This window comes from Burkholderia sp. LA-2-3-30-S1-D2 (assembly GCF_001523915.2).
Classification (GTDB): Bacteria; Pseudomonadota; Gammaproteobacteria; order Burkholderiales; family Burkholderiaceae; genus Burkholderia; species Burkholderia diffusa.
The window spans coordinates 1605794-1663464 of the sequence record NZ_CP013384.1 but is presented as its reverse complement, the minus strand read 5'-3'; the positions used below and the strand labels follow the sequence as shown (position 1 = coordinate 1663464).

The 57671-nt window shown below is 66.6% G+C and carries 51 protein-coding genes and 1 other RNA gene (2 of these 52 running past the window's edge); 12 read left to right on the top strand and 40 right to left on the bottom strand.

All coding sequences use genetic code 11. The features are described from left to right. The 4 genes from WS66_RS20495 to WS66_RS20480 all read right to left on the bottom strand — a co-directional run. Positions 1-353, bottom strand: partial view of an acetyl-CoA C-acetyltransferase gene (locus tag WS66_RS20495; protein WP_108064708.1) — the 5' end (the start) only. Its footprint begins 829 nt before the window's first position; only the first 353 of its 1182 coding nucleotides appear in the window; its start codon is at positions 351-353; its stop codon lies beyond the left edge, outside the window. A 98-nt stretch (positions 354-451) separates the two neighbouring features. Then, complete coding sequence (phaC, locus tag WS66_RS20490) at positions 452-2326, bottom strand: class I poly(R)-hydroxyalkanoic acid synthase (RefSeq protein WP_059604429.1); 1875 nt, start codon at positions 2324-2326, stop codon at positions 452-454. A 369-nt stretch (positions 2327-2695) separates the two neighbouring features. Then, positions 2696-3535: a peptidoglycan editing factor PgeF gene (gene pgeF, locus WS66_RS20485; protein WP_059604440.1), complete on the bottom strand. Its 840-nt coding sequence runs from the start codon at positions 3533-3535 to the stop codon at positions 2696-2698. 6 nt (positions 3536-3541) lie between these two features. Next, the gene (locus tag WS66_RS20480) at positions 3542-4750 is read right to left on the bottom strand and encodes an RluA family pseudouridine synthase (RefSeq protein ID WP_059604426.1); all 1209 of its coding nucleotides are present in this window, start codon (positions 4748-4750) and stop codon (positions 3542-3544) included. A gap of 41 nt (positions 4751-4791) precedes the next feature. Here WS66_RS20480 and WS66_RS20475 point away from each other — a divergent pair, with 41 nt between their 5' ends. Beyond that, positions 4792-5616 (top strand): outer membrane protein assembly factor BamD, encoded by an 825-nt coding sequence (locus tag WS66_RS20475; protein ID WP_059604424.1) that lies wholly within the window; start codon positions 4792-4794, stop codon positions 5614-5616. 81 nt (positions 5617-5697) lie between these two features. Here the strand turns inward: WS66_RS20475 and WS66_RS20470 are convergent, their stop codons facing one another. The 3 genes from WS66_RS20470 to WS66_RS20460 form a co-directional block, all read right to left on the bottom strand. Continuing rightward, the gene (locus WS66_RS20470) at positions 5698-7941 is read right to left on the bottom strand and encodes an ATP-dependent DNA helicase (protein WP_059604421.1); all 2244 of its coding nucleotides are present in this window, start codon (positions 7939-7941) and stop codon (positions 5698-5700) included. A 55-nt stretch (positions 7942-7996) separates the two neighbouring features. Continuing rightward, positions 7997-8212 (bottom strand): YdcH family protein, encoded by a 216-nt coding sequence (locus WS66_RS20465; RefSeq protein WP_006755091.1) that lies wholly within the window; start codon positions 8210-8212, stop codon positions 7997-7999. 77 nt (positions 8213-8289) lie between these two features. Then, positions 8290-9039 carry a hypothetical protein gene (locus WS66_RS20460; protein WP_059604417.1) on the bottom strand — a complete coding sequence of 250 codons (750 nt, stop codon included), beginning with the start codon at positions 9037-9039 and terminating at the stop codon, positions 8290-8292. A 160-nt stretch (positions 9040-9199) separates the two neighbouring features. Here WS66_RS20460 and WS66_RS20455 point away from each other — a divergent pair, with 160 nt between their 5' ends. After that, on the top strand, positions 9200-11524 hold the full coding sequence (locus WS66_RS20455) for a Tex family protein (protein WP_059604414.1): 2325 nt from the start codon (positions 9200-9202) through the stop codon (positions 11522-11524). A gap of 112 nt (positions 11525-11636) precedes the next feature. Here the strand turns inward: WS66_RS20455 and WS66_RS20450 are convergent, their stop codons facing one another. From WS66_RS20450 to ndk, 17 genes are all read right to left on the bottom strand, one after another. Beyond that, positions 11637-13550, bottom strand: a complete 1914-nt coding sequence (locus WS66_RS20450) for a potassium transporter Kup (RefSeq protein WP_059604409.1) — start codon at positions 13548-13550, stop codon at positions 11637-11639. A gap of 273 nt (positions 13551-13823) precedes the next feature. Then, positions 13824-14420 carry a phosphoribosyltransferase gene (locus WS66_RS20440; RefSeq protein WP_059604405.1) on the bottom strand — a complete coding sequence of 199 codons (597 nt, stop codon included), beginning with the start codon at positions 14418-14420 and terminating at the stop codon, positions 13824-13826. 8 nt (positions 14421-14428) lie between these two features. Continuing rightward, on the bottom strand, positions 14429-15775 hold the full coding sequence (locus WS66_RS20435; protein WP_059604402.1) for an adenylosuccinate synthase: 1347 nt from the start codon (positions 15773-15775) through the stop codon (positions 14429-14431). 113 nt (positions 15776-15888) lie between these two features. After that, a complete protein-coding gene (locus tag WS66_RS20430) occupies positions 15889-17037 on the bottom strand; it encodes an ATP phosphoribosyltransferase regulatory subunit (RefSeq protein WP_059604400.1) in 1149 nt (382 codons plus the stop codon). Positions 17038-17138: 101 nt separating this feature from the next. Beyond that, on the bottom strand, positions 17139-17330 hold the full coding sequence (locus WS66_RS20425; RefSeq protein ID WP_014896917.1) for a DUF2065 domain-containing protein: 192 nt from the start codon (positions 17328-17330) through the stop codon (positions 17139-17141). A 36-nt stretch (positions 17331-17366) separates the two neighbouring features. Further along, entirely contained in the window at positions 17367-18266 is a 900-nt protein-coding gene (hflC, locus tag WS66_RS20420) for a protease modulator HflC (protein ID WP_059604397.1), read from the bottom strand. Between the two features lie 15 nt (positions 18267-18281). Next, positions 18282-19649, bottom strand: coding sequence for an FtsH protease activity modulator HflK (hflK, locus tag WS66_RS20415; protein WP_059604393.1), 1368 nt, complete (start codon positions 19647-19649; stop codon positions 18282-18284). Between the two features lie 47 nt (positions 19650-19696). Continuing rightward, the gene (gene hflX, locus WS66_RS20410) at positions 19697-20872 is read right to left on the bottom strand and encodes a GTPase HflX (protein ID WP_179955275.1); all 1176 of its coding nucleotides are present in this window, start codon (positions 20870-20872) and stop codon (positions 19697-19699) included. A gap of 72 nt (positions 20873-20944) precedes the next feature. Continuing rightward, the gene (gene hfq, locus WS66_RS20405; protein WP_006399927.1) at positions 20945-21184 is read right to left on the bottom strand and encodes an RNA chaperone Hfq; all 240 of its coding nucleotides are present in this window, start codon (positions 21182-21184) and stop codon (positions 20945-20947) included. Positions 21185-21325: 141 nt separating this feature from the next. Beyond that, positions 21326-22663: a ribosome biogenesis GTPase Der gene (der, locus tag WS66_RS20400; protein WP_014896912.1), complete on the bottom strand. Its 1338-nt coding sequence runs from the start codon at positions 22661-22663 to the stop codon at positions 21326-21328. 246 nt (positions 22664-22909) lie between these two features. Continuing rightward, complete coding sequence (gene bamB / locus WS66_RS20390) at positions 22910-24055, bottom strand: outer membrane protein assembly factor BamB (RefSeq protein ID WP_059604387.1); 1146 nt, start codon at positions 24053-24055, stop codon at positions 22910-22912. Positions 24056-24095: 40 nt separating this feature from the next. Then, the gene (locus WS66_RS20385; protein ID WP_059604384.1) at positions 24096-24725 is read right to left on the bottom strand and encodes a tetratricopeptide repeat protein; all 630 of its coding nucleotides are present in this window, start codon (positions 24723-24725) and stop codon (positions 24096-24098) included. 55 nt (positions 24726-24780) lie between these two features. Next, positions 24781-26121 (bottom strand): histidine--tRNA ligase, encoded by a 1341-nt coding sequence (gene hisS, locus WS66_RS20380; RefSeq protein ID WP_044848982.1) that lies wholly within the window; start codon positions 26119-26121, stop codon positions 24781-24783. A gap of 21 nt (positions 26122-26142) precedes the next feature. Next, on the bottom strand, positions 26143-27447 hold the full coding sequence (gene ispG / locus WS66_RS20375; RefSeq protein WP_059604437.1) for a flavodoxin-dependent (E)-4-hydroxy-3-methylbut-2-enyl-diphosphate synthase: 1305 nt from the start codon (positions 27445-27447) through the stop codon (positions 26143-26145). A 106-nt stretch (positions 27448-27553) separates the two neighbouring features. Next, entirely contained in the window at positions 27554-28579 is a 1026-nt protein-coding gene (locus WS66_RS20370; RefSeq protein WP_059604382.1) for a helix-turn-helix domain-containing protein, read from the bottom strand. A 136-nt stretch (positions 28580-28715) separates the two neighbouring features. Beyond that, positions 28716-29855: a 23S rRNA (adenine(2503)-C(2))-methyltransferase RlmN gene (gene rlmN, locus WS66_RS20365; RefSeq protein ID WP_014896906.1), complete on the bottom strand. Its 1140-nt coding sequence runs from the start codon at positions 29853-29855 to the stop codon at positions 28716-28718. Positions 29856-29910: 55 nt separating this feature from the next. Beyond that, a complete protein-coding gene (ndk, locus tag WS66_RS20360) occupies positions 29911-30336 on the bottom strand; it encodes a nucleoside-diphosphate kinase (protein ID WP_006478674.1) in 426 nt (141 codons plus the stop codon). Between the two features lie 250 nt (positions 30337-30586). Between ndk and WS66_RS20355 the strand changes: the two genes are divergently transcribed. After that, positions 30587-31285 (top strand): Bax inhibitor-1/YccA family protein, encoded by a 699-nt coding sequence (locus tag WS66_RS20355; protein ID WP_059604379.1) that lies wholly within the window; start codon positions 30587-30589, stop codon positions 31283-31285. 65 nt (positions 31286-31350) lie between these two features. Here WS66_RS20355 and rlmD read toward each other — a convergent pair whose 3' ends face one another. Beyond that, positions 31351-32748: a 23S rRNA (uracil(1939)-C(5))-methyltransferase RlmD gene (rlmD, locus tag WS66_RS20350; protein ID WP_082728989.1), complete on the bottom strand. Its 1398-nt coding sequence runs from the start codon at positions 32746-32748 to the stop codon at positions 31351-31353. Between the two features lie 198 nt (positions 32749-32946). On the opposite strand from rlmD, the gene WS66_RS20345 reads away from it, so the two are divergent. Beyond that, the gene (locus tag WS66_RS20345) at positions 32947-33801 is read left to right on the top strand and encodes an endonuclease/exonuclease/phosphatase family protein (RefSeq protein WP_059604373.1); all 855 of its coding nucleotides are present in this window, start codon (positions 32947-32949) and stop codon (positions 33799-33801) included. A 27-nt stretch (positions 33802-33828) separates the two neighbouring features. On the opposite strand, the gene WS66_RS20340 is transcribed toward WS66_RS20345, so the two are convergent. From WS66_RS20340 to ffs, 10 genes are all read right to left on the bottom strand, one after another. After that, entirely contained in the window at positions 33829-34605 is a 777-nt protein-coding gene (locus WS66_RS20340; RefSeq protein WP_059604370.1) for a 3'-5' exonuclease, read from the bottom strand. Between the two features lie 3 nt (positions 34606-34608). Further along, positions 34609-35694: an RNA polymerase sigma factor RpoS gene (rpoS, locus tag WS66_RS20335; RefSeq protein ID WP_059604367.1), complete on the bottom strand. Its 1086-nt coding sequence runs from the start codon at positions 35692-35694 to the stop codon at positions 34609-34611. A gap of 11 nt (positions 35695-35705) precedes the next feature. Then, positions 35706-36587, bottom strand: a complete 882-nt coding sequence (locus WS66_RS20330) for a peptidoglycan DD-metalloendopeptidase family protein (protein WP_059604364.1) — start codon at positions 36585-36587, stop codon at positions 35706-35708. 5 nt (positions 36588-36592) lie between these two features. Further along, positions 36593-37507, bottom strand: coding sequence for a protein-L-isoaspartate(D-aspartate) O-methyltransferase (locus tag WS66_RS20325; protein WP_059604362.1), 915 nt, complete (start codon positions 37505-37507; stop codon positions 36593-36595). Then, positions 37504-38265, bottom strand: a complete 762-nt coding sequence (surE, locus tag WS66_RS20320; protein ID WP_059604358.1) for a 5'/3'-nucleotidase SurE — start codon at positions 38263-38265, stop codon at positions 37504-37506. Before surE ends, WS66_RS20325 begins: the two co-directional genes overlap by 4 nt. 226 nt (positions 38266-38491) lie before the next feature. After that, positions 38492-39697 carry a CaiB/BaiF CoA transferase family protein gene (locus tag WS66_RS20315; RefSeq protein WP_059604355.1) on the bottom strand — a complete coding sequence of 402 codons (1206 nt, stop codon included), beginning with the start codon at positions 39695-39697 and terminating at the stop codon, positions 38492-38494. Positions 39698-39745: 48 nt separating this feature from the next. After that, positions 39746-40342, bottom strand: coding sequence for a recombination mediator RecR (gene recR, locus WS66_RS20310; RefSeq protein ID WP_014896897.1), 597 nt, complete (start codon positions 40340-40342; stop codon positions 39746-39748). A 49-nt stretch (positions 40343-40391) separates the two neighbouring features. Next, positions 40392-40718 carry a YbaB/EbfC family nucleoid-associated protein gene (locus WS66_RS20305; RefSeq protein WP_006755698.1) on the bottom strand — a complete coding sequence of 109 codons (327 nt, stop codon included), beginning with the start codon at positions 40716-40718 and terminating at the stop codon, positions 40392-40394. Between the two features lie 94 nt (positions 40719-40812). Then, complete coding sequence (gene dnaX / locus WS66_RS20300) at positions 40813-43149, bottom strand: DNA polymerase III subunit gamma/tau (protein ID WP_059604353.1); 2337 nt, start codon at positions 43147-43149, stop codon at positions 40813-40815. A gap of 127 nt (positions 43150-43276) precedes the next feature. Continuing rightward, an RNA gene (ffs, locus tag WS66_RS20295) (signal recognition particle sRNA small type) lies at positions 43277-43375 on the bottom strand. Between the two features lie 413 nt (positions 43376-43788). Here ffs and trxA point away from each other — a divergent pair. From trxA to WS66_RS20250, 8 genes are all read left to right on the top strand, one after another. Continuing rightward, entirely contained in the window at positions 43789-44115 is a 327-nt protein-coding gene (gene trxA, locus WS66_RS20290; protein ID WP_006402348.1) for a thioredoxin TrxA, read from the top strand. Positions 44116-44309: 194 nt separating this feature from the next. Further along, complete coding sequence (gene rho / locus WS66_RS20285) at positions 44310-45572, top strand: transcription termination factor Rho (RefSeq protein WP_006478662.1); 1263 nt, start codon at positions 44310-44312, stop codon at positions 45570-45572. A 132-nt stretch (positions 45573-45704) separates the two neighbouring features. After that, complete coding sequence (locus WS66_RS20280) at positions 45705-46205, top strand: MerR family transcriptional regulator (protein ID WP_059604350.1); 501 nt, start codon at positions 45705-45707, stop codon at positions 46203-46205. After that, entirely contained in the window at positions 46202-47758 is a 1557-nt protein-coding gene (locus tag WS66_RS20275) for an MFS transporter (protein WP_059604348.1), read from the top strand. Before WS66_RS20280 ends, WS66_RS20275 begins: the two co-directional genes overlap by 4 nt. A gap of 38 nt (positions 47759-47796) precedes the next feature. Beyond that, positions 47797-48627, top strand: coding sequence for a zinc-dependent peptidase (locus WS66_RS20270; protein ID WP_059604345.1), 831 nt, complete (start codon positions 47797-47799; stop codon positions 48625-48627). Between the two features lie 160 nt (positions 48628-48787). Next, the gene (locus WS66_RS20265) at positions 48788-49051 is read left to right on the top strand and encodes a type B 50S ribosomal protein L31 (protein ID WP_059604341.1); all 264 of its coding nucleotides are present in this window, start codon (positions 48788-48790) and stop codon (positions 49049-49051) included. 226 nt (positions 49052-49277) lie between these two features. Continuing rightward, entirely contained in the window at positions 49278-51035 is a 1758-nt protein-coding gene (locus WS66_RS20255) for an ArnT family glycosyltransferase (protein WP_059604338.1), read from the top strand. 2 nt (positions 51036-51037) lie between these two features. Next, entirely contained in the window at positions 51038-52402 is a 1365-nt protein-coding gene (locus tag WS66_RS20250; RefSeq protein ID WP_059604335.1) for an MATE family efflux transporter, read from the top strand. A 15-nt stretch (positions 52403-52417) separates the two neighbouring features. On the opposite strand, the gene lipA is transcribed toward WS66_RS20250, so the two are convergent. The 5 genes from lipA to WS66_RS20225 form a co-directional block, all read right to left on the bottom strand. Beyond that, positions 52418-53383: a lipoyl synthase gene (gene lipA, locus WS66_RS20245; RefSeq protein ID WP_059604332.1), complete on the bottom strand. Its 966-nt coding sequence runs from the start codon at positions 53381-53383 to the stop codon at positions 52418-52420. A gap of 2 nt (positions 53384-53385) precedes the next feature. Beyond that, positions 53386-54501 (bottom strand): acetoin dehydrogenase dihydrolipoyllysine-residue acetyltransferase subunit, encoded by a 1116-nt coding sequence (locus tag WS66_RS20240; protein WP_059604329.1) that lies wholly within the window; start codon positions 54499-54501, stop codon positions 53386-53388. 4 nt (positions 54502-54505) lie between these two features. After that, complete coding sequence (locus tag WS66_RS20235) at positions 54506-55510, bottom strand: alpha-ketoacid dehydrogenase subunit beta (protein ID WP_059604326.1); 1005 nt, start codon at positions 55508-55510, stop codon at positions 54506-54508. A 68-nt stretch (positions 55511-55578) separates the two neighbouring features. Next, the gene (locus tag WS66_RS20230; RefSeq protein WP_059604323.1) at positions 55579-56562 is read right to left on the bottom strand and encodes a thiamine pyrophosphate-dependent dehydrogenase E1 component subunit alpha; all 984 of its coding nucleotides are present in this window, start codon (positions 56560-56562) and stop codon (positions 55579-55581) included. A 100-nt stretch (positions 56563-56662) separates the two neighbouring features. Beyond that, a protein-coding gene (locus WS66_RS20225; protein WP_059604320.1) for an ATP-NAD kinase family protein crosses the window boundary here: on the bottom strand, positions 56663-57671 show its 3' portion. The gene runs 50 nt beyond the window's last position; only the last 1009 of its 1059 coding nucleotides appear in the window; its start codon lies beyond the right edge, outside the window — the gene reads right to left on this strand; the stop codon is at positions 56663-56665.

The following is a 57671-nucleotide window of genomic DNA, read 5'->3' as shown; positions in this document are numbered from 1 at the left end:
ATGTTTTCCTGGCCGCCCGCGATCACGATGTCCGCGTCGCCCGCCACGATCGCGTTCGCCGCCAGCATCACGGCCTTCAGGCCCGAGCCGCACACCTTGTTGATCGTCATGCCCGGCACCGCGGTCGGCAGGCCGGCCTTGATCAGCGATTGGCGCGCCGGGTTCTGCCCCGAGCCCGCCGCCAGCACCTGCCCCATGATCACTTCGCTCACCTGCTCGGGCTTCACGCCCGAACGCTCCAGCACCGCGCGAATCACCGTCGCCCCCAGCTCCGGTGCCGCGATCTTCGCGAGCGAACCGCCGAATTTGCCGACCGCGGTCCGCGCGGCCGATACGATCACTACGTCCGTCATTTCCCTTTCCTCCAGGCCCGCACGACGCGGCGCATCGCTACCGGCCCTGTTAAAAAACTGCGGTGCACCGGACAGCGTGCGCCGCTGTCCGTCTTTCGTCAATCGCGCTGCAACACGTAGCGGCCCGGTGCCGGCTCGATCACCGGGAACTGCGCGGAACCGGCCTTGGCGGGCGGCGCCACCTTGCGGCCGCCGTACTGGTCGAGCCACTCGACCCAGGTCGTCCACCAGCTGCCCGGCTGCTCGGTCGCACCGGCGAACCAGTCGTCCGCGGATCCGGGCAGATCGTTGTCGTTGACCCAGTAGCTGCGCTTCTTCTTCGCCGGCGGATTGATCACGCCCGCGATGTGGCCCGACGCGCCGAGCACGAACTTCAGCGGACCCGTCAGGATCGACGTCGATGCGTAAGCCGTCTGCCACGGCACGATGTGATCCTCGCGCGACCCGTAGATGAAGGTCGGCACGTCGATGCGCGACAGGTCGACGGATTCGCCGCACACGGTCAGCGCGCCCGGCACGCGGAGCTTGTTCTCAAGATAGGTATTGCGCAGGTACCACGCGTACATCGGGCCCGGCAGGCTCGTCGAGTCGCTGTTCCAGTACAGCAGGTCGAACGCGGCGGGCGTGCGGCCCTTCAGGTAGTTGTCGACGACGTAGTTCCAGACGAGGTCGTTCGGCCGCAGGAACGAGAACGTGTTCGCGAACTCGACGCCGCGCATCAACCCCGGCGCCGCGCCGTTCTTGCCGCCGATGGTCTGCTCGCGCATCTGCACGTGCGCCTCGTCGACGAACACGTCGAGGATGCCGGTGTCGGTGAAATCGAGCATCGCGGTCAGCAGCGTCATCGACGCGGCCGGGTGTTCGCCGCGCGCGGCGAGCACCGACAGCGCGGTCGCGAGCATCGTGCCGCCGACGCAGAAACCAAGCGTGTTGATCTGCTCGCGGCCGCAGATCTGCTGCACGGCGTCGATCGCCGCGAGCAACCCTTCGTTCATGTAGTCGTCCCACGTCTTGTGCGCGACCGACGCATCGGCGTTGCGCCACGACACGAGGAACACCTGATGGCCGTTCGACAGCGCATGCGCGACGAGCGAATTCTCGGGCTGCAGGTCGAGGATGTAGAACTTGTTGATGCACGGCGGCACGATCAGGAGCGGCCGCTCGAACACCTTGTCCGTCTTCGGTGCGTACTGGATCAGCTGGATCAGGTCGTTCTCGTAGACGACCGCGCCTTCGGTACACCCGAGGTTCTTGCCGACCACGAATTGCGATTCGTCGGTCTGCGAAATTTTGCCGCGCTGCATGTCGCCGAGCAGGTTCATCATCCCCTGCCGCAGGCTTTCGCCCTGCGTCTCGAGGATCGACTTCTGTGCATCGGGATTGAGCGCCAGGAAGTTGCTCGGCGCGGCCGCGGCGGTCCATTGCTGGACGGAGAAACGGATGCGTTCGCGCGTCTTCGGATCGGTCTCGAGCGCGTCGGCCAGTTCCTGCAGGTAGCGCGCGTTGAGCAGATACCACGCAGCCGCGAACGCATGCGCGGGCGATGCCTTCCAGGCATCCGCGCTGAAGCGGCGGTCCTTCAGTTCTGGCGACTCGAGCTTCGCGGCGGCGGCCTGCTGCATCAGCGTCACGCAGTCGCGCGCATAATCGGCCTGCAGCTTCTGGAGCCGTTCCGGCGGGATCGCGGCCACGGGCAGCTTCAATCCCGCGAACGGCGAAGCCAGGCCGCCGAAGGCGCCCAGATCGGGCATCGACGGCATCTGGAACGGAACGGATGTCGGGAACTGGAATGCGGCGAACGGATTCGCCGTGGTCGCCGCCGTCGAGGCGCGCGCCGGATCGGCGAAACCGCGCCAGGCGTTCAGCCATGCCTCGAACATCTGCTGCATCGGCTGGGTAGCCTGGTCGAATCCGGTGCTGCCCGCGAAAGTGCCCGCTTGAGCGGACGTCGACGAATTTTTCGATGCTGTCATTACCTGCCTTACCGGTGATTCGTGAGCGTCAATCGTGAAATCCTGCTCGCGCGCGGCGTGCCGGCTGCGAGCCGGGCCGTCATGCTCTGGAGAGGCGTCTCCAGATTCTGCCGCAGTGCGGTATTTTTATCATTATCGTTTTCCCCATGTGAAGCACTGCGTCAAACCACCGAGCATTTCTGCTCGGAGATAATCCGCGCGAAACAAGCTGGACAAGGCTTCCGGCGAAACATAAAACATTTTGATTGACTTGACTTCGCGATTATTCATTCGATTGCCCATGCAACGCCGCATTGCCGCGCCAATATCGCAATAACCAATTTCGCAGCGCAACAAGCCAAGCCGCGCGCACGTGCGCGCGGTCAGCAGTCAATCGGCCAGCCAGATCGCCGCCGCCATGCGGCCGGTCACGCGGTCGCGCCGGTACGAATAGAAGCGCGCGTGTTCGGTGACCGTGCAGGCGGTCCCGCCGCTCACGTGCGCCACGCCTGCGCGCGCGAGGCGCAGGCGCGCAAGCGCGTAGAGGTCGGCGAGGTACTTGCCGGGCGCGCCGTCGATCACGACGAACGCTTGCCGCGTCTCATCATGCTCCGACTGCGGAGCCGTGTCGAGAAACGCCTCGCGCACGTCTGCGCCGACCTCGAACGCCCGCGGGCCGATCGCGGGCCCGAGATACGCATGGAGATCATCCGTCGCGCCGCCGGCGAGTGCCGCGACGCCGGCCGCGGTCTGCTCGACGATGCCGGCCGCGAGCCCGCGCCAGCCAGCATGCGCGGCACCTACCGCCCGGCCCCGCGCGTCGCACAACAGCACCGGCAGGCAATCGGCGACCATCACGACACAGACCGCGCCCGCGCGGTCCGTCACGCTCGCGTCGGCCTGCACGGGCGCCTCGGCACCCGGCGCGGCCTCGATCACTTCGTCCGCACGCACGATCCGCGCGCCGTGAACCTGTTCGAGCCATGCCGCTCGCGACTGGCCCGCAAGCACGAGCAAGCGCGCGCGATTCGCGGCGACATGGGCCGGATCGTCACCGGTATGCAGGCCGAGATTCATCCCGCCCGGCAACGCGGCGCCGTCCTGCCAGCGCCCGTACGGGCCCTCGCTCACGCCGCCGTCGCGCGTCGTGATCAGCGCACGCACGCGCGGCGCCACCTGCCAGTCGGGCCGCACGCAGTCCTGCCACGTCAACGGCGCCAGGTTCGTCATCGGCACTCACTCCTCCTCATCGTCGTAATCGTCGTCGTGATCCTGATATTCGCCGGCGAAATCGTCATCGTCGTAGACACCATCTTCATCGTCGAATTCCTCGTCGCCCTGCCCGAAGCCCAGCGCCGCGACGAGCGCGTTCATGTCGTCCGGCAACGGACAACGCCACTGCATCGTCTTGCCCGTGACCGGATGCACGAGGCCGAGCCGCCAGGCGTGCAGCGCCTGCCGCGCGAACCCGCCCGGCAGCGGCGCGACCGAGCGCTTGCCGCGCGCGCGCCCGTACACCGGATCGCCGAGCAGTGGATGCCCGACATGCGCGCAGTGCACGCGGATCTGGTGCGTACGGCCGGTTTCGAGATCGCACTGGATCGCGGACACCGGCTGACGTTGCCACATGCATGTGTCAACCGTACGGAAATGCGTGCGCGCGGGCTTGCCCGACGCGCCGGTGACGACGGCCATGCGCGTGCGCTCGCGCGGATCGCGGCCGATCGGCGCGTCGATCGTGCCGTCTTCGGGCATCATGCCCCATACGAGCGCGAAATAGCGGCGCTTCACGGTACGCGCCTGCAGCTGGCGCACGAGGTCGGTCTGCGCGGCGAGTGTGCGCGCAACCACCATCAGGCCGGACGTCTCCTTGTCGAGCCGGTGCACGATGCCCGCGCGCGGCAGGCCGGCCGCCGCGTCGCCGTAGCGGTGCAGCAGGCCGTTGAGGATCGTGCCGCTCCAGTTGCCGGCAGCCGGATGGACGACGACGCCCGCCGGCTTGTTGATGACGACGAGCGCGTCGTCCTCGTAGATCACGTCGAGCGGCACCGGCTCCGGCGTGAACGCCAGCTGCTCCGGCAGCAGGTCGGGCACGAGCTCGATCCTTGCGCCGAGCGGCACCGGCTGGCGGATCTTCGCCGGCGCGCCGTCGACCAGCACGCGCTGCGCCTCGATCCAGCTCTGCAGGCGGCTGCGGGAGAATTCGGGGAACAGTTGGGCAAGCGCTTTATCGAGGCGCTCACCCGCGAGCGACAGCGGCACTTCGACGACGCGCGGGGCCTCGTCGACCGCCGCGGACGGCACGACAGGCGGCTGCATCGCGCCTGCAGCCAGATCGTCATCGGGGGAATCGCCCGACGCAGCGTCGGCGGGCCGATCGCTTGGGCTATAATCTTCGCGATTTGACTTGCCCTGCGGGGCATTCTGCGAACTTGAACGGGTCATTTAGACTGGGTCACCGAGACTTGAAGCTAGGACATGCGAGCATGATGAATTCGACCAAACGTACGGCCAAAACCGTCGCCGCCCGAGCTGCGGCGGTAGCGGCCGCGGCCCTCATCGCCGGCTGCCACGGCTTGCCGCAGAAGCAGGACGAGACGGCTACCTGGTCGAACAACAAATTATACTCAGAGGCCCAGGACGCACTGTCCGGCGGCGACTGGGGCAAGTGCGCGAAATATTTCGAATCGCTGCAAGGTCGCGATCCGTTCGGCCATTTCGCGCAACAGGCACAGATCAACGTCGCGTACTGCAACTGGAAGGACAACGAAGCGGCAGCCGCCGACCAGGCCGTCGACCGCTTCATCCAACTGCATCCGGATCACCCGGATATCCCGTACGCGTACTACCTGAAGGGGATGATCCACTTCAACGACGATCTCGGCCTGTTCGGCCGCTTCTCCGGCCAGGACATGAGCGAGCGCGATCCGCAGGCACTGCGCGAATCGTACGACGCGTTCAAGGTCGTCGTCGACCGCTACCCGAAGAGCAAGTACGCACCCGACGCCGCCGCCCGGATGCGCTACATCGTCAACGCGCTCGCCTCGCACGAGGTGCACGCGGCCGACTACTACTATCGGCGCGGCGCCTATGTCGCGGCGATCAACCGCGCGCAGCTCGCGATCAAGGACTACAAGGGTGCGCCGGCGATCGAGGACGCGCTGCACATCATGATCCTGTCGTACGGCAAGCTGAACCAGCCGGAACTCGCGGAAGACACGAAGCGCGTGCTCGCCGGGACCTTCCCCGACAGCCCGTACATCACCGGCCATTCGCGCCCCGGCACGAAGAAGTCGTGGTGGCAGTTCTGAGCGACGCCCGAGCACCAACAAAAAACCCGGCCATCGAGCCGGGTTTTTTGTTGGTGCCGCCCGCAACAGGCAACAGCGCGATCACGCGCGCTTTGCCGCGCGATGTTCGTCGAAGAAGTCCTGCACGACCGCGATCTCGCGGGTGCGCTTGAACGGCGGCAGGCTCTGCCAGATCCGCCGACCGTAAGGCTTGTCGACGAGCCGCGTGTCGCAGATCATCAGCACGCCGCGATCCGTCTCCGCGCGAATCAACCGGCCTGCGCCCTGCTTCAGCGTGATCACGGCCTGAGGCAGCTGGTGAACCGCGAACGGGCTCAAGCCCTTCTTGGTCAGCGCGTCGAGCCGCGCGGCCAGCACCGGATCGTCAGGCGGCGCGAACGGCAGCTTGTCGATCACAACGAGCGACAGCGCGTCGCCGCGCACGTCGACGCCTTCCCAGAAGCTCTGGCTGCCGACGAGGATCGCATTGCCGTACGAACGGAAACGATCGAGCAGTTCGGTACGGCTGGCATCGCCTTGCACCAGCAGCGGCGTGTTCCAGCCGCGCGACTCGATCACGTCGCGCAGCTTCGACGCGATCCGGTCGACCGCGCGCAGCGTCGTGCACAGCATGAAGACGCCGCCGCCCGATGCCTCGATCGCCGGCAACGCGGCATCGAACACGGCATCGGTAAACGCCGGCGACGACGGCTGCGGCAGGTTGCGCGGCACATACAGCAGGCCCTGCGTCTGATAGTCGAACGGGCTTGCGAGGGTCATCGAGCGCCGCGAGCTGAGGCCCATCTGGGCCGCGTAGTGCGTGAAATCGCCGCGCACCGACAGCGTCGCCGACGTGAACACCCACGCGCGGGGCACGCCGGCGCGCTGCTTCGCGAAAATCGGCGCGACCGACAGCGGCGTCTCGTGCAACTGGACGGTATGCGCGAACACTTCGACCCAGCGCACCTTCTCGTTCGGGTCGTCGGTGGCCGCCTTGTCGCCGGCTGCCGCGGCATCGGCCTTCGCGGCCGCTTCCGCCGCGCCGGGCGCAACCCAGCCCGCGAGCAGGTCCTGCAGCTCGCGTGCGCGCCGCAGGCACGCGCCGAGCGACTCCGCCCGCTCGGCCTGGCTCGCGAGCGCCGAGGCAAGCGCATCGAGCGCCACTTCGAGCGCGTCGAGCGCGGCGAACATCGGATGATCGTCGCCCAGTTGCGCGAGCGACATGCGCACGATCTGGTCGTTCGCGAACGCGAGACGCAGGTCGCGCGCCGCACGTTCGAGATCGCCGCCGAGCTTCACCCACTCGACCGCATCGCGCGCATGGCTCAGGCCTTCCGCGACCGTGTCGCGCGCAAGTTCGAGGATCTGCGTGGTCGACAGCGTCTCGCCGAAGAACAGCGTGGCCGTCTCCGGCAACTGGTGCGCTTCGTCAAAGATCACCGTGTTCGCGTTCGGCAGCAGCTCGGCCATCCCGGTGTCGCGCAGCATGATGTCCGCGAAGAACAGGTGATGGTTGACGACGACGATGTCCGCCTGCTGGGCCTCGCGGCGCGCCTGCATCACGAAGCATTCCTTGTAATGCGGGCACTCCTGGCCGAGGCAGTTGTCGCGCGTCGACGTGACCATCGACCACACCGGTGCCGTCTCCGGCACGCTCGCGAGTTCAGCCTTGTCGCCGCTCTTCGTGACCTTGGCGAACCGGACGATTTCCTGCAGGTACGCGGTATCCTGGCGCGACGGCAAGCGACCGTTGTCGGCCGTGCGCTGCAGGTAGTAATGGCACAGGTAGTTCGAGCGGCCCTTGAGCATCGCGACCGTCACCGGCACCGCGAGTGCGTTGCGCACGGTCGGGATGTCGCGCTGGAACAGCTGGTCCTGCAGGTGCTTCGTGCCGGTCGATACGATCACCTTGCCGCCCCACAGCATCGCGGGCACCAGGTACGCATAGGTCTTGCCGGTGCCTGTGCCGGCCTCGACGATCAGCGTGTTGTCGCCAGCGTCGCCGTCGGCTTCGGGCGCAACACCCTCCGCGGCGGATTCGGCCGCCTTGTCGCCTTCGCCGAGGCGGCGTGCCGGCCGCTTGCGGGTCTCGAAGATCTCCGGCTCGGGCATCCGGCGCGCGGACGCCTCCATCGCGGACGCGACCGCGCGCGCCATCTCGATCTGCGACTGACGCGGGTGATAGCCGTCGAGCGCGCGCGCGAGCAATCCGCCGTCGCCGAAGATCGTGTCGAGTTCGTCGACGCGTTTGCGGCTCAGCTCGAAGGTGCCTTCGGGCGCACGAACGCGCCCGGCGGACGACGCGTCACGCCGGGCATCGGGGTTGGCATCAAGCGGTGAATTCAAGGCAAGCGTTCCTGTGTCCAGCGCCCGAGCGGCGCCGGCGCTTGCCAGGCCGCGCTCAGGCGCGCTTATCCGGTTCCAGCTGCGATTGCAGCAAAATGATTTTGTCCTTGGCCGCCAGCTTTTCCTTCTTCAGCCGGTGCAGCGTGATGTCATCGATGTCGGAGTGTCCTTCCTTCAGCTCGATCTCCCGAGCGAGCTGCTGGTGCTGCTCCTGCAATGCAGCCAAACGGTTGTGCAATTCCTGCTGCTGTTCCGTGGGACGGTTTTGCATATGCGCCTCCTCATCGAAGCAGCGCGCCGACTGGCGTGCCGGCACGCACGAGACTGACTCCGGATCAATCCAACACGTTACTGCCGCTGCTGTTGCTGCTTGGCCTTCTTGGCCGCTTCCTGCTGACGCCGCTCGACATCGGCCTTGTGCTGGGCGGCTTCCTTCTGCTTCTGCTCGTAGCGCGCGGCGTTGTCCGCCCGCTCCTGCGCTTTCTGCGCGCCCTGCTGGCGCGCCTGGTCGAGCTTGCGCTGGAAGTCTGCCTGCTTCTGGTCGTATGCCTGCTTGTTCGCGGCGCGCTGTGGGCCCTCGGCGCCGCGCTGCGCCTGCTTCAGCGCATTCTGCTCCTGCTTGTCGCGGAACGCAGCCGCGTTCGCCGCATCGTTCGCCGCGCGCTGCGGCGCTTCCGCCGCATTCTGCGCCTGCTTCAACGCCTGCTGCTGGTCGCGCTGCTGCGCCCGCACCGCGCGCTGTTCGTCGTCGAGCGCGAGCTGCTCCTGACGGATGCTCGCCCGCTCCTCGCGCATCCGGTCGCGCGCATTGCCGAGACAGTGATTGACGAAGAACTTGCTGTAACAATCGTGCTCCGCCACGGCATAACGATAATCGTTTTCCGCGGAACGTTGATTGAGCACTTTTTGACGGGCGTCAAAATCCTGCGTGGTGGAGGGGGCGACGGGCGCGGCCACTGCGGCGTCCGGCGCGGTGGCGCCCGATGCCTGTGCGTACGCGACGGTAGACCCGGCGGACAAAGCCGCGGCGAGCGCTGCGCCGAGCGCGACGAGAGAAATGCGGGAAGTTGGCAACGTCGTAGGAAAGCTGCGGGACATGTGTCAAATTCTATCACCCCCGGCTGGACGCTCCGCCATTTATGGCAAAATGCCCCGCTTCACTCACCCGCGGCATCTGGTCCGGCGGGCCCGTCTTGCAGCCCGCGGCGCGCGGCCTGCCGGCCCGCGCCGCGATTTCAGCAGGCAGATCATCCACGACATGACGGAAACCGTAGCACTCAAGATCGTACAGCGCATCGCCACCGAACTGTCCGTCCAGCCGCGCCAGGTCGCGGCGGCAGTGCAACTCCTCGACGAAGGCTCGACCGTTCCGTTCATTGCCCGGTACCGCAAGGAAGTGACCGGCAACCTGGACGACACGCAGTTGCGCCAGCTCGAGGAACGCCTCCTGTACCTGCGCGAGCTCGAGGATCGTCGCGCGGCGATCCTGTCGAGCATCGACGAACAGGGCAAGCTGACCGACGAACTGCGCGCCGCGATCGACGCGGCCGACAGCAAGCAGGTGCTCGAAGACCTTTATCTGCCGTACAAGCCGAAGCGCCGCACGCGCGCGCAGATCGCGCGCGAAGCCGGCCTCGAGCCGCTCGCGCAGGCGCTGCTCGCGAATCCGCTGCTCGACCCGCAAACGGAAGCCGCCGCGTACGTCGATGCCGACAAGGGCGTCGCCGACGTGAAGGCCGCCCTCGACGGCGCCCGCGACATCCTGTCCGAGCAATTCGGCGAAACAGCCGAACTGCTCGGCAAGCTGCGCGACTACCTGCACAGCCAGGGCGTCGTGTCCTCCGCGGTCGTCGAAGGCAAGGAAAACGAGGAAGGCGAGAAGTTCCGCGACTACTACGACTACGCGGAAACGATCCGCACGGTGCCGTCGCATCGCGCGCTGGCACTGTTCCGCGGCCGCAATGCCGGCGTGCTGACCGTCAAGCTCGGGCTCGGCGAGGAACTCGACGCGCAGATCCCGCATCCCGGCGAAGCGATGATCGCGCGCCATTTCGGGATCGCGAACCAGAGCCGCCCGGCGGACAAGTGGCTGTCCGACGTGTGCCGCTGGTGCTGGCGCGTGAAGGTGCAGCCGCACATCGAGAACGAACTGCTCACGCAACTGCGCGAAACGGCGGAAGCCGAAGCGATCCGCGTGTTCGCCCGCAACCTGAAGGACCTGCTGCTGGCCGCGCCGGCCGGCCCGAAGGCCGTGATCGGTCTCGACCCCGGCCTGCGCACGGGCGTGAAGGTCGCCGTGGTCGACCGCACCGGCAAGCTGCTCGCGACCGATACGATCTACCCGCACGAGCCGCGGCGCGACTGGGACGGCTCGCTCGCGAAGCTCGCGCGCATCGCCGCACAGACGCAGGCCGAGCTGATCAGCATCGGCAACGGCACCGCGTCCCGTGAAACCGACAAGCTCGCGAGCGAGCTGATCGCGAAGCACCCCGAACTGCGGCTGCAGAAGATCGTCGTGTCGGAAGCCGGCGCGTCGGTCTACTCGGCGTCCGAACTGGCCGCAAAGGAATTCCCGGAACTCGACGTGTCGCTGCGCGGCGCCGTGTCGATCGCCCGCCGCCTGCAGGACCCGCTCGCGGAGCTCGTGAAGATCGAGCCGAAGGCGATCGGCGTCGGCCAGTACCAGCACGATGTGAACCAGCGCGAACTCGCCCGCTCGCTCGACGCGGTGGTCGAGGATTGCGTGAACGCGGTCGGCGTCGACGCGAACACCGCGTCGGTCGCGCTGCTCGCACGCGTCTCGGGCCTGAACGCCACGCTCGCGCGCAACATCGTCGACTACCGCGATGCGAACGGGCCGTTCCCGTCGCGCGATCACCTGCGCAAGGTGCCGCGCCTCGGCGACAAGACCTTCGAACAGGCAGCCGGCTTCCTGCGCATCAACGGCGGCGAGAATCCGCTCGACCGCTCGTCGGTCCACCCAGAGGCTTATCCGGTCGTCGAACGGATCCTCGCGAAGATCAACAAGCGGATCGACGACGTGCTCGGCAGCCGTGATGCGCTGTCCGGCCTGTCGCCGACCGAATTCGTTGACGAACGTTTCGGCCTGCCGACCGTGCGCGACATCCTGTCCGAACTCGAAAAACCGGGTCGTGACCCGCGCCCCGAATTCAAGACCGCAACGTTCCGCGATGGCGTCGAAAAGGTGTCTGACCTGATGCCGGGCATGCTGCTTGAAGGTGTCGTGACGAACGTCGCGGCGTTCGGCGCATTCGTGGATGTCGGCGTGCACCAGGACGGCCTCGTCCACGTGTCCGCGATGTCGACGAAGTTCATCAAGGATCCGCACGAAGTCGTGAAGGCCGGCCAGGTCGTCAAGGTCAAGGTGCTCGACGTCGACGTAAAGCGTCAGCGCATTTCGCTGACGATGCGCCTCGACGACGAAGCGGCCGCGCCCGGCATGGCGCCGCGCAGCGGCCAGGATCGCGGCAATGCCGGCCGCGGCGCGGCGCGCCCGCAGCGTTCGCGCGAGCCTGAACCGGCCGGCGCGATGGCTGCGGCGTTCGCGAAGCTGAAACGCTGAACACGCGAAGGCTGTCGACGCACAAAAAAAGCCCGCCGGAAGGCGGGTTTTTTCATGGCTTCGGCAAACGTTGCCGGATCGGCATAGGCCGCATATGCGGCCCGTGCGCCGATCAGATTTCGATCTTGGTGCCGAGCTCGACGACGCGGTTCGCCGGGATCGAGAAGAAGTCGGTCGGCTTCGCCGCGTTCTGATGCATCCATGCGAACACGCGTTCGCGCCAGATCGACATGCCGGGCAGATGCGTCGGCACGACCGTTTCGCGCGCGAGGAAGAACGACGTGTCCATCAGTTCGAACGTCATGTCGTGCGTGCGGCCGAATTCCTCGAGCACGGCCTTCACGTCCGGCGTCTCGTTGAAGCCGTATTCGGCCTTGACGATGTACAGACCGCCGCCCACGTCACGTGAACTCAGGCGCTTGTCGTCGCGCACGTACGGGATGTCGCGCGTGACGAACGTCAGGAAAATGGTCCGCTCGTGCAGCACCTTGTTGTGCTTCAGGTTGTGCAACAGACTGACGGGCACGAGCTTGTCGTTACCGGTCAGGTAGATCGCCGTACCCGACACCCGGTGCGGCGGGTGCGCGAGCAGCCCCTGCAGGAACGGCTCGAGCGGGATACCGTCGGCAGCCGTACGCTCCTTGACGATGTGGCGGCCCTTGTACCAGGTCATCAGCAGGAAGAACAGCAGCGCGCCGATGCCGAGCGGCAGCCAGCCGCCCTGCGCGACCTTGAGCAGGTTCGCGCCAAAAAAGCCGAGGTCGACCGCGAGGAATACCGCGATGATCGCGCCGACGAGCAGCCGGTTCCAGTTCCATACCTTTACCATCACGACAGCCGCGAGCACGGTCGTGATCACCATCGTCGCCGTCACCGCGATACCGTACGCGGCGGCGAGGTTGTCAGAGCTCTTGAAGCCGATCACGATGCAGAGGATCACGAACAGCAGCAGCCAGTTCACGACCGGCACGTAGATCTGGCCGATTGCCAGCTCGGACGTATGCAGCACCTTCATGCGCGGCACGTAGCCGAGCTGGATCGCCTGCGACGTCAACGAATACGCGCCCGAGATCACGGCCTGCGAAGCGATCACGGTCGCGACCGTCGACAGCACGACGAGCGGCAGCACCGCCCAGTCCGGCGCCAGCAGGAAGAACGGGTTCTCGATCGCCTTCGGGTTCTGGATCAGCAGCGCGCCCTGGCCGAAGTAGTTCAGCACGAGCGACGGCATCACGAGCCCGTATGCGGCGAGGCGAATCGGCTTCGCGCCGAAGTGGCCCATGTCCGCGTAGAGCGCTTCGGCACCGGTCAGTACCAGCACGACCGAACCGAGCACGACATAAGCCTGCAGCACATGCTCCGACATGAACGACGCCGCGTAATACGGGTTGATCGCCGCGATGATGCCCGGCACGCGCGCGATGTGATACACACCGAGCGCCGCGATCGCGATGAACCACAGCACCATGATCGGCCCGAACAGCTTGCCGACCGTCGCGGTACCGTGACGCTGGATCCAGAACAGCGCGATCAGGATCACGATCGTGATCGGCATCACGAGATGTGACAGATGCGGCGTCGCGATCTCCAGACCTTCGACCGCCGACATCACGGAAATCGCCGGCGTGATCACGGCATCGCCGTAGAACATGCACGCGCCGAAGATACCGAGCGCCATCAGCGCGCCCGCAACGCGGGTTTTCGAGTCGAGCGGCCGCAGCGACAGCGCCATCAGCGCGAGCACGCCGCCCTCGCCGTTGTTGTCGGCCCGCATCACGAACAGTAGATACTTAACGCCGACCACCAGGATGATCGCCCAGAACAGCAGCGAGATCACCCCGAGAATCGAGCCTTCGGTAAGCGGAATGCCGTGTGCGGGGCTGAACGCCTCCTTCAGCGCATACAGCGGGCTCGTGCCGATGTCGCCGAACACGACGCCGATGGCCGCTATCGCAAGCGCCCGCATCGAGTGTTGGTGCGTCGAATGCGCATGGGCTGCGTCGGTCGCCTGGATCGTGTCGTTCATATGAAGCTTAATAATCGGGTCCGGTTCGGACAAAACGAGCGCTATTCTACTCGCGCCCCCCTGAAAAACCGTCCTGCCCTGTTGCCGTGAAGCCACGTGATCCACGCTGCGCATGCAATCCTGCGCGAGCTGTGGCAGGGCTGCCATCATAGCCGGGGCCGCGACGTCTGCCTACCGTCAAGACCGATCGTGGTATCCACCCGCCCGGCGCCGTAATGAAAAACGGCGCCGCAAGCGGCGCCGTACAAGGCTTTCCTTCGATCGGCCGGTCGCTCACGCGCCCGAGCCGTCGCGCTGCGCACGACCGCGCTTGATCCACGCCTCGAGATTATGCGGACGAACCGTGTCCCACTCTTCGAACGGCTGATGAATCCACGGATTCGTCGGCAGATACTGCGTGTGATAGTCAGGCTTGATCTTCGAGCAACCCTTGTACCAGAGCACCGCCGAGCGCACGGCCTTGACCGCCGGATAGCGCTCCTTCAGGTGCTCCTGCACGCGCGCGAGCGTGACGCCCGAATCGACGAGATCGTCGACCAGCAGCACGTTGCCCTCGAGATTGCCACGCGTCATCGTGATGTACTGCGCGATGTCGAGCTCGCCCTGCTCGGTGCCGGCCGCTTCGCGGTACGAACTCGTCGCGAGGATCGCGAGCGGGACGTCATAGATGCGCGACAGTTGGTCGCCGACGCGCAGACCGCCGCGCGCGAGGCACAGGATCTGATCGAACTTCCAGCCCGAAGCATGCACCTGGAGCGCAAGCAGCTCGATCAGACGATGGTATTCGTCCCAGCCTACCCACAGGTTCTTGTCGTCGTTGCGCGGATCGGTCATCAAGTCTGCCGCCGTCATCGTGATTTGCTGCGTCATGCTGAGAATTACACCTTGAACGGGTGGCGAAGCAGGATCGTCTCGTCGCGATCCGGCCCCGTCGAAACCATGTCGACCGGCACGCCGGCCACTTCCTGGACACGGGCCAGGTATGTCTGAGCATTCGCCGGCAGCGCGTCCCACGCCTTGATGCCGACGGTGCTTTCCTTCCAGCCGGCAAACGTTTCGTACACGGGCTCGCAACGCGCGACGTCGGCCGCACCGCGCGGCAGGATGTCCACGTCCTTGCCGTCGATCTTGTAGCCGACGCACAGCTTGACTTCATCGAGGCCGTCGAGCACGTCGAGCTTCGTCATGCACAGACCCGACACGCCGTTGATCTGGATCGAGCGGCGCAGCGCCGCCGCGTCGAGCCAGCCGGTGCGGCGCGGACGGCCGGTGACCGAGCCGAATTCCTTGCCGACGTTCGCCAGCGTAACGCCGACCTGGTCCTGGCGCTGCGGGTTGTCCGCGTCGTACAGCTCGCTCGGGAACGGGCCCGAGCCGACGCGCGTGCAGTACGCCTTCGTGATGCCGAGGATGTAGTTCAGCTTCTGCGGACCGACGCCAGCGCCGGCCGATGCCGCACCCGCGACGCAGTTGCTCGACGTGACGAACGGATAGGTGCCGTGGTCGATGTCGAGCAGCGTGCCTTGCGCGCCTTCGAACAGCAGGTTCTGACCGGCGTTGTTCGCGTCGTACAGGCGGCGCGACACGTCGGCCACCATTGGCTTCAGGCGATCGGCGTAGCCGAGCATCGTGTCGAGCGTGGCCTGGAAATCGACGGCCGCGCCACCCAGGTACTGGGTCAGCACGAAGTTGTGGAAATCGAGGTTTTCGCGCAGGCGGTCGGCGAAGGTCTTCGCGTCGAACAGGTCCTGCACGCGCAGCGCGCGGCGGCCGACCTTGTCTTCGTACGCGGGGCCGATGCCGCGGCCGGTCGTACCGATCTTGCCCGCACCCTTACGCGCCTCGCGCGCCTGGTCGATCGCAATGTGGTACGGCAGGATCAGCGTCGTGGCTTCGGAGATGAACAGGCGATCGCGCACGTTCACGCCGGCCTCTTCCAGCTCGCCGATTTCCTTGAACAGTGCCTCGGGGGACAGGACAACGCCGTTGCCGATGTAGCAGGCGACGCCTTCACGCATGATGCCCGACGGAATGAGGCGCAAGATGGTTTTCTTGCCGCCGATGATGAGGGTGTGGCCGGCGTTGTGACCGCCCTGGAAACGCACGACGCCCTGAGCGTGGTCCGTCAGCCAGTCGACGATCTTGCCCTTGCCTTCATCACCCCATTGCGTTCCCACGACGACGACATTGCGCCCGGGAGTCACGTTCACTGCGCTGGCAGACATGTTGATTCGTTAGCTGGTTAAAAACGTATTCTACCTATGTTCGCGGGCGATTCCGAATTTTTCCGTTTCGCTTCAACGATATGCACGCCGAACGACGGCCCGCGAACGCCTGTTTAACGGGGTTCGACCACCCATGCGCCGTTACGCTCGACGAGCGAACGGTCGCACGCGAACTCGTCGAGCACGTGGTCGTGCCCCGGCAACGCCTGGATCACGACCTCGCCCGCATCGCGCAGCGCCGCAACGGCCGCGCTCAGCGCGTCGTCCTGTGCCCACGGCGCGAGAATTGCAGTGCCGCGGGCCTCGATCGGCGAAATCCGTGCGAGTTCGCGCAAGTCGAGCGAGAAGCCCGTCGCCGGGCGGGCGCGGCCGTAGGCCTGGCCCACGTGGTCGTAACGGCCGCCGCGCGCGATCGCGTTCGGCACGCCGTCGATGTACGCCGTAAACATCGCGCCGCTGTGGTACGCGTAGCCACGCAGGTCGGCAAGATCGATCGCCACTTCGACGCCCTTCGCCTGCGCCGCGAGCTGCGCGAGATCGTCGAGCGCGCGCGTGATCTCGGGCAGCACCGGCAGGCGTGCACGTGCCTCGTCGAGCACGCTCGCGTCGCCGTACAGGTGCGGCAGCGCCCGAAGCGCCGCGCGCGTATCGGCGCCGAGATCGTCGGTGAGTTCGTTCAGCAGCGGCACGTCCTTGCCCGACAGCGCGTCGTGCAGCGCCTCGCCGCGCTCGGCGGCCTGCGCGTCGCGTGCGAGCAGCGCCGCGAGCACACCCGCGTGACACAGATCCAGACGGATCCGCGACAGTCCCGCGAGGTGCAGCGCGTCGAGCATCAGCTGCTGGATCTCCAGATCGGCTTCCAGCCCGGCATGACCGTAGATTTCGGCGCCGATCTGGATCTGTTCACGCGTCGCATGCAGGCCGCGCGGACGCGTATGCATCACGTGGCCCGCATAGCAGAGGCGCGTCACGCCCTGGCGGTTCAGCAGGTGCGCATCGATGCGCGCGACCTGCGGCGTGATGTCCGCGCGCAGGCCGAGCGTGCGGCCCGACAGCTGATCGACCAGCTTGAAGGTGCGCAGGCGCAGGTCGGCGCCGCCGCTCGTCAGCAGCGACTCGAGATATTCGAGCAGCGGCGGCATCACCATTTCGTAGCCGTACGAACGGAAGCGATCGAGCAGCCTGCGGCGCAGCTCCTCGATCTTGCGCGCTTCCGACGGCAGTACGTCGGCGATATTCTCGGGAAGTAACCAGGTCGACATCGGTACGGTCCTACGACAAGAAACAGGGCGCGACACGCGCGCCGCGAGATGAATCGGAAATCGGAAATCGGGCGGAACGAACGGCGGGTGCGCCGTCCGGATCAGGTGGCGAGCAGCAACAGGACGAGCCCGAACGCCATCACGATGAGCCCGCCGATCCGGATATGATGCGGCGGCCGCTCCGCTATTCTACGAAACGTGTCGCGCCAGGCGACGGGAAACACGAAGGGGAACGCCCCCTCGATAATCAGCATCAGTGCTACCGCGAGCAACAACGAGCCAGCCAGATCCATGCGAGCGACGGCGCCGCTCGATGCGGCGCCCCAAGGTCAGTGTTTGCGGGGAGCGGGTGCCGCCGGTGCGGCACCGCCCGTCGAGCTGCGCATGAAGCGGAAAAACTCGCTGTCGGGGTCGACGACGATGATGTCGTTGCGCTTGAAGGTATTCCGGTAAGCCTGCAGGCTCGCATAAAACTGATAGAACTGCGGATCACGGCCAAACGCTTCGGCGGCGATCGACGCGGCCTTCGCGTCGCCCTCGCCCTTGACCATCTGCGCGGACTTGTACGCATTCGCGAGCACCGCCTGCTGTTCGCGTTCCGCGTCGGCCTTGATCTGCTCGACATCGGCGGCGCTACCCGCACGCACCTGTGCGGCCTGGTCGCGCAGCGCGGCAATCATCCGCTGATAGACGGCATCCGTCTGCGCAGCCGGCAAGTCGACACGCGTCAACTGCACGTCGACCACGTCGACGCCCAAGCCCGATGCCTTCGCGCGAACCGCCTCGCGCACCGCATTGGCAATGTCGCGCTGGCCGCCGAGCGCGTCGTCGAGCGCGCGCTTGCCGAACGCGTCGCCGAGTGCGCTCTTCAGCGCGCCGGCCAGACGCTCGGTGGCAGCCGCCGGGTCGCCGCCCGTCGCCGTGAAATACTTCATCGGATCGCTGATCCGGTACTTGACCGCATACGCGACAAGCAGATCGTGCTTGTCTTCGGTCGCCAGTTGCAACGGATCCGACGACTCGAGCGATTGCAGGCGCGTGTCGATCAGCGTCGCCGTCTGCAACGGCGGCGGCAACTTGAAATGGATGCCGGGGCCCGCGAGTTCGGGTTGCGCGCCGTCGCGGCCCGACAACACGGCAGTGTGGCGCGGGTCGACGGTCAGGACGGTCGACGACGCCGCGAAGGCGGCGATCACGATTGCGACGACGAGCGCAATGATTCGGTTCATGTTCTGCGCTCTCCGTTACTTCGTATCGTCTTCACGCGAGCGGCTGCGGAACGCTTCGCGCGACCGCAGCACGTCGCTGCCCGGTGCGGGCGCCGCCGCGGACGAAGCCGCGCTCACGGGTGCGCTCGATGCAGCGGCAGCCTGGGCCGATGCCGCGGCGGGCTCGGATGCACCGGCCGGCGTCGCGGCATTCGCGGCATTCGTGGCATTCGCGACGTTTTGTCGCCTCTGCTCGACGAGCTTGTCGAGCGGCAGATACACGACGCTGTTGCCACCCTTGTTGCCGACGAACACTTTCGTCGCGTTCGAATAGATTTCCTGCATCGTCTCGAGGTACATCCGCTCACGGATCACCGCGGGCGCTTTCGAATACTGTGCATAGACCTGCTTGAACCGGTCGGCGTCGCCTTCTGCTTGCGTGACCACGCGATCGGCATACGCCTTCGCTTCATCGGCGAGTTTCGCGGCATCGCCCTGCGCCTTCGGCAGCAGGTCGTTCGCATAGGCCTGCGCCGCACGCTTCGCGGCCTCGCGATCTTCGCGCGCCTTCGCGACTTCGGCGTATGCGGCCTGTGTCTGCTCGGGTGCCGCGACGTTCTGCATCGTGACGGCCGTGATCTCGAGGCCCGACTGGTAGCGATCGAGATCGCGCTGGATCGCGGCGGACAATTGCTCGCGCAGCGCGTCGCGATCCTGGTTCAGCATGTCGGCCGCGCTGCGCGTGCCGACGATCGCACGCACCGCGGCCTGGGCGGCCTGCGACACACTGCGCTCCGGGTCGACGCTGCGGAACAGGTAGTCGGTTGCCGAACGAATGCGGTACTGGACGATGAAACGCACGTCGACGATGTCGGCGTCGCGCGTCAGCATCGCCGCTTCCTTCACGTTCGCGAGACGCACGACGTTGTTGCGGCCGATCTCGATCGAACGGACCTGCGATGTGTCGACGATCTCGTGCGACGCGAACGGATACGGTGCGCGCCAGTGCACGCCCTGGCCAACCGTGCCGGACAGCTTGCCGAACTGCAGCACGACGCCCGTCTGGCCCTCCTGCACGACGAACAGCCCGCTGCCTGCGTAGACCGCGACCAGCACGCCGATCACGATGCCGACGCCGACGCGCGCGGCCCGGCCATTGTCGGGCCGGAAGCCGTTGCCGCCCTTGCCGCCGAACAGGCCGCTCAGACGCCGGTTGAAGTTGCGCCACATCTCGTCGAGATCGGGCGGACCGTCACCGTCGCCACCGGGCGGACGCTTCGATTCGTTCGCACGCGGACGGGATCCGTCGTTGCCCTTGCCTTCGCCGCGTCCCCAGCGGGGATCGTTGATTGACAGCAAGGCGCGCATCCGCCGCCAGGTACTCCGCTCGTTGTATTCGTTCACCAGAGTTTGTTCACCAGATTAGACGCCAGCGAACCGGCCGGGACCGGTTAGCGCCCGTGTTCGGAAATCGTGTGGTCTTCGTGCGGTTCAGCGGGTGCGCCGTCGAGCGCGCCGTTGGGTAACGTCGCGCCGGAAAGGTGTTCCGCGGAGGCGATCTCGGCGATGGCGGCACGCAACGCATCAAGACCCTGACCGGTGCGTGCGCTCAAAAAGACGCGCGAAATATTACCATACTCGTCCCGCTCGACCGCGTCGCCTCGGGCCGCCAGCTCGGGCACGGCGTCGATCTTGTTGAACACCAGCACCTGCCGGATCGTGTCCGCACCGATCTCGTGCAGCACGCCGTTCACCTGCTCGATCTGTTCGAGCCGCACCGCGCTCGACGCGTCGACGACGTGCAGCAGCAGATCCGCGTGGATCGTTTCCTCAAGGGTCGCGCGAAATGCGGCAACCAGCTGGTGAGGCAGTTCGCGAATGAACCCCACCGTATCGGACACGACGATCTGGCCTGCATCGTCGCCGAGGTACACGCGCCGCGACGTCGTATCGAGCGTGGCGAACAGCTGGTCGGCCGCATAGGCCTGCGCTTTCGTCAGCGCATTGAACAGCGTCGACTTGCCCGCGTTCGTATAGCCGACGAGCGACACCGACATCGTGCCGCTGCGCGCGCGCTGGCGACGCTGCGTGCTGTGCTGCCGGCGCAACCGGTCGAGCCGCGACTTCAGCATCTTGATGCGCTCGCCGATCAGCCGGCGGTCGGTTTCGAGCTGGGTTTCACCGGGGCCGCGCAGGCCGATACCGCCCTTTTGCCGCTCCAGGTGAGTCCACGCACGAATCAGGCGGGTCGACAGGTATTGCAACTGCGCGAGCTCGACCTGCAGCTTGCCTTCGTGGCTGCGGGCACGCTGCGCGAAGATATCGAGGATGAGGCTCGTGCGATCGACCACCCGCCTGTTAAGCGCCTGCTCCAGATTGCGTTGCTGGGCCGGTGCCAGTGCGTGATTGAAGATGACGATTTCGACGTTGTGCGCGTCGCAGGCAAGCCGCAATTCTTCGGCTTTGCCGCTGCCGATGAACATCTTGGCATCGGGACTGGCGCGACGACCCGTGAGGGTGACGGCGGGACGGGCCCCCGCACTGGAGGCGAGAAGACTGAGTTCTTCGAGACTGGCTTCGAAATCGGTCTTGCCGAAGTCGATGCCGACGAGCGCTGCGTTGATCAAATTATCGGGTGTCAAGATAAGGCGGCTGGCATCGGTCGCTCGCGGCGACCGGACGCCGGCCGCTGCGATGGGTTAGGACGAGGCTTCCGCGTCCGGGTGGAAATTCACCGGGCGCGCCGGCACGACCGTCGAGATGGCGTGCTTATAGACCATCTGGGTCACCGTATTACGGAGCAACACGACGTACTGGTCGAACGATTCAATGTTCCCTTGCAGCTTGATGCCGTTGACGAGATAGATCGAAACGGGAACGTGCTCTTTGCGCAGTGCGTTCAAAAACGGGTCTTGTAACAATTGCCCTTTGTTGCTCATGGCGTACTCCATCTTTTTTTGCAGGTTGATCTGGATTGGCGACGAAGAAAAAGAGATCCGGCGCCAATCGCTACACTATAGCCGATTTTGCATGCCCCGCCCGGGCGTAGGCCATGCGGCCTACCCCTTGCAGGACCTGCTTCAGCCCTTGTCCGCGTACGGGTTGTTCGACGAACGGAACTCTATGCGCAATGGAGTCCCGGTCAGTGAGAAAGTTTCGCGGAATCGGTTTTCGAGGTAACGCTTGTAGGTTTCCGTGACCGCATCGAGCGCGTTGCCGTGGATGACGATCAGCGGCGGATTCTGGCCCCCCTGGTGCGCGTAGCGCAGCTTCGGACGCACCGGACCGCGACGACGCGGCTGCTGGAACTCGACCGCTTCGATCAGCGCGCGCGTGAGCTTCGGCGTCGGCAGTTTCGCCATCGCCGCCGCGTACGCGTCGTCGACCGAGCGCATCAGTGCGCCGATGCCCGTCTTCTTCGCGGCCGAAATGTAGTGCGATTTCGCGAAGTCGAGGAATTTCAGCTTGCGGGTCAAATCCGCTTTCGCACGATCGCGTGCATGGTCGTCGAGGCCGTCCCACTTGTTAACGCCGATCACGAGCGCGCGGCCCTGTTCGACGACGAAGCCGGCGATGTGCGCGTCCTGGTCGGAAATGTCCTGCTGCGCATCCAGCAGAAGAATGACGACGTTCGCGTCGGAGATCGACTGCAGCGTCTTCACGACCGAGAATTTCTCGATCGCCTCGAACACCTTGCCGCGACGTCGCAGGCCGGCGGTGTCGATCAGCGTATATTTCTTGCCGTTGCGCTCGAAGTCGACGTAGATCGAATCGCGCGTCGTGCCCGGCATGTCGAACGCGATCACGCGGTCCTCGCCGATCAGCGCGTTCACGAGCGTCGACTTGCCGACGTTCGGCCGGCCGACGATCGCGATCTTGATGCCGCGCGACGGATCGTCCTCGTCCGCTTCCTCGGGCTGGCCCGCGTATGCGACTTCCAGCGCTTCGTTGATCATATCGGTCACGCCGTCGCCGTGCGCGGCCGAGATCGCGCGCGGATCGCCGAGCCCGAGCTCGTAGAAGTCCGTCGCAACCGCCGTGTACTTCATCCCCTCGGCCTTGTTGACGACCAGGAAGATCGGCCGGCCGGTCTTGCGCAGGTAGTCGGCGATCGACTTGTCCTGCGGCGCGAGGCCGTTACGGCCGTCGACGATGAACACGACGACGTCGGCTTCCTCGACGGCCTGCCGCGTCTGGCGTGCCATCTCGTGCAAAATGCCGTCCTTCGCGACGGGCTCGAAGCCGCCGGTATCGACGACCAGATACGGCCGCTCGCCGACGCGCCCTTCGCCGTAATGGCGATCGCGCGTCAGGCCGGGCAAGTCGGCAACCAGCGCATCGCGCGAGCGCGTGAGCCGGTTGAACAGCGTGGATTTCCCCACATTGGGGCGCCCAACGAGGGCAATGACCGGTTTCATCTGTGTTTTCTACGGTGATGCGCAGCAGCGGGAGGCCCGCTGCTGCGGGCGGCTGCGCTGAATGAAAATATCACGAATTCGCGCCGCGCCGGATGCGCGCGCCGGGCGCGCGTTGCGCGCCGTCGTCTTTCGTTTCGAACTGCCTTTCAAATACCGAGCGGCCGGGGACACCGGCCGCCTTCATGTCGCGCAATCGCACGCGCGGGACGAGCCCGCCGCGCCGCGATTGCGCTCGTTGCGTGCGCGTCAGCGCGGACGGAACCCGTACAGGCCGCCGTCCTTCGTCTGCACGACGAGCGTATTGCCGGCCAGGACCGGCGCCGCGGTAATCGCGCTGCCGTCGGTTTTCATCCGGGCGATGAAGCTGCCGTCCTCGCGCGACAGGAAGTGCACGAAGCCCTTGTAGTCGCCCATCACGACCGCATGGCCGAGCAGGTATGGCACGCCGACGTCGCGGCTCTTCAGCTTGTCGTTACGCCAGAGCTGATTGCCGCTCGCCGCGTCGTAGGCCGTCACGACCGACCAGTCGTCCCCGCCGGCGACGACCGAATCGTCCTGCGCGAGACCGCTGCGGCTCGAGAACGCCTTTTCCCACAGCGGACGGCCCGAGTTCGCGTCGAAGCAGCCGAGCTGGCCCTGGAACGTGACCGCGCACGCTTGAGCACCCACGAGCGTCGGCGGACCGCTGACGTCGTTGATACGCTCCACTTCGGTCACGCCCTTCGGGAACGACACGGGCGTCTGCCAGAACGGCTCGCCCGTCTGCAGGTTGATCGCGACAAGACCGCCGCCGGGGAAGCCCGCCAGCACGGCCGCATCGCCCGCGAACGTCATGCCGGCCGACACGCGCAGGTTCAGCGGCACCGCGCGGTTGCGGTAGTTCCACTTCTGCTCGCCCGTCTGCGCGTTGAACGCGATCACCTGGCCGTCGATCGTGCGCACGATCACGAGACCGTTGCCGACCAGCGGCGGCGAGAAGATCTCGCCCTGCACGCTCGTCTTCCACAGTTGCTTGCCGTCGGGGCCCAGCACGAACACGCCGCCCTTCAACGCGCCGACTGCGGTCAGGTTGCCGTCGCTGCCGACCCCGGCCGACAGATCCGAGCCGACCTTCGCGCGCCACAGCGTCTGGCCCGTCTTCGCGTCGATCTTCTCGACCGAACCGTTCTCGCCCGCCGCGTAGACGGCGTCGCCAACGGCCACCGGCGAGAATAGGTAGCGCCCGCCCTTGCCGACGCTCGCCTTCCAGACCTGTTGCACGTCCATGACGGGCTTGAACTCGGTGAGCGGCGTCGGCACGCGGCGCGCGTCCTTCGACGACGAGCAGGCCGCCAATGCCAGGACAGCCGCCGCGCAGGCTACGGGCACAGCGTAACGTTTCAGCAAATTCATCGGTTAGCGAAGCAGAGTTAAGAGGTTGAGAGGGCCGGGATCAGCCGCCGAGCGCGTCGAGCTTGAACTGCACGAGCTGACGCGCGGACTGGTCGTCCTGCGACAGGCCGTCGAGCGCAAGCTTGTATGCGGCGCGCGCATCGGCGGTCTTGCCTTGCGCCGCAAGCAGATCGCCGCGGCGATCGGCCACGAGACCCTTGAATGCATCGATCGGCGTGCCGGAAAGCAGCGCGAGGCCCGCATCGTACGCCTTCTCGTCGAGCAGCAGCGATGCGAGACGCAGCTTCGCGATCTGCTTGTACTCGTCGTCCTTGGCGTGATCGACGGCCCATTGCAGCTGCGCCTTCGCGCCGGCGGCATCGCCGGCTGCGTACAGCGTCTTCGCTGCCAACAGCGCGCTCATCTGCGCATACGGCGTGCTGCCGAACTTGTCTTCCATGTCGGCCGCCGCGCGGGCCATCGTCGCCTTGTCATTCCCGGCGGCAGCCTTCTGCACCTGCTCGTACAACCCGGAAGCCTCGGTGGCCTGACGGCGCTGCCAATAATTCCAGCCGTTGAAACCGGCCGCGACGACCAGCGCCGCGAGCACGATCCACGTGGTGAGGTTGCCCCAGCGGGCCCACCACGCCTTGAGACTTTCAATCGATTCTTGTTCGTCGTGATAACTCATCGGCGAGCGATTCCTTCCTTTTCAGGCTTTTCTTGTCGAGCGAATGCCAGCGCGATCAGTCGTCGCCGTCTTCGGCGGATGCAACCATCGCATTGATTAGGAATTCGGTCAAGCTTTCGACCGGTACGGTCTGCTGAACGTTCTTTTCCCCATCCTCGCCCGCACCGCGCAACGCTTTCACGCCGACCGTGCCGTTCGCGACCTCTTCTTCGCCGAAGATCACCGCGAACGCGGCACCGCTCGCATCGGCCCGCTTCATCTGCGACTTGAAGCTTGCCGGGCCGCCGTCAGCGCTGCAGTGGAAAATCACGTCGAGGCCCGTATCGCGCAGACGCTCGGCCGCGATGAACGCCTGTTCGCGCGCTGTCTCGCCCTGGTGCACCACGTACACGTCGACACCTTCCTGCTCGGGCGCGAGATCCTCTTCCTTCAGCAGCTCGAGAATGCGCTCGATGCCCATCGCCCAGCCGCATGCGGCGGTCGGCTTGCCGCCGAGCTGCTCGATCAGCGGATCGTAGCGGCCGCCGGCCGCGACCGTGCCCTGCGCGCCGAGCTTGTCGGTCACCCACTCGAACACGGTCAGGTTGTAGTAGTCGAGGCCGCGCACGAGACGCGGGTTGATCTTGAACGGGATGTTGTTCGCGAGCAGCAGGCGCTGCAGCCCTTCGAAATGGGCACGCGACTCGTCACCGAGGAAGTCGATCAGCTTCGGCGCGTTCTGCGCGATTTCCTGCAGCGCGGGGTTCTTCGTGTCGAGCACGCGCAGCGGGTTTGTATACAGGCGACGCTTTGCGTCCTCGTCCAGGACATCGGCGAACTGCTCGAGATATTTGATCAGTTCGACGCGGTGCGCGGCACGCTCTTCGGCGAGGCCGAGGGAGTTGATCTCGAGCTTGATGCCGGTCAGGCCGAGGTCGTCCCACAGGCGCTGACACATCATGATGATTTCGGCATCCGCGTCCGGGCCAGCGAAGCCGAGTGCCTCGACGCCGACCTGGTGGAACTGACGATAGCGGCCGCGCTGCGGACGCTCGTGACGAAACATCGGGCCGATGTACCACAGGCGCTTCGGGCCGTCGTACAGCATGTTGTGCTCGATCGACGCGCGCACGACGGCCGCGGTGTTCTCCGGGCGCATCGTCAGGTTCTCGCCGTTCAGCGCGTCGGTGAAGCTGTACATCTCCTTCTCGACGATGTCCGTGACTTCACCGATGCCGCGCGTGAAGAGCTGCGTATGTTCGACGATCGGCGTGCGGATGTTCTGGTAGCCGTACGCGCGCAGCAGCGATTTCACGGTAGCTTCGAAGAACTCCCAGAGGCCGGCATCCTGCGGGAGGATGTCGTTCATGCCCTTGACGCCGGTGAGCTTCTCGATCTTGCGTTTCTGTTCAGTCATCGTTCGTGTGTGTGGACGAATTTAGTTCAGGGCCTCGGTGCGGCCGTAATTGCGTGCGACGTAGTCGCTGACGATCTGCTGGAATTCCTCGGCGATCCGCTCACCGCGCAGCGTCCTGACCTTCTCGCCATCGATGAAGACGGGCGCGGCCGGGTTTTCGCCCGAACCCGGCAGGCTGATGCCGATGTTCGCGTGCTTCGACTCGCCCGGGCCGTTGACGATGCAGCCCATCACCGCGACGTTCATCTTCTCGACGCCCGGATATTCCTTGCGCCAGACCGGCATCTGCTCACGCAGATAGGTCTGGATCTGCATCGCGAGTTCCTGGAACAGCGTGCTCGTCGTGCGGCCGCAGCCCGGGCACGCGATCACCATCGGCGCGAACGAGCGCAGGCCCATCGTCTGCAGGATTTCCTGGCCAACGATCACTTCGCCCGTGCGCGACGCGCCCGGCTCCGGCGTCAGCGAAATGCGGATCGTGTCGCCGATCCCTTCCTGCAGCAGCACGCCGAGCGCGGCCGTCGAAGCGACGATGCCCTTCGAGCCCATGCCCGCCTCTGTCAGACCGAGGTGCAGCGCGAACCCGCAGCGCCGGCCGAGCTCGCGGTACACGGCGATCAGGTCCTGCACGCCGCTGACCTTGCACGACAGCACGATGCGGTCACGGCCGAGACCCAGTTCGACCGCGCGCTCGGCCGAGCCGATCGCCGACTGGATCAGCGCTTCGTACATCACGCTCTGCGCATCCCACGGCTGCGCGCGCGCACCGTTCTCGTCCATCATGCGCGCGAGCAGGTCCTGGTCGAGACTGCCCCAGTTCACGCCGATCCGCACCGGCTTGTCGTACTTCGCCGCGGCTTCGATCATCTGCGCGAACTGCGTGTCGCGCTTCGCACCCTGGCCGACGTTACCCGGGTTGATCCGGTACTTCGACAGCGACTCCGCGCAGCCCGGATAGTCGCGCAGCAGCAGGTGGCCGTTGTAGTGGAAATCTCCGACGAGCGGGACGGTCACACCCATCCGGTCGAGCTGCTCGCGGATCGCCGGCACGGCGGCCGCGGCCTCCGGCGTATTGACCGTGATGCGCACCAGTTCCGAGCCCGCATTCGCGAGTTCCTTGATCTGGATCGCCGTGCCGATCGCGTCGGCCGTGTCGGTATTCGTCATCGACTGCACGCGCACCGGCGCATCGCCGCCGATCGTCACGAGCTGCCCGCCCCAACGAACATCCACCGCATGCGACACGCGACGCGGCTGATGCCCGCCGAACACCGGCTCGGTTGAACAAATCTGACTGCTGCGTGGGGATTGAGCTTCGGATTGCATCGATAGATCCATTTACGCGGAATGCGCCGCGAGGCGGCGCATGAATTGAAAAAGCGCCGTGCCCTCGCGGCCTGTCCAGGACAGGCCTGCGTCACGGCGCTTGACGTCAGGGCAGCGTGAACCGCGCCACGTTACCCCGCGCTGCCGAATATTTCGCCGGATCGACGGGTTTTCCGTCGAACGCGACCGTATCAAGACCTGCCTTGTTGCCGATCGTGACCTTGAACGGCCCGTCGCCGGCGACCTGCTTCGTCTCGCCGGCCCGCACAAGCGCCGAGAACAGCTCCTTGCCGTTCTTGTCGCGCACGCTGAACCAGCAATCCTGCTTGACCTTCAGTTCGACCATGGACTGGCCTGCCGCCACCACGACGCTCGCGGGCTGCGCCGACACGGCCGCGCTGCTCGCCGCTGCCGACGCGACGATCGGTTGCGACGCAGGCACGACGGCCGTCGGGGCCGGAGCCGAAGCAACCGGAGCAGCCGACGCAACAGCCTGCGGTGCCGCGGCGGATGCTGCAACCTGCGCCGGGACGTCGTTGCCGACTGCCGTCGACGCACCGCCGGCGACCGCCTCTTCGGCGGAAGACGCCGCCGACGCGCTCGCCGCCGACGCATGTTCGGCGTCGCCGCCACTCTTGAAGCGCGCGAGCCAGCTCGACGTATCGCCGCCAGTGTGCCACATGAGTACCGCGATCACCGCGACGACAACGATCGCCGTCCCCCACAGCCACGGATGATGGCGCGACGAGCCGCCGAGCGGAATCGATACGCGGCCGCGCGGCAGATCCGTCCCCGACGACGCGGGCATCGACAGATCGACTTCGGGCACGCCGCGCTCGCGGCGCAATGCCTGTGCAAACGGCTCGGGATCGACACCGAGCATTTTCGCGTAGCTGCGCACGACGCCGAGCGCGAACGTCACGCCGGGCAAATGGCTGATGTCGCCTGCCTCAAGCGCACGCAGTTTCTGCGGGGCGACCTTGAGCCGCGCCGACACGTCGTCGACCGTCCAACCCTTCGCTTCCCGGAGCTCCGCCAGCCGGCTGCCGACGGCCGCCAGCGTTTCAAGCCCTGCCTGCGCCGGCTTCGCGGCATTCATCTCTGCGCCGTTTGTCGGCTGCGGCTCACTCATCCTTGTCCTCGCGTCGATTCTTCTTCACTGGCGGGCGCCGCCGGCTCCCGCAACCGTCCATATCATGCGCGGCGTCGAGGCGCCGCGTCCGATCGCTATTCGCGTGTTGTACCGCCAAAAGGTTCGGGCATCCCCGTCAAACCGCCCGAACTTCGATGATTTTTGCTGCTGCGCCCGTTCGCTCCGCGAGGCGCGTGCGGTCCTTCACGGCGCCGGCCAGCTGGCCGCACGCGGCGTCAATGTCGTCGCCGCGCGTCTTGCGCACGGTCGTGACGACACCCGCGTCGATGAGGACCTGTGCGAAACGTTTGATCTGCTCCGGCTTCGAGCGGATGAGGCCCGATTCCGGAAACGGATTGAACGGGATCAGATTGAACTTGCAGGGTACGTCGCGCGTGACGGCCAGCAGTTCGCGCGCATGCGCTTCGGTGTCGTTGACGCCGTCGAGCATGCAGTATTCGAAAGTAATGAAGTCGCGCGGCGCAACTTTCAGATAACGCTGGCACGCGGCCATCAGCTCGCGAAGCGGATGCTTCTTGTTGAGCGGCACCAGTTCGTCGCGCAGCGCGTCGTTCGGTGCGTGGAGCGAAACGGCGAGCGCGACCGGCAGTTCGGCGCCGAGGCGGTCCATCATCGGCACCACGCCGGACGTCGACAATGTGACGCGGCGGCGCGACAGGCCGTAGGCGTTGTCGTCGAGCATGAGCCGCATCGCGGGCACGACCGCGCTGTAATTCAGCAGCGGCTCGCCCATGCCCATCATCACCACGTTGGTGACGACCCGTTCGGCCTTGCCGTTCGGACCGGGCGCGCGACCGAGCGACGCACGCAGCGCAAATTCGGCCATCCGGAGCTGGCCGATGATTTCGGCTGTCGACAGGTTGCGGGAGAAGCCCTGCTTGCCCGTCGAGCAGAAGCGGCAGTTGACCGCACACCCGGCTTGCGACGACACGCACAACGTGCCGCGCGTCTCCTCCGGGATGAAAACGGTTTCGACCGCATTGCCGTTTCCGACGTCGATCAGCCACTTGCGCGTGCCGTCGGTGGAAACGTGATCGCTGACGATATCGGGCATCACGATCGACGCGCGGCCCTTGAGCTTTTCTCTCAGGGACTTCGCGAGGTCGGTCATGCCGTCGAAATCGCCAGCGTTGTACTGATGGATCCAGCGCTGCAACTGCTTGGCGCGGAACGGCTTCTCGCCGAGGCTGCCGCAGTACGCGACAAGACCCTCGGCATCGAAGTCGAGAAGATTGACGGAAGTTTCGCTCGTCATGATGTGCTGCCTTGCCGCGTGCGCTGAATCCTGCCTACTTGCTGTCAGCCAGGGCTTAGCGCGAGTAAACGTTCATTTCCGGGAAGAAGAACGCGATTTCGACCGCAGCCGTTTCCGCTGCGTCCGAGCCGTGCACGGCGTTCGCGTCGATGCTGTCGGCGAAGTCGGCGCGGATCGTGCCCTTTTCCGCCTTCTTCGGATCCGTCGCGCCCATCAGGTCGCGGTTCTTCAGGATCGCGCCTTCACCTTCCAGAACCTGGATCATCACCGGGCCCGAGATCATGAAATCGACGAGGTCCTTGAAGAACGGACGTGCTGCGTGAACTGCGTAGAACTTCTCTGCGTCAGCACGCGACAGGTGTGCCATGCGCGATGCGACGATCTTCAGGCCGGCGCCTTCGAAACGGCTGTAGATCTGGCCGATCACGTTCTTTGCCACCGCATCCGGCTTGATGATCGACAGGGTGCGCTCGATTGCCATAAAAACTCCAAGAAATTAAGAAGTTACAGGTTCAAATGAATCCGCTATTGTAGCACGATCCCGTGTATCATTGCGATTGAACCCTTACACGAGTGAAAGGTTCAGAATCCATATGTTTTTGCGCCGCCCTGCCATTGAAACCAAGCGGTGCGGAACGTATCTTAGCCATAGCTGCTCCGGTTTGCTGCGCCGCACACCGCGTGCGCCGAACCGGCCCGGGACGCCCACGCGTTCAATGTTAGGAGAAACCATGAACGACTATCCGTACAATTTCGGCCGCGGCGGCTCCGTCAGCACCGCGGAGGTTCGCAATCGCGTGCTGCGGAACACGTACTGGCTGCTCGCGCTGTCGATGGTGCCGACGGTGCTGGGGGCATGGGTCGGCGTCGCGACGGGCTTCTCGCTGTTCGCGGCCACCAGCCCGATGATGAGCCTGCTGGCGTTCTTCGCGATCGCGTTCGGCTTCATGTTCGCGATCGAGCGGACGAAAAACAGCGCGGCCGGCGTGTTCGTGCTGCTCGGCTTCACGTTCTTCATGGGCCTGATGCTGTCGCGCCTGCTGAGCTTCATCCTCGGCTTCTCGAACGGCCCGTCGCTGATCATGCTCGCGTTCGGGGGCACCGGCATCATCTTCGCCGCGATGGCGACGATCGCCACGGTCAGCAAGCGCGACTTCTCGGGGCTCGGCAAGTGGCTGTTCATGGGCGTGATCGCGATCCTGCTTGCCTCGGTCGCGAACATCTTCCTGCAACTGCCGGCGCTGATGCTCACCGTGTCGGTGCTCGCGATCGCGATCTTCTCGGCCTACATGCTGTTCGACGTCCAGCGCGTCGTGAACGGCGGCGAGACGAACTACATCTCGGCGACGCTTGCGATCTACCTCGATCTGTACAACGTGTTCACGAACCTGCTCGCGCTGCTCGGCATCTTCGGCGGCAACCGCAACTGACGGTCGCTAGACACCGAAAAAACCGGCCTCGTGGGCCGGTTTTTTTACGTCCACCGCCCGCCCGCTCAGTCGCGCTCGAACAGCGCGATCGATTCGACGTGCGACGTATTCGGGAACATGTTAACGACCCCGGCACCCTTCAGCCGATAGCCGGCCTCGTGCACGAGCAGGCCCGCGTCGCGCGCGAGCGTCGACGGGTTGCACGACACGTAGACGATACGCTTCGGCAGCGGGCCTTCGCCGCTCTGCGCGATTTCGGCCAGCGCCTTCGACACCGCGAGCGCGCCTTCGCGCGGCGGGTCGATCAGGAACTTGTCGAACGCGCCGAGCGCACGAAGGTCGTCGCCCGTCACCTCGAACAGGTTCCGGCACGCGAACGTCGTGTGGCCGTCGACACCGTTCTCGCGCGCATTCGCCAGCGCGCGCGTCGTCAGCGTCTCGCTGCCTTCGATGCCCATCACCTCGCGGGACAGCCGCGCGAGCGGCAGCGTGAAGTTGCCGATCCCGCAGAACAGGTCGAGCACGCGATCGTCGCGCGACGGCGCGAGCAGGCGCAGCGCGCGGCCCACCAGCACGCGGTTGATCTGATGGTTGACCTGCGTGAAGTCGGTCGGCTTGAACGGCATGCGGATGCCGAACTCCGGCAGCGTGTAGTCGAGCGGCACGTCCAGCGGATAGAACGGCGCGACCGTGTCCGGGCCCTTCGGCTGAAGCCAGAATTGCACCTTGTGCTCGTCCGCGAACGCGCGCAGCAGCGCTTCGTCATCCGCATTGATCGGCTCCAGCACGCGCAGCACCAGCGCCGTGACTTGCGAACCGACCGCGAGCTCGATCTGCGGCATCCGGTCACGGATCGACAGCCCCTCCACCAGCCGACGCAGCGGCACGAGCATCGCCGACACGTGCGGCGGCAGCACTTCGCAGCTCGTCATGTCGGCGACATAGCTGCTCTTCTTTTCATGGAATCCGACGAGCACGCCGCCCTTCTTCGCGACGTTGCGCACGGTCAGGCGCGCACGGTAGCGGTAACCCCACGACGGGCCGTGGATCGGCGCGAACATCGTCTCGGCGCGCAGCTTCGACAGGTGCCACAGGTTGTCCTCGAGCACGCGCTGCTTGATCGCCACCTGCGCACGCATGTCGAGGTGCTGCATCGAGCAGCCGCCGCAGGTGCCGAAGAATTTGCACTTCGGCTGCGTGCGCAGCACGCTTGGGCGCAGAATATCGACGACGGTCGCCTGCTCGTAGCTCGGCTTGCGGCGATAGCTCGAATAGGTCACGCGCTCCCCGGGCAGCGCGCCCTCGACGAAGATGACCTTGCCCGGCGAGCCGTCCTCGGTCGTCGTGCGGCCGACACCGCGCGCTTCCATGTCGAGCGATTCGATCTCGAGAACCGGGGCAGGCCCGGGCGCGACGGGCGCATTTTTCGATTTGCGCGCAGAAGTGGGGACGGCTTCGGACACCAGCTTTTCCTGACAAAACGTTGAAGAAGGCGAGATTGTAGACGACGAAAGCCCGCATCGCCCGCTTTCGTGGCGCAAGCGTCGATATGGATGCGCCTACCGCACCGCGTCATACAGGCACGGTCTGCCGCCGGCCCGCATGCGCGGCGTCTCGCCAGGCCACGGACGGCATAAGTTCTGCTCGCAGGAGACTCGACCATGCGACTGATCGACTGGAACGTTCAATGGGGTCGGGACGCGGACGGCGTCGTCGACCTTCCCCGCACCATCGCCGCCGCCCGCCGGCTTGGCGACTTCGACGTGTTGTGCCTGCAAGAAGTGACGCGCGGCTTCGGCGCACTGCCCGGCCGGCCGGGCCCGGACCAGTTCGCCGAACTGGCGGCGTTGCTGCCCGGCTATGCGATCGTCGACGCGATCGGCGCCGACCTGCCGGCGCTGGAACCCGGCGCGCCGCGTCGCCAGTTCGGCAATGCGATCGCGACCCGGCTGCCCGTCCGGCGCGTGCTGCGCCACCTGCTGCCGTGGCCGGCCGACGCGGGCGCGCCATCGATGCCGCGTGTCGCACTCGACGTCGAGCTGGTGACGCCACCGGGCCCGCTGCGGGTCGTCACGACGCACCTCGAATACTATTCGGCGCGCCAGCGACTCGCGCAGGTCGATGCGTTGCGCGATCGGCACCGAGAGGCCTGCGCCCACGCGGACCGGCCCGCGCCGGCGGAAAATGCGACGGGGCCGTTCAGCGCGACCGACCAGCCGTGCGACGCGATCGTCTGCGGCGATTTCAACAGCGCGTTCGGCAGCGATGCGTACCGGCGCATGCTGGCGCCGATCGCCGACGCGCCGCCGTTCGTCGATGCGTGGATTGCCCGCCACCCGGGCTGCACGCCGCCGCCGACTGCCGGCGTCTACGACACGGCGCAATGGTCGGAAGGGCCGCTCGCATGCGATTTCGTGTTCGTGACCGATACGCTACTGCCACGCGTCACGCACTGCGAGATCGACGGCGACGTGCGCGCGTCGGATCACCAGCCGATCGTGCTCGAACTCGATTGATCGCTGCCGCGGCGCGAGCCTCCCGCGTTACGCGTCGAAACCGGCCAGGTATTCGGCCCAATGCGACGCGGGCTCCTGTGCCAGCGCGTTCTTCACGAGCAGGATCTCGTCAGCATACTCGCTCGGCGTCAGGCCGCCGCGCATCAGCTGGAACCGGCAATACAGCAGGTAAGTATTGACGACGTCGGTTTCGCAATAGTTGCGGATTTCCTCGATCCGGCCGTCCTGGAACGCGGGCCACACCTGGCTGCCGTCCATCCCGAGCTTGCCCGGAAAGCCGCACAGCTTCGCGAGCGCGTCGAGCGGCGCATTCGCGCGCGCCTGATACATCGCGAGCACGTCCATCAGATCGGTGTGTCGCGAGTGATAGCGCGAGATGTAGTTGTTCCACTTGAATTCGCGGTCGTCCTCGCCCAGATCCCAGTAGCGCGTCGCGGGGATCCCGTGCACGAGCGCACGGTAATGGAGCACCGGCAGATCGAAGCCGCCGCCGTTCCACGACACGAGCTGCGGCGTGTATTTCTCGATCACGCGATAGAACGACTGGACCAGCGTCGCCTCGTTGTCCTGGGGCGTGCCCAGCGAGCGCACGCGAAAACCATTGTTGTCGCGGAACACGCAGGAAATCGCCGCGATGCGCTGCAGGTGATGCGGCAGGAAATCGCTGCCGGTCTTTTCGCGGCGCGCGGCGAACGCATGTTCGGCCACCGCGGCATCGTCGAGCGTCGCGGGCAGGTCTTCCAGACGGCGAATGCCGTCGACATCGGGAATGGTCTCGATGTCAAAAACGAGAATCGGAGTCATCAGTTACAGAACGGCGTCCTTGCGCACGCCGTTGGAGGCAAAGAACCGCTTGAGGCGCACCAGCGCTTCCTGCTGGATCTGCCGCACCCGCTCGCGCGTGAGCCCCATCTCGTCGGCCAGCTCCTCGAGCGTGGCCGGTTCGATGTGGTTCAGGCCGAAGCGGCGCTCGATCACGTGCCGATGCTTGTCGGACAGCCGCGACAGCCACGCGCGCGTGAGCGTCTCGAGTTCGCGGTGCTGCACCTCGGCGTCGGGCGACTGGCTCTGGTCGTCGGGCAGCAGGTCGAGCAGGCTGCTCGCGGGATCGAGATCGAGCGGTGCGTCGAGCGACGCGGTGTGCTCGTTGAGCGCGAGGATGTCGGTGACTTCCTCGGCGGTCTTGCCGGTGAGATAGGCGATGTCGTCGATGCTGGCTTCGCGGCGCTCGGCCGCCTCGCCCGTCGACATCGAATTCTTTTCGAGGTGGCGCTTCGCGCGCAGCACCTGGTTCAGTTCGCGGATCACGTGCACGGGCAGGCGCACGGTGCGCGCCTGGTTCATGATCGCCCGTTCGATGCTCTGGCGGATCCACCACGTCGCGTAGGTCGAGAAACGAAAGCCGCGCGTCGGGTCGAATTTCTCGATCGCGTGCATCAGGCCGAGGTTGCCTTCCTCGATCAGGTCGAGCAACGGCACGCCGCGGTTCAGGTAACCCTTCGCGATGCTGACGACGAGACGCAGGTTGCGCTCGATCATCACCTGCCGCGCCTCGAATTCGCCGGCCTTCGCGAGACGCGAATAGCGCTGCTCCTCCTCGACGGTCAGGAGTGGCTTCACGCTGATGCGATTCAGGTAATGCTGGATCGTGTCGGCCGTGAGTTCGGCCTGCAGCAATGCGCGGAAATCGTCGACGTCGGGCGCGGCTTCCGCACGGCCTTCGCGCTCGTCGTCGCCGTCCGCTTCGGCGTCGCGTGCCTCGAGATCACGTTCGTTTTCCGCGACGTCGTCTTCGTCGTCCGTCGAAGCGCCAGCTCGCTCCACCGATGCTTGCGTGGCACGACTGATCTTCTCAGATTCGGCTTGCGGCTCGTGGCGCTTCGATTTCGGCATGGTCGTCTCGGTTATTGAGGCGGCAAATACTTCAGCGGATCGACAGGTTTACCCTGCCGGCGAACCTCGAAATGCAGCATCACGCGGTCGGCATCGCTGTTACCCATCTCGGCGATCTTTTGCCCCTTCGTTACCGCGTCCCCCTCTTTTACCATCAAAGCGCGATTGTGTGCATACGCCGTGAGGTAAGTTGCATCGTGTTTGATGATAATGAGATTGCCGTAGCCACGCAGGCCGTTGCCCGAGTAGACGACGCGGCCGTCGGCCGCCGCCTTCACGGCCTCGCCGGACGTGCCGCCGATATTGACGCCCTTGTTCTTCGCGTCGTCGAAACCGTTCAGTACCGGGCCGCGCACGGGCCATGCAAACGTCACGGGGCCGCTCGGCGCCGCGGCCGTATCGCTCGATGCGGCGGCAGCCGGCGGCGTGACCGTGGACGACGAGCCTGCAGCCGGCGTCGCGGGACCGCTGCTGAGCGGTGCGGTCGCGACGGCGGCGCCTGCGATCGGCGCGGCAGCCGGCGAGCCTGCAACCGCGGCACCGCCCGGCGGCGCGACGCGCAGCAGTTGGTCGACTTCGATCTGGTTCGGGTTCGCCAGGTTGTTCCACGCGGCGATGTCGCGATAGTTCTGCCCGTTTTCGAGCGCGATCCGGTACAGCGTATCGCCCGGTTTCACACGGTAGAAGCCGGGCGGCGGCGGGCCGAGCGGCACCGCCGGCTGGGCGGCGGTGGTCGTGCCGAGCGTTCCGGAGCGGTCGACGACGGGCGCGTTGTCGAGCCGCGTCGCACAGGCGGCCAGTAGCGTGGAGAACGCAGCCACACAGATCGCGCGCTGGGCGAACGTGAGCGGTTCCCTGGTTCGGTTGTTTTGCATCGCGCGCAACATACTCATCGGTTTCAAATCACTCCGGATTTTAAAGGGACAAAGAAAACGCGATCAAGCCGTGACTCCCGCCATTGCGCGTGCGCGACGCGCTCGACAAGCGTGAGCACCTGAGGCTGCCCGCTCTGCGCGCCGACAGGCGCGACGAGCCGCCCGCCGATCGCGAGTTGCTCAAGCAGCGCCTGTGGCACGTCGAGCCCCGCCGCAGCGATCACGATCGCGTCGAACGGGCCCGCGGACGGCAGACCGACACGCCCGTCGCCGTAATGCAGACGGATGTTCGGCACGCGCAGCGGCCGCAGGTTCAGCTTTGCGCGCTCGTAGAGCGGCTTGATGCGTTCAATCGAATACACGTCGCGTGCCACGTGACTCAGCACCGCGGCCTGGTAGCCGCAACCGGTGCCGATCTCGAGGACGCGCTCGAGCGTGCGGCCGGCCATCGCGAGCTCGATCATGCGCGCGACGACCGACGGCTTTGAAATCGTTTGCTGGTGACCGATCGGCAGCGCGGCATCCTCATAGGCCTGCGTCGCGAGCCCCGGATCCACGAACATGTGACGCGGCACCGCGGCCATCGCATCCAGCACGCGCGCGTCGGTCACGCCGCTCGCCCGCAGGCGTTCGACCATGCGCTCGCGCACACGTTCCGACGTCAGCGCGAACGCACCGGCCGGCGCGACGCTCGGCGCAGCCGGCTTCAGCGCGGTCGGTTTCGGCGCGGTCGCCGGCTTCGCGGCGGTCGTGCCCGGCACCGGGCGGGCGACGCCCGTCTTCACCGCCACCGGCTTCAGCACGGCGGTGGACTTGTCGACGGCCTTCGGCACCGCGCCCGCCGCATGGCGTTCGCCGGCCCGGCCTTCCGATTTGCGTGGCGCTCGCTTGAGATCTTCGAGCACGAGCGGAAACCGCTTCGCGCGCTCGCCGCTCATGAAGCCCGCCCTCCTGCGCGCACCCATTCGCGCGTTGCGGGCAGCATTTGCGTATGCGTGAGATCGAGCTGCAGCGGGGTGATCGATACGAAACCGTTTGCGACGGCGTGGAAATCGGTGCCTTCGCTCGCGTCCAGCGCGGCACCCGCGGCACCGATCCAGTAGACCGGCTCGCCGCGCGGGTCGGTCTGGCGAATCACCGGCTGGGACGGGTGACGCTTGCCGAGGCGCGTGACCTGCCAGCCTTTCAGTTCCCCATACGGCAGATTCGGGATATTGACGTTCAGCAGCGGCTGACCGGGCAGCGGATGCGCGAGATAGTGTTCGACGATTTCCGCGGCGACGCGCGCCGCATCCGTCAGATGCGCCCAGCCCTTCTCGGCCAGCGAAAACGCGATGGCCGGTACGCCGAACATGATGCCTTCGGTGGCGGCCGCAACGGTCCCTGAATAGAGCGTGTCTTCGCCCATGTTCTGGCCGTTGTTGATCCCGGACACGACGAGGTCGGGCCTCGCGTCGGCCATCCCCGTCAACGCGACGTGCACCGAATCGGTCGGCGTGCCATTCACGTAGAAGAAACCCGTATTCGTCGCGCGCTGCACCGACAGCGGCCGCGACAGCGTGAGGGAATTCGATGCGCCGCTGCAGTTCTGCTCGGGCGCGATCACCGTGAGGTCGGCCAGCGGCTGCAGCGCGTCGCTGAGCGCGGCGAGACCGGGGGCGAGATAGCCGTCGTCGTTGCTGAGTAGGATTCGCATCCGGCGATTGTAACCGAGGAAAGATGGCGCGAGAGCGACAGTCAGGCGGCTGCGGACGGGCCTGCATGCACGACGCGTGCGCGGTGCGCCGCCGCATTGCACGGCGGCGTTCCGCGGGCGCGAGACAACGTTGTGCCGCCCGGCGTTTCCCGCCCCAAAGCGTGCCGCCCCTCGGAAGAGGCCGCCCTCGCGGAAGCCCGACGCGAAGCGCCCGGCCTTGGGGCACTCAGATCGCGCCGGCCTCGCGCAGCGCGGCGATCGCCTGTGCGTCGTAGCCGAGGCCGCGCAGCACCTCGTCCGTATGCTCGCCGAGTTCGGGCCCGAGCCAGCGCGTTTCGCCCGGCGTGTCGGACAACTTCGGCGTGATGTTCGGCAGCGGAATGTCGGTGCCGTCGGCCAGTTTGAAGCGCTGGATCATCTGCCGCGCGACGAACTGCGGATCGGTGAACATGTCGGCGGCGCTGTAGATGCGCCCGGCGGGCACGTCCGCCGCGTTGAGCACGGCAAGCGCCTCGTCGATCGTGCGCGGCGCGAGCCACGCGGCGATCGCATCGTCAATCTCCTGCGTGCGCGGCACGCGGCCGTCGTTCCGTGCAAGCGCCGGATCGCCGGCGAGATCGTCGCGTTCGATCGCCTTCATCAGCCGCTTGAAGATCGGGTCGCTGTTGCCGCCGATCACGATGCTGCCGTCGCGGCACGCGTAGGTGTTCGACGGCACGATGCCCGGCAGCGACGCGCCGGTGCGCTCGCGCACCATCCCGTACACGCCGTACTCGGGCACCACGCTTTCCATCATGTTGAACACCGCTTCATACAGCGCGACGTCGACCACCTGCCCCGCGCCGCCGTTCACCTTGCGGTGGTGAAGTGCCATCAGCCCGCCGATCACGCCATGCAGCGCGGCGATCGAGTCGCCGATCGAGATGCCGATGCGCGGCGGCGGCAGGTCCGGATAGCCGGTGATGTGGCGCAACCCGCCCATCGATTCGGCGATCGCGCCGAAACCCGGCCGGTCGCGGTACGGGCCCGTCTGCCCGTAGCCGGACAGGCGCACCATCACGAGACCGGGGTTGTCGGCCGACAGCACGTCGTAGCCGAGCCCGAGCTTCTCGAGCAGGCCCGGGCGGAAGTTTTCGATCACGATGTCGGCCTCGCGCGCGAGCTGCCGCGCGATCGTCTTGCCGGCATCGGATTTCAGGTTGAGGGTGACCGATTTCTTGTTGCGGGCCTGGACCGACCACCACAGCGACGTACCGCCCTGCTCCGGATGCAGCTTGCGCCACTTGCGCAGCGGGTCGCCGCCGTTCGGATCCTCGATCTTGATCACTTCCGCGCCGAATTCGCCGAAGAGGCGCGACGCGAACGGCCCCGCGATCAGCGTCCCGAATTCGAGCACTTTGACGCCCGCGAGGGGGCCCTGACTGGCGCTCATGTGTCTCCCTGACATGAGGAACGGCGCCGCCGGCCGGCGGCGCCCGGCTTACATCGTGCGGCGGTCGAGCATCGCGCGGGCGATCGTGCCCGCGTCGACGTATTCGAGCTCGCCGCCCACCGGCACGCCACGCGCGAGGCGCGTGACCGCAAGCCCGCGCGCCTTCAGCGTCTGGCCGAGGTAGTGCGCGGTGGCCTCGCCCTCGTTCGTGAAGTTGGTCGCAAGCACGACCTCCTTGACGATCCCGTCGGACGCGCGCCGCACGAGGCGGTCGAAATGGATTTCCTTCGGGCCGATTCCGTCGAGCGGGCTCAGCCGCCCCATCAGCACGAAATACAGCCCGCGATACGTCATCGTCTGCTCGAGCATGATCTGGTCGGCCGGTGTCTCGACGACGCACAGCAACGTCGGATCACGCTCCTCGTCGCTGCACACCTCGCAGATCTGCGCTTCCGTGAACGTATTGCACTTCTCGCAGTGCTGCAGGTGCTCGGTCGCGAACAGCAGCGACCGGCCGAGCCGCTCCGCGCCCTCCCGATCGTGCTGCATCAGGTGGTACGCCATGCGCTGCGCGGATTTCGGCCCGACGCCGGGCAATACGCGCAACGCTTCGACGAGGGCGGACAGGGCGGACGGCTGTTTCATACGGCGGCTGAAAGCAGAACGAGCTGATCGGACTAAACGGACGCTGCGCTCAGAACGGCAGCTTGAAGCCCGGGGGCAGCGGCAGGCCGGACGTCATGCCGCTCATCTTTTCCTGCGACGTCGCCTCGGCCTTGCGCACGGCATCGTTGAACGCTGCCGCGACCAGATCCTCGAGCATGTCCTTGTCGTCCGCGAGGAGGCTCGGGTCGATCGCCACGCGACGCACTTCGTTGCGGCAGGTCATCGTCACCTTGACGAGCCCGGCACCCGACTGCCCTTCGACTTCGATCTGCGCAAGCTGCTCCTGCATCTTCTTCATGTTTTCCTGCATTTGCTGCGCTTGCTTCATCAGTCCGGCGAGGTTGCCTTTCAACATGGGAATACTCCTTCTTGATCGTGTGAAAACCGGCACGCGGCGCGCGCCGGTCAATATGTGCGGGCGTGATTGTGCCTGTCGCGGCGCGATTCGTTCAATGCAGCGTCGGGGATGTGCCGTCGGGCGCCAAATCGGCGAGCGGCCGCACCGAGCCTTCGACGATACGCGCCCCGAAGTCACGCACGAGTTGCTGGACGAACGGATCGCCATGGATGTCCTGCTCGGCCTCGCGCTGGCGTGCCGCACGCGCGGCCGCATCCAGCGCCGCCGCGGTGCGCCGCGCGGGCCCGACCTCGACCTCGACCTCGACGGGCTTGCCGAGCGCGTCGGCCAGGGCGGCCTTCAGTTTCGCGACCTGGGCGGCGTCCGCGTACTGCGGCACCGGCACGGACAGTTTCAACGTCGTCGCGTCGACGGCCGTCAGCTCGCTGTTGAACGCGAGCTGATACGCGACGCCCTTCAGCGGCAACCGTGCGGCCAGCGCCGGCCATTCGCCGTCGAAGCCGACCGGGTCGAGCGCGATCGCGGGCGGCAGCGGGCGCGTGTCGACCGGTGCGGACGGACGCGCCTCCGCCGCCTTCGGCGCAATGCGCACGTCATCGGGGCCGCTGTCGAATACAGGCACGAAGCCGTCGTCCGCCGCACCGCCGAACATCTCGTCGGCGCTGAGCGGCACGTATTCGTCCGGCGGAATGTCTTCCCACGGCGGCGGAGCCTGGCGCGTGTCGGCTGGCTGCGGCGCGCGTGCCGCCGCGCGCGGCGTCGGCACCTGCGCGGCAGGTCGCGATGCCGCCGGTTTCTCCGGGGCCGGCTGGGCCGCCGCCGGTTTCGACGCGCCGCCCGCCCGCGAACGGTCGGACGACACGCGCATGCCGGCATTGCGTAGCACGTCGAGTGCGGCAGCCGCACCGCCGCGGGCCGCCGGGCGCGCGACGGGCTCGGCCGGCGCGGCACGCGGCGCCTGTTCGGCAGCCGGCGCTGGTTCGTCGTTGCGCGTGGCGGCAGCAGGCAATTCGGGTTCGTTGCGGACAGCGGGCAGCGCATCGCTCGCCGGTGCTGCCTGCGGTGCCGGGTTTGCTTCCGGCTGCGGCGCTGCGGTTGCAGCCGCTGCCGGCGTCGAAACAGGCTTCACGGCGGGCGAAGTCACCGCTTCGTCAGACCGGGCCGGCGACGGACGCGCAGCGGGCGCGACCGGAGCGGCCGCTTGCGGGCGTGCTGCGCCCGCGGCGGCTGCCTGTTCCGAAGACGGCTTGGGCGCCGCCGACGCGGCGGCTGCCACACGCGGCGCAGCCGCGGGTACGGCACGCGGCACGGCCGGCTGACCGCCCGGCGCACTGCCGGCGCCGACGGCCGGCTCGAACGCGAGCATCCGCAGCAGCGTCATTGTGAAGCCGGCGTATTCGTCCGGCGCAAGGCCGAGCTCCGCGCGTCCGACCGTCGCGATCTGATAGAACAGTTGAACCTGCTCGGGGCTCAGCGTCTCCGCGAAGCGGCGCAGGTCGGCCGCTTCCGGCCATTCGTCGAGAACCGAGCCCGGCGCGAACTGCGCCCACGCGATCCGGTGCAGCAGGCTCGCAAGGTCCTGCAGCGAGGTGGAAAAAGACAGGCTGCGCAGCGACATCTCGTCGGCGATCGCGAGAATCTCCGGGCCGTTGCCGGCCGCGAGCGCATCGAGCAGGCGCACCATGTAGGTCTGGTCGAGCGCGCCGAGCATGCCCGACACAGCCGATTCGGTCACTTCGTTCGCCGAATACGCGATCGCCTGGTCGGTCAGCGACAGCGCATCGCGCATGCTGCCCTGCGCGGCGCGCGCGAGCAGGCGCAGCGCCTGCTGCTCGAACGAGATCCGCTCTTCGCCGAGGATCCGTTCGAGATGCGACACGATGTGCCCGGCCGGCATCTGCTTCAGGTTGAACTGCAGGCAGCGCGACAGCACCGTGACGGGAATCTTCTGCGGATCGGTCGTCGCGAGGATGAACTTGACGTGCGGCGGCGGCTCCTCGAGCGTCTTCAGCATCGCGTTGAACGCGTGATTCGTCAGCATGTGCACTTCGTCGATCATGTAGACCTTGAAGCGCGCATCGACGGGCGCGTACACCGCGCGCTCGAGCAGCGCGGCCATTTCGTCGACGCCGCGGTTGCTCGCCGCGTCCATTTCGACGTAATCGACGAAGCGGCCTTCGTCGATCTCGCGGCACGCGCGGCACACACCGCACGGCTGCGACGTGACGCCGGTTTCGCAGTTGAGTGCCTTCGCGAAGATCCGCGACAGCGTCGTCTTGCCGACGCCGCGGGTTCCGGTAAACAGATAGGCGTGATGGAGACGCCCGCCGTCGAGCGCGTGCGTGAGCGCCCTGACGACGTGCTCCTGGCCGACGAGCGAAGCGAAATCCTTCGGACGCCACTTGCGTGCGAGAACTTGATAGGTCATCGGGAAATTGTATCAGTAACGCTGCGTCGCGCCGACACGTGAAACGGTGCGGAAGACGGGCAATGCGCAGGTAGAACGGAGAATGACGCAGAAATAAAAAACGCCCGGCGAACGGGGCGAGAGGAAAGGTGACGAGCCCGACCCTCGGCACTGGCGGAAAACGATTGTGGCTGCTTCGTTCCCGACCTGACCAGGTTCACCGCCCCACCATGCGAGGAGGCCCGTCACGGCATATTCTATCACCGCTTCCGGCCGAATGCGACCGTTTGTTCGCAACAAGGCCAAGGATCGAGCAAACCGACGCGCGTGCGGGCTCTCCGATCCGGCGCGAACCCGCGGTCATATATCGTGACGCTTCTGACTCTTGTATTTTGCGCGCCGGCCTCCACGTTCGGGACACAACGGTCAAACGGCGCGTCGTACCCCTACTCGCGTAGCGGCTACTATCGCCGCCCGCAGCAGATAGCAATTTAGGCTAATATGACGCCCGAACGACCCGCGAGCCGCGCCAAGCAGCGCTTACGCCCTTCCTTCCGGAGAGGGGAGTGAACTGCGGCAGCGGCCGGCAGCCGACAAGGCCGCCGGAGCGCCGCAACGCGCCGAGCAGGCAGTCCCCGAACCGTAAGAGGTATTGACCCAATGAGCGAACAGATCAAACACATCAGCGACGCATCGTTCGAACAGGACGTCGTCAAATCCGACAAGCCCGTGCTCGTCGACTTCTGGGCCGAATGGTGCGGCCCGTGCAAGATGATCGCCCCGATCCTCGACGAAGTCGCGAAGGATTACGGCGACAAACTGCAGATCGCGAAGATCAACGTCGACGACAACCAGGCAACGCCTGCGAAGTTCGGCGTGCGCGGCATCCCGACGCTGATCCTGTTCAAGAACGGCGCGGCCGCCGCGCAGAAGGTCGGCGCGCTGTCGAAGTCGCAGCTCACCGCATTCCTGGACAGCCACCTGTAATACCGGCTGTTCCGCGGACGTGTTGTCAACCGACAACACGTCCGCCGTCAAGCCGCCGATCGGCCGCTCAGGCGCGAATCGGCGTATGCTAGAATCAAAAAACGTCTACAAGACGCATTAAGTCTCAGAGCGCTTCCGCTCGCCCTCCTCCCTTATTTCTTTTCGTCGCATCTCCTCCCTGGCGGGTTCTCCGTATGCATTTATCCGAGCTCAAGTCTCTGCACGTGTCCGAACTGATCGAAATGGCCAATGGCCTGGAGATCGAAAACGCGAACCGCCTGCGCAAGCAGGAATTGATGTTCGCCATTCTCAAAAAGCGCGCCAAGACGGGAGAGACGATCTTCGGCGACGGCACGCTCGAAGTGCTGCCGGACGGTTTCGGCTTCCTGCGCTCGCCGGAAATGTCGTACCTCGCGAGCACCGACGACATCTATATCAGCCCGTCGCAGATCCGCCGCTTCAACCTGCACACCGGCGACACCATCGAAGGTGAAGTCCGCACGCCGAAGGACGGCGAGCGCTACTTCGCGCTGGTGAAGGTCGACAAAGTCAACGGGCAGCCGCCCGAGGCCTCGAAACACAAGATCATGTTCGAGAACCTCACGCCGCTGCACCCGAACAAGCCGCTGTCGCTCGAACGCGAAATGCGCGGCGAAGAGAACGTCACGGGCCGCATCATCGACATGATCGCGCCGATCGGCAAGGGCCAGCGCGGCCTGCTCGTCGCGTCGCCGAAGTCGGGCAAGACCGTGATGCTCCAGCACATCGCACATGCGATCAAGCAGAACCATCCCGACGTCATCCTGTTCGTGCTGCTGATCGACGAGCGCCCTGAAGAAGTGACCGAAATGCAGCGCTCGGTCGCCGGCGAAGTGATCGCTTCGACGTTCGACGAACCGGCCACGCGTCACGTGCAGGTCGCCGAAATGGTGATCGAGAAGGCCAAGCGCCTCGTCGAAATGAAGCACGACGTCGTGATCCTGCTCGACTCGATCACGCGTCTCGCACGTGCGTACAACACCGTGATCCCGGCGTCGGGCAAGGTGCTGACGGGCGGTGTCGACGCGAACGCGCTGCAGCGCCCGAAGCGCTTCTTCGGCGCGGCGCGCAACATCGAGGAAGGCGGCTCGCTGACCATCATCGGCACCGCGCTGATCGAAACCGGCAGCCGCATGGACGACGTGATCTACGAAGAGTTCAAGGGCACCGGCAACATGGAAGTACACCTCGAGCGCCGTCTCGCGGAAAAGCGCGTCTATCCGTCGATCAACCTGAACAAGTCGGGCACGCGCCGCGAAGAAATGCTGATCAAGCCCGAGATCCTTCAAAAGATCTGGGTGCTGCGCAAGTTCATCCATGACATGGACGAAGTCGAGGCGATGGAATTCCTGCTCGACAAGATCCGCCAGACGAAGAGCAACTCCGAGTTCTTCGACCTGATGCGCCGCGGCGGCTGATCGCCCCCGCACCGCAACGAACGGCTGCCCGCGCATTTCGCCCGGCAGCCGTTTTTTCACGTCAACCTGAACGTGAACGTACAGGTTGATCTATAATCGCGCCATCGCCCCAACCGAAGCCGCGCCAATCCAATGCCGAACGACGCCTCCCCCTCGCCGCTGACCGTGAGCGACGCCGCGTCGCGGCTCGGCGTCACGCCGCGCACACTGAAGTATTACGAAGAGCGCGGGCTCGTCACGCCGTCACGCAGCGGCGGCCGCTATCGCCTCTACGACGAAGCCGATCTCGAACGCTTCGCCCGCATCCTGCGGCTGCGCGCGCTCGGCTTTTCGCTACACGGCATCACCGAGATGCTCAAGCGCCCGCTGGAAGAAACGGGCGACGGCCGGCGCCGCTATTCGGACGCGTCGCTGCGCGACATCCGCTCGGGGCTCGCCGAGCAAATCGACACGCTCGACCAGCGGATTGCGGCCGTCCAGCGCGAGCTGAAGGAAGCCGTCGCGCTGCGCACGGAACTGCAGCACGACATCGACTACATCGAACGGCGCCTCGCAGGCGAAAACCCCGACACGCTGATCGCGCAGCGGCAAGCCGAAGCCGGCACGCGGCGCTCGCGCAAGGATCGGGAATGAACGTCGCGCCGGGTCGCCCGCCGCTGTGGAGCCGTGCGAACCTGCGCGCGGACCTGTTCCCGTGGGCGCTCGCGCTCGTGACCGGCATCGACTACTTCGACAACGCGGCCTTCTCGTTCTTCGCGAGCTACATCGCGGGCGGCATCAACGCGTCGCCGGACGAGCTCGTGTGGTCGTCGAGCGCGTATGCGGTCACGGCCGTGCTCGGCATCCTGCAGCAGCAATGGTGGGTCGATCGGCTCGGCCATCGCCGCTACGTCGCCGGCTGCATGTTGATGTTCTCGTTCGGCGCGATCGCGGCCGCACTCGCCGACACGTCGCTCGAGCTCGCGTTCGCGCGCGGCTTCCAGGGTTACTTCATCGGCCCGATGATGGGTGCATGCCGGATCCTGATCCAGATCAGCTTCAAGCCGCAGGAGCGGCCGCCCGCCACGCGCGCGTTCCTGATCATGATCCTGCTCGGCAGCGCGCTTGCACCGATCGTCGGAGGGCTGCTCGTCGCGCATTTGACGTGGCGCGCGCTGTTCGCGTGCACCGCGCCCGCCAGCATCGCGTTCGCGATTCTCGCGCTCCTCACGCTGCCCGATTCGGGCAGAACGCCCGACGACGAGCGCGGCTCCGGGCATTTCTGGCCGTACATCGTATTCGCGCTCGCGCAAGGCGCGCTGCAGATCGTGCTGCAGCAGGTGCACTACCAGCTCTACAGCGGCTCGCCGATGCTGATCCTGCTGACGATCGGGGGCCTTGGAGCGCTCGCGTGGTTCGCCTATCACCAGTGGAACCATCCGACGCCGCTCGTGCGACTGCATGCGTTTCGCGAGCGCACGTTCCAGGTCGGGTTGCTGCTGTATATGTTCTATTACTACGAGTCGACGGGTTTCAGCTACCTGACTTCCCGCCTGCTCGAAGGCGGGCTCGGCTATCCGGTCGAGAACGCCGGGCGCCTGGTCGGCACGATGTCGCTGATCTCGGCCACCGCGCTGTTCGTCTACCTGCGCCACGCGAAGCGCGTCACGCACAAGAAATGGTTCGTCGTGCCGGGGTTCGCGATCGCGATCGTCGCAGCGCTGTGGATGACGCGGATGACGCCCCAGGTCGGCGAGGCCGCGCTGATCGTCCCGCTGCTACTGCGCGGGCTGTTGCTGCTGTTCATCGTGCTGCCGGTCGCGAACCTGACGTTCCGCATCTTCGCGATCGACGAATACACGCACGGCTACCGGCTGAAGAACATCGTGCGGCAACTGACGATCTCGTTCGCGACGTCGTCGGTGATCATCGTCGAGCAGCACCGGCTGGCCGTACATCAGACGCGGCTCGTGGAGCGCGCGAACGTGTTCGATCCGCTGTTCCAGCAAACCGTCGACGCGCTCACGCGCAGCTACGCGGCTGCCGGCCATGCGCTGAACGAGGCGCACGCCCTCGCGATCGCATCGATCGCGCGAATGGTCGCGCAACAGGCGTCGTTCCTCGCGTCGCTCGACGGTTTCTATTTCCTCGCGGGCGTCGCGCTCGTCGGCGGCCTCTTCGCGGCATGGCAAAAAGAGATCGATTGAGTTAAAAGACAGGCTTTGGATTCTCCCGCGCTGCTTCCATGCTCTCGAAACTGACCCGCTGGCTCGACGACCGCCGCCGCGACCGCGCGCTGCGCAGCCATCCGATTCCCGACGAGCTGTGGCGGGACACCGTCGCGCGCCTGCCATTCCTCGACGCGCTGTCGCCCGGCGATCTGGGTCGGCTGCGCGAGCTGACGAGCCTGTTCATCGCAAAGAAATCGTTCTCGACCGCGCACGGACTCGCGCTGACCGACGAGATGATTGTCGCGATCGCCGCGCAGGCGTGCCTGCCCGTGCTGAACCTCGATTTGTCGCTGTACGACGGCTGGGTCGGCGTCGTCGTGTATCCGGGTGAATTCGTCATCCGCAAGACCGTGCAGGACGAGGACGGTGTCGTCCATGAAGTCGAGCAGGATGCGAGCGGCGAAGCGTGGGAAGGCGGCCCGGTGATCCTGTCGTGGGAAGACGCGCAGATGACGGACGGCCGCGACGCATACAACGTCGTGATCCACGAGTTCGCGCACAAGATCGACATGGTCAATGGCGAGGCCGACGGGTATCCGCCCCTTTTTCGCCGCTGGCACGCGCCGTACCTCGACGCGCAGGCGTGGGCCGACGTGTTCGAGCATGCATACGACCAGTTCTGCGCGCGCGTCGATGCGGTGCCGGATCGCGCGTGGGCCCGCTTCGAGCGCGACTCGCTGATCGACCCCTATGCGGCCGATCACCCGTCGGAGTTCTTCGCGGTGTGCAGCGAGGCGCTGTTCGTGCGACCGCGTGCGTTCGAGTCCGAATTTCCGGAGCTCTACCGGCTGCTCGCCCGCTACTATCGACAGGATCCGGCCCGGACGGGCGCCCTCGACGCGTGATGAAAATTATTCGTCAACCGTCTGATTTTCTGGCATAATCGCCGTTTTTCGACCTTAGGCAAGTGGCTCGCGCCGGGCTTGACGTCGGCTGAATCGTGCAAATGCGTGCGGTCCGGCACGGCAAGCGGCGGGTTGGCTACCGCTCTCACCAAGGAACATCATGAAACCTGGCATTCACCCGGACTACCGCGAAGTCGTCTTCCAAGACATGTCGAACGGCTTCAAGTTCATCACGCGCTCGACGATCCAGACGCGTGAAACCGTCGAACACGAAGGCAAGACCTACCCGCTCGCCAAGATCGAAGTGTCGTCGGAATCGCACTCGTTCTACACGGGTCAGCAAAAGATCATGGACACGGCAGGCCGTGTCGAGAAGTTCAAGAACAAGTTCGGCGCACGCGCCAGCGGCAAGGTCGCGAAGTAAGCTTCGCACCGATCCGGTGGTTGCAACGCACCGGTACCGCACGAAAGGGCAGCCCAGGCTGCCCTTTTTTGTCTCCGCTCGCCGGGAAAACACCGCACGGCGGCCGGTGCAGGGGCAATCGTCCGACGCGCAACGGCCGGCGCGTCTACAATGCCGGATGCCCGAATCCGGCGCCGTCGGCGCATGACCGCGCCGGCCGCCTGCTCATAACAAATCACTCATCTGCATGAAGCCAGTCGTTCGTCTCACCGCCTCCGCCACGCGCGCGCTGCCGCGCTGGCTGCTGCTTACGCTCTGCCTCGTCTACGCGGCGTTCGGCCTGTTCGGCCGCGACCCGTGGAAGAACGAGGACGCTGCAGGCTTCGGCGTGATGTGGACGATGGCCACCGGCGGCTGGCACGATTGGCTGCTGCCGAATCTCGTCGGCAAGTTCATCACGACCGACGGGCCGCTCGGCTACTGGCTCGGCGCGCTGTCGATCCGCGCGCTGGCACCGTGGGTCGACGCGAGCAACGCGTCGCGCGTCGACACGGGCGTGCTGTTCTGCCTCGCGTGCGCGTTCGTCTGGTACGCCGCCTACCTGCTCGGCCGGCGCGCCGAGGTCCAGCCGTTCAAGTACGCATTCGGCGGCGAGCCGGAGCCGCGGGACTACGGCCGCACGCTCGCCGACGGCGCGCTGCTGGTCCTCGTCGCGTGCTTCGGGCTCGCGGAGCGCGGCCACGAAACGACGCCGCAGCTCGCGCAGTTCGCGTGGATCGCGATGTTCGTGTACGGCATCGTGCGCGGCATCGACAAGCCGATGCAGGGTGCGCTGTGGTGGGGCGTCGCGATCGGCCTCGTCGCGCTGTCCGGCAACCCGGTGCTCGTCGTCGCGCTGCTCGCCGGCACGGCCGCACTGTGGCTCGTCACGCCGGAGATGCGCAACCTGCGCCTGCCGCTGATCGGCCTGCCGCTTGCAGCCGCGATCTTCGCGCTGTGGCCGCTCGCCGCGTTCCACGCGGCACCCGACGACGCCGCGTGGTTCTTCAATCAGTGGATCCACGGCAGCCTGATGCGCTTCTCGGGCCCGCCGACCGCGGTGCTCGCCTACGCGGCGAAGAACCTGCCGCTGTTCACGTGGCCCGCGTGGCCGCTCGCGATCTGGGCGTGGTGGAGCTGGGCCGGCATGCGCCGCCGCGCGCACATCGCGATTCCGCTGTCGGTCGTGGTACCGCTCGTCGCGCTCGTGATCCTGCAGAGCCAGCAGTCGAACCGCATGTACATGCTGCTGCTGCCGCCGCTCGCGGTGCTCGCTACCTTCGCGCTGCCGACGCTCAAGCGCGGCGCGATCAACGCGTTCGACTGGTTCGCGGTGCTGAGCTTCACGATCCTCGGCACCTTCGTGTGGCTCGTATGGCTCGCGTCGCTCACCGGCTTCCCGCACCCGCTCGCGCGCAACCTCGCGCGCCTGGTGCCGGGCTACGAACCGCACTTCAAGATCCTCTCGTTCATCTGCGCGGTGATCGTCACCGTGTGCTGGTGCCTGCTCGCGCGCTGGCGCATCTCGCGCCAGCCGAAGGTGCTGTGGCGCAGCGTCGTGCTGTCGGGCGCGGGCACCACGCTGATGTGGGTGCTGCTGATGACGCTGTGGCTGCCGATCGTCAACTACGGCCGGACCTACAGCGATGTCGCGCAACAGATCGCGTCGCATCTGCCGAAAGACTATGAGTGCATCTCGCCCGTGCGGCTCGGCGATGCGCAGATCGCGACCTTCGCGTACTTCGGCGACATGCACTTCGAATTCTCGGGCGACTGCGACGTGATCCTGCGCCAGGACCGCGCGGACTTCGGCGAGCCGAGCGCGATGTCGCAATATGTGTGGCGTCTCGTGTGGGAAGGCCGTCGCGTCGCCGACCGCGACGAACGCTTCCGCCTGTACGAGCGCATCGAGCGGCCAGCGGCGCCCGTCAAGCGCCGCGGCCCGCGCCACCGGACAGTCGATTGACGATGTTCGCCGACATCCGCCGGATCGTCGGTCTCGCGTGGCCGGTGCTCGTCGGCCAGCTCGCGATCATCGCGTTCGGCGTGATCGACACGGCGATGGTCGGCCGGTATTCGGCCATCGACCTGGCCGCACTCGGGCTCGGTTCGTCGATCTACGTGTCGGTCTACATCGGGATGACGGGCATACTGTCCGCGCTGCAGCCCATCACCGGGCAACTTTACGGTGCGCGGCGCTACGCGGAAATCGGCGAGGAAGTCCGTCAGGCGCTGTGGCTCGCGCTGATGCTCGCGGTGCCCGGCTTCCTGCTGCTGCACTTTCCCGAACCGCTGCTGCACATCGCGCACGCACCGCCCGCGCTGCACGATCGCACGGTCGATTACCTTCGAATCCTGTCGTACGGCCTGCCGGCGAGCCTCGTGTTCCGGATCTACAACGCGCTGGCCAACGCGGCCGGCAAGCCGCGCCTCGCGATGATCCTGCAGGTTGGCGCGCTGCTGCTCAAGTTTCCCCTCAACGTGTGGTTCATCTTCGGCGGCTTCGGCGTGCCGGCCCTCGGCGGGCCCGGCTGCGGGCTCGCCAGCACGCTGATCAACTGGGCGCTCGCGCTGATCGGCTTCACGCTGCTCGCGAAGCTCGACGTGTTCTCGCCGCTTTCGATCTTCTCGCGCTTTTGCTGGCCCGTCTGGGCACGTCAGAAGGCGATCCTGAAGCTCGGCGTGCCGATGGGCCTGTCATACCTGATCGAGGTCACGTCGTACACGTGCATGGCACTCTTCATCGCGCAATTCGGCACGACGACGCTCGCCGGCCACCAGATCGCCGGCAACATCGGCGCGGTGCTGTACATGACGCCGCTGTCGATCGGCGTCGCGGCGTCGACGCTGGTGGCACGCGCACTCGGCGCCGGCCGCCCGGACGAGGCACGCCTGCTCGGCCGGCACAGCGTGATGCTCGCGTGCGGGATCGCGGCGGCGTACGGCGTGCTCGTGTTCACGCTGCGTCCGCTGATCGTCGGCGGCTACACACCGAACCCGGCCGTGGCCGCCGCCGCGCTGCCGCTCGTCGCGATCGTCACCTGCTACCACTTCTTCGACGCACTGCAGATCACGTCCGCATTCGTGCTGCGCGCGTACAAGGTCGCGGTCGTGCCGACCGTGATCTATGCGATCGCGCTGTGGGGCGTCGGGCTCGGCGGCGGCTACGTGCTCGGCTTCGACGTCGGCGGCATCGCGCCCGCCTGGCTGACCGGCGCGCGCGGCTTCTGGTTCGCGAACACGATCAGCCTGATGCTCGCGGGCGCAGGCCTCGCGCTCTACCTGCGCCACGTCAGCCGCACGCAACCGAACGTCAGCGCATACGGCGCATGACGCATGGTGCGCGGCCTACGCGCCCTCCAGCACGTCGGCCGCGTGGTACGAGGACCGCACGAGCGGACCGGCAACGACTTCCCTGAACCCGAGCGCCAGCCCCTCGTCTCGCCACGCGGCGAACGCATCGGGGCTCACGTAGCGGCGCACCGGCAGATGGTGCGCGGACGGCGCGAGATACTGGCCGAGCGTCAGCACGTCGACCTCGTGCGCGCGCAGGTCGCGCAGCGTGTCCCGCACCTCGTCGTCGCGCTCGCCGAGCCCGAGCATCAAGCCCGATTTCGTCACGAGCGTCGGCCGCGCGGCCTTCGCCTGCGCGAGCAGTTCGAGCGAACCGCGATAGTCGGCGCCCGGCCGCGCCGCCCGATACAGCGACGGCACCGTCTCGATATTGTGATTGAACACGTCCGGCCACGCCGACGACAACGCATCGAGCGCCCGCGCGACGCGGCCACGGAAATCGGGCGTCAGCACCTCGACGCCGATGCCCGGCACGCTCGCGCGCACCGCCGCGATGCAGGCCGCAAAATGCGCAGCGCCGCCATCGCGCAGGTCGTCGCGATCGACCGACGTGATCACGACGTAGCGTAGTTCGAGTGCCGCGACCGCGTCGGCGAGCCGCGCGGGCTCGTCGGGATCGAGCGGATCGGGACGGCCGTGCGCGACGTCGCAGAACGGGCAGCGCCGCGTGCACAGTCCGCCCATGATCATGAAGGTCGCGGTGCGCTGCGCGAAGCATTCGCCGATGTTCGGGCACATCGCCTCCTCGCAGACGGAATGCAGCCGATGATCGCGCAGCACGGCCGCCATGTCGGCGACCGCCCCGCTCATCATCGGCCGCGCCCGCAGCCACGGCGGCTTCGGCAGCGCCGCGCCGGCCGCGGGCTCGACGCGCACCGGAATGCGCGCGAGCTTGTCTCGGCTCCTCGCGCCCGGCTGGCCGAGCGCGGTGAGGCTGGGTCGTTCGAGCGCGGCGGCCATCGTCAGTCTCCGAGAAACGCGACGATCAAGCGGTTCACGTCGGCAGCCGCCTCCATCTGCACCATGTGGCCGCTGCCGGCGATCACCTCGACCCGCACGCCGTCCGGCAAGCCCTGCGCATGCTGCGCCGGAATCACCTCGTCGCGCTCGCCCCAGATCACGAGCGTGCGCGGCGCGAGCGCCTCGACGCGGTCGCGGAACACGCGCCGCTGGGACGCGCCGTCGAACGCGGCGTTCGCGATCTTCTCCAGCGCGGCCTGCACACCTTCGAGCCGCTTGTACTTGACGAGATCCTCGACCAGTTGCCGCGTGACGAGCGCGTCGTCGGCGAACAATGCGCCGAGGTGCGGCTTCAGTGTGTTGCGGCTGTTGCCGGCGACGAAGCCGTCGATATAGGCGCGGTTGATGTCGGTGCCGAGCCCCGCGCTCGCGATCAGCGTCAGCGACGCGACGCGTTGCGGCGCGCGTTCGGCCGCGGCCATCGCGACCGCGCCGCCCATCGAATGCCCGATCAGGTGCGCACGATCGATGTGCTGCGCGTCGAGCAGCGCGAGCACCGCGTCGGCCAGTTCGTCGAGACTGCCCGTGTCGACCGCCTTGCCCGACTCGCCGTGCCCGGGCAGGTCGAGCGCCCACACGGGCCGATGCGCGGCCAGCTCCGCGTGGTTGAACAGCCAGTTGTTCAGGTCGCCGCCGAAGCCGTGAATCAGCACCGCAGGCGTACCCGGCCCGTCGCCGAGTTTCAGGAACCGGACTGTGCGTCCGCCGATCTGCGCCTTCTCGGGTTGCGGGCCCGACGCGTCGTCGGCGGCCGCGGCCGGCACGAAATCGCGCTGGAATTCGGCGATCGCCGCGTCGATGTCGGCATCGCTTGCCTCGGCCGCGGCCACCACGCCGAGCAGCGCACCGACCGGCAGCGTCTCGCCCTCCTGCGCGACCTGTCGGCGCAGCGTGCCGTCGAACGCGCACTCGACGCCCGACGAGATCTTGTCGGTCTCGACGTCGAGCACTTCGTCGCCCTTCGTCACGCGTTCGCCGATCGCCTTCAGCCAGCCGTTGACCTGCCCCTGCTCCATCGACAGCCCCCACTTGGGCATCGTGATCATGTGAATCGACATCGTGTCAGCTCCTCGTCTTCAGTACCGCCTGCGCGATCGCGTCGGCGGATGGGATGTAAAGGTCTTCCAGCACGCCGGCGAACGGCGTGGGCGTGTGCGGTGCGGTCACGAGCTCGATCGGTGCCTTGAGCGATCGGAACGCGCGCCGCGCGACGAGCGCGGCGATGTCGGTCGCGATCGAGCAGCGCGGGGTCGCTTCATCGACCACCACCACGCGCCCGGTGCGCTCCGCGCTTTCGAGGATCGTTTCCTCGTCGAGCGGCGAAGTCGTGCGCAGGTCGATCACGTCGACCTGGATGCCGTCCTTCGCGAGCTTCGCGGCCGCGTCGGTCGCGAGGTGCACCATGCGGCCGTAGGTGACGATCGTCGCGTCATCGCCGTCGCGCACGATGTTCGCCTCGCCGAACGGAATCGCATAGGATTCCTCAGGCACATCGCCTTCGCGCGTGTAGAGAAGCTTGTGCTCGAGGAAGATCACGGGATCGTTGTCGCGGATCGACTGGATCAGCAGCCCCTTCGCGTCGTAAGGCGTCGATGGGCACACGACCTTCAGCCCCGGGATGTGCGTAAACAGCGACGTGAGCATCTGCGAATGCTGCGCGGCTGCGCGCAGGCCGGCGCCGTACATCGCGCGGATCACGACCGGCGTCACGGCCTTGCCGCCGAACATGTAACGGAATTTCGCGGCCTGATTGAATATCTGGTCGAAGCACACGCCCATGAAATCGATGAACATCAGCTCCGCGACGGGCCGCATCCCGCACGCGGCCGCGCCGACCGCCGCGCCGATGTAGCCGCCTTCCGAAAGCGGCGTATCGAGCACGCGGCCCGGAAACTTGTGGAACAGCCCCTTCGTCACGCCGAGCACGCCGCCCCATGCGTCGTCCTCGCCCGGCGCGCCCGCGCCGCCCGCGTTGTCCTCGCCCATCACGATCACGCTGTCGTCGCGCGCCATTTCCTGCGCGAGCGCCTCGTTGATCGCCTGCGAATAAGTGATCTTCCTTGCCATGTCCGTCTCCTGGAATATTGGGTTCGCCGTGCCGGCTGCAGGCCGGTGGCCGCTGTGTCACATCGCGCTCACGGGTACGACACGTACACGTCGGTCAGCAAGTCGGCCGCGTCGGGCAGCGGCGCGGCCTTCGCCTGCGCGACCGCGTCGTCGATCAGCGCCTTCACCTGCGCATCGACCGCGCGCAGTTCGTCGGTCGTCAGCACCTCGGCACGCACGACGCGCGTCTCGAAATGTTTCAGGCAGTCCTTCTCGTCGCGCAGCTTCTGCACTTCGCCCGGCGCGCGATAGGTCTGCGCGTCGCCTTCGAAGTGACCGAAATAGCGCGTGAACTTCACTTCGACGAGCGTCGGGCCGCCACCGTTGCGTGCGCGTGCGACAGCTTCGCCGAGCGCCTCGTGCACCGCGAAGAAGTCGAAGCCGTCGACGATCACGCCCGGCATCCCGAAGCCGTTCGCGCGGTCGGCGATGTTGTCGGTCGCGACCGACCAGCTCGACGACGTCGCTTCCGCATAACCGTTGTTTTCGGCCACGAAGATCGCCGGCAGCCGCCACACCGACGCGAGGTTCATCGATTCGAAGATCACGCCCTGATTCGACGCACCGTCGCCGAAGAAGCACACCCCGACGCCGCCCGTCTTCTTGTGCTTGGCCGCGAGCGCCGCGCCGCACACGAGCGGGCCGCCCGCGCCGACGATCCCGTTCGCGCCGAGCATCCCCATCGACAGGTCGGCGATGTGCATCGAACCGCCCTTGCCGTGGCAAACGCCCGTCTTCTTTCCGTAGATCTCGGCCATCATCCCGTGCACGTCGACGCCTTTCGCGATGCAGTGGCCGTGCCCGCGGTGCGTGGTGGCGACATAGTCCTCGAGGCCGAGGTGCAGCATGGTGCCGACCGCGGAGGCCTCCTCGCCCGCGTACAGGTGAACGAAGCCGGGGATTTCGCCGGTCGCGAACTCGACGTGCAGGCGCTCCTCGAATTCGCGGATCGTGCGCATCAGCCGATACGCATCCAGCAGCGTGTCCCTGCTGAGCTGTGTCGAAACGGTCATGTGTGTCTCCTTGATAGGTCTGACTGCGAATGCCGCCGCGGCAACGCCCCGGCGACGGATTGCACGACGGCCCGGCCGTCGGTGAAACGTGAAGCCGGCGTCAGCCGCGCCACGCGCCGGCATCGCGCAACAACTGCCGCGACGACGCGTAACGCAGCGTGCGGCCGACATCGACCGTCAGCGGCCCGCGCCAGTCGAGCGCGATCTCGTAGCGGTCGCCGCGCGTGACCTCGATCTCGCGCTCGCCATCGAACGCGAGCGTGCCGTGCTCGAACGGGATCGTCTGCCACGCGCCCGGCTCGAGCCGCTCGCAGCTGCGCATCACGACGCGATCGACGCGGCCGGGTGCGATCGGCGCGACGAGCGGCGTGCCGGCGGTCTTGCCATCGGCGGCGAAACGCATCGCGAGCCCGTGCGGCGCGCTGCGCTCGAGCGGTGCCCACGCGCCGCCGAGCGCGGACAGGCCGATGCCGTCCGGCTCCGCGAAAGTCAGATAGAGCGTGTCGATGTCGTCAGGCCCCGAGATCGCGCGCGCGCCGATGAAGCGCTGGCGGGCCGCGCACACGTCGACGAGCGCGATCTCCTCGCGCCCCGCGTTCGGGCCCGCCCCGCAGCGCACGACGAGCCGCTTGTTGCGCGCGAACGCGACCTCGGCCGGCACGGCGCCGGTCGCGACGAGTCCGGCCGCGACGCCCGCGACGGTTGCCTCGCGATGTTCGGGAAACGCGTTGTTGGTGCCGGTGGACAGCGCGACGAGCGGCGTCGCGCCGCAATGCGCGGCGACCGCGCGATGGGTGCCGTCGCCGCCGAGCACGACGATCAGCGCGACTTCCATCCGGTGCATGTATGCGGCGCCGGCGTGCGTGTCGGCGACGGTATCGGAGATCGGCAGGTCAACGAATTCGACGTCGGGCCAGCGTTCGTGCGGCGCGACCGCGCGATGCGTATCGAGCGCACGCATCAGCAGCGTCGCGATGCCCGTCTTGTCGCGCAAGGTCAGCACGCGCTCGACGCCCATCGCGCCGAGGCCGGCGAGCAGGCGCACGACCATGTTGGCCTTTTCCGCCGTCGGGAACACGGATGCATGCGTCGTCAGGCGGCGAATGTCG

What these genes read in the sequence shown, in the direction of transcription:
- phaC (WP_059604429.1), bottom strand. Translation starts at nt 2,326, where the DNA reads ATGACAGCATCGAAAAATTCGTCGACGTCCGCTCAAGCGGGCACTTTC.
- pgeF (WP_059604440.1), bottom strand. Translation starts at nt 3,535, where the DNA reads ATGACGAACCTGGCGCCGTTGACGTGGCAGGACTGCGTGCGGCCCGAC.
- WS66_RS20480 (WP_059604426.1), bottom strand. Translation starts at nt 4,750, where the DNA reads ATGACCCGTTCAAGTTCGCAGAATGCCCCGCAGGGCAAGTCAAATCGC.
- WS66_RS20475 (WP_059604424.1), top strand. Translation starts at nt 4,792, where the DNA reads ATGATGAATTCGACCAAACGTACGGCCAAAACCGTCGCCGCCCGAGCT.
- WS66_RS20465 (WP_006755091.1), bottom strand. Translation starts at nt 8,212, where the DNA reads ATGCAAAACCGTCCCACGGAACAGCAGCAGGAATTGCACAACCGTTTG.
- WS66_RS20460 (WP_059604417.1), bottom strand. Translation starts at nt 9,039, where the DNA reads ATGTCCCGCAGCTTTCCTACGACGTTGCCAACTTCCCGCATTTCTCTC.
- WS66_RS20455 (WP_059604414.1), top strand. Translation starts at nt 9,200, where the DNA reads ATGACGGAAACCGTAGCACTCAAGATCGTACAGCGCATCGCCACCGAA.
- WS66_RS20450 (WP_059604409.1), bottom strand. Translation starts at nt 13,550, where the DNA reads ATGAACGACACGATCCAGGCGACCGACGCAGCCCATGCGCATTCGACG.
- WS66_RS20440 (WP_059604405.1), bottom strand. Translation starts at nt 14,420, where the DNA reads ATGACGCAGCAAATCACGATGACGGCGGCAGACTTGATGACCGATCCG.
- WS66_RS20435 (WP_059604402.1), bottom strand. Translation starts at nt 15,775, where the DNA reads ATGTCTGCCAGCGCAGTGAACGTGACTCCCGGGCGCAATGTCGTCGTC.
- WS66_RS20430 (WP_059604400.1), bottom strand. Translation starts at nt 17,037, where the DNA reads ATGTCGACCTGGTTACTTCCCGAGAATATCGCCGACGTACTGCCGTCG.
- WS66_RS20425 (WP_014896917.1), bottom strand. Translation starts at nt 17,330, where the DNA reads ATGGATCTGGCTGGCTCGTTGTTGCTCGCGGTAGCACTGATGCTGATT.
- hflC (WP_059604397.1), bottom strand. Translation starts at nt 18,266, where the DNA reads ATGAACCGAATCATTGCGCTCGTCGTCGCAATCGTGATCGCCGCCTTC.
- hfq (WP_006399927.1), bottom strand. Translation starts at nt 21,184, where the DNA reads ATGAGCAACAAAGGGCAATTGTTACAAGACCCGTTTTTGAACGCACTG.
- der (WP_014896912.1), bottom strand. Translation starts at nt 22,663, where the DNA reads ATGAAACCGGTCATTGCCCTCGTTGGGCGCCCCAATGTGGGGAAATCC.
- bamB (WP_059604387.1), bottom strand. Translation starts at nt 24,055, where the DNA reads ATGAATTTGCTGAAACGTTACGCTGTGCCCGTAGCCTGCGCGGCGGCT.
- WS66_RS20385 (WP_059604384.1), bottom strand. Translation starts at nt 24,725, where the DNA reads ATGAGTTATCACGACGAACAAGAATCGATTGAAAGTCTCAAGGCGTGG.
- hisS (WP_044848982.1), bottom strand. Translation starts at nt 26,121, where the DNA reads ATGACTGAACAGAAACGCAAGATCGAGAAGCTCACCGGCGTCAAGGGC.
- ispG (WP_059604437.1), bottom strand. Translation starts at nt 27,447, where the DNA reads ATGCAATCCGAAGCTCAATCCCCACGCAGCAGTCAGATTTGTTCAACC.
- WS66_RS20370 (WP_059604382.1), bottom strand. Translation starts at nt 28,579, where the DNA reads ATGAGTGAGCCGCAGCCGACAAACGGCGCAGAGATGAATGCCGCGAAG.
- rlmN (WP_014896906.1), bottom strand. Translation starts at nt 29,855, where the DNA reads ATGACGAGCGAAACTTCCGTCAATCTTCTCGACTTCGATGCCGAGGGT.
- ndk (WP_006478674.1), bottom strand. Translation starts at nt 30,336, where the DNA reads ATGGCAATCGAGCGCACCCTGTCGATCATCAAGCCGGATGCGGTGGCA.
- WS66_RS20355 (WP_059604379.1), top strand. Translation starts at nt 30,587, where the DNA reads ATGAACGACTATCCGTACAATTTCGGCCGCGGCGGCTCCGTCAGCACC.
- WS66_RS20345 (WP_059604373.1), top strand. Translation starts at nt 32,947, where the DNA reads ATGCGACTGATCGACTGGAACGTTCAATGGGGTCGGGACGCGGACGGC.
- WS66_RS20340 (WP_059604370.1), bottom strand. Translation starts at nt 34,605, where the DNA reads ATGACTCCGATTCTCGTTTTTGACATCGAGACCATTCCCGATGTCGAC.
- rpoS (WP_059604367.1), bottom strand. Translation starts at nt 35,694, where the DNA reads ATGCCGAAATCGAAGCGCCACGAGCCGCAAGCCGAATCTGAGAAGATC.
- WS66_RS20330 (WP_059604364.1), bottom strand. Translation starts at nt 36,587, where the DNA reads ATGAGTATGTTGCGCGCGATGCAAAACAACCGAACCAGGGAACCGCTC.
- WS66_RS20325 (WP_059604362.1), bottom strand. Translation starts at nt 37,507, where the DNA reads ATGAGCGGCGAGCGCGCGAAGCGGTTTCCGCTCGTGCTCGAAGATCTC.
- surE (WP_059604358.1), bottom strand. Translation starts at nt 38,265, where the DNA reads ATGCGAATCCTACTCAGCAACGACGACGGCTATCTCGCCCCCGGTCTC.
- WS66_RS20315 (WP_059604355.1), bottom strand. Translation starts at nt 39,697, where the DNA reads ATGAGCGCCAGTCAGGGCCCCCTCGCGGGCGTCAAAGTGCTCGAATTC.
- recR (WP_014896897.1), bottom strand. Translation starts at nt 40,342, where the DNA reads ATGAAACAGCCGTCCGCCCTGTCCGCCCTCGTCGAAGCGTTGCGCGTA.
- WS66_RS20305 (WP_006755698.1), bottom strand. Translation starts at nt 40,718, where the DNA reads ATGTTGAAAGGCAACCTCGCCGGACTGATGAAGCAAGCGCAGCAAATG.
- dnaX (WP_059604353.1), bottom strand. Translation starts at nt 43,149, where the DNA reads ATGACCTATCAAGTTCTCGCACGCAAGTGGCGTCCGAAGGATTTCGCT.
- trxA (WP_006402348.1), top strand. Translation starts at nt 43,789, where the DNA reads ATGAGCGAACAGATCAAACACATCAGCGACGCATCGTTCGAACAGGAC.
- rho (WP_006478662.1), top strand. Translation starts at nt 44,310, where the DNA reads ATGCATTTATCCGAGCTCAAGTCTCTGCACGTGTCCGAACTGATCGAA.
- WS66_RS20280 (WP_059604350.1), top strand. Translation starts at nt 45,705, where the DNA reads ATGCCGAACGACGCCTCCCCCTCGCCGCTGACCGTGAGCGACGCCGCG.
- WS66_RS20275 (WP_059604348.1), top strand. Translation starts at nt 46,202, where the DNA reads ATGAACGTCGCGCCGGGTCGCCCGCCGCTGTGGAGCCGTGCGAACCTG.
- WS66_RS20270 (WP_059604345.1), top strand. Translation starts at nt 47,797, where the DNA reads ATGCTCTCGAAACTGACCCGCTGGCTCGACGACCGCCGCCGCGACCGC.
- WS66_RS20265 (WP_059604341.1), top strand. Translation starts at nt 48,788, where the DNA reads ATGAAACCTGGCATTCACCCGGACTACCGCGAAGTCGTCTTCCAAGAC.
- WS66_RS20255 (WP_059604338.1), top strand. Translation starts at nt 49,278, where the DNA reads ATGAAGCCAGTCGTTCGTCTCACCGCCTCCGCCACGCGCGCGCTGCCG.
- WS66_RS20250 (WP_059604335.1), top strand. Translation starts at nt 51,038, where the DNA reads ATGTTCGCCGACATCCGCCGGATCGTCGGTCTCGCGTGGCCGGTGCTC.
- lipA (WP_059604332.1), bottom strand. Translation starts at nt 53,383, where the DNA reads ATGGCCGCCGCGCTCGAACGACCCAGCCTCACCGCGCTCGGCCAGCCG.
- WS66_RS20240 (WP_059604329.1), bottom strand. Translation starts at nt 54,501, where the DNA reads ATGTCGATTCACATGATCACGATGCCCAAGTGGGGGCTGTCGATGGAG.
- WS66_RS20235 (WP_059604326.1), bottom strand. Translation starts at nt 55,510, where the DNA reads ATGGCAAGGAAGATCACTTATTCGCAGGCGATCAACGAGGCGCTCGCG.
- WS66_RS20230 (WP_059604323.1), bottom strand. Translation starts at nt 56,562, where the DNA reads ATGACCGTTTCGACACAGCTCAGCAGGGACACGCTGCTGGATGCGTAT.